This is a genomic window from Bradyrhizobium sp. JHI2711, assembly GCF_056156565.1.
Genome location: NZ_JBPZPT010000001.1, coordinates 2,365,654 through 2,419,830, shown reverse-complemented (window position 1 = coordinate 2,419,830; position 54,177 = coordinate 2,365,654). Strand labels below are relative to the sequence as shown.

The following is a 54,177-nucleotide window of genomic DNA, read 5'->3' as shown; positions in this document are numbered from 1 at the left end:
CGCGCTGATGACCGTGCTCGCAGCCGTGCTCTGGATGACGCTGCCGAAGCGCAAGCCGGTCACGCGGATGCATTACGGCCAATTGCTGCTGTCGATGCCGGACCTGGTGCGGGCCACGCCGCTGCTGCGGCGCCGCGCGCTGTACCAGGCGAGCCTGTTCGGCGCCTTCACCCTGTTCTGGACGGTGGCGCCACTCCAGCTCGCCGGCGAGTTCGGCTTCTCCCAGCGCGGCATCGCGCTGTTCGCGCTGGCCGGCGTCGCCGGCGTGTTCGCAGCACCGATCGCCGGGCGCCTCGCGGACCGCGGCCATAGCAGCATCGCGACGCTGGTCGCGATGCTGCTCACGGCCGCCGGCTTCCTGGTGACCTCCATCGGCGCGTCCGGCTCGATGCTGAACCTCGCCTGTCTGGTGGTGGCCGCGATTGCGATCGATATCGGCGTCCAGGGCAATGTGGTGCTGGGCTTCCGCGCCATCTTCGCGCTCGGGCACGAGCACCGCAGTCGCCTCAATGGTCTCTACATGGCGACGTTCTTCGCCGCCGGCGCGGTCGGCTCGGCGGTCGGAGCCTGGGCGTTCGCACAGGGCGGCTGGACGCTCGCATCGGCCATTGGCCTTGCTTTGCCCGTCGCGGGGTTGCTCTACGCGCTGACCGAGTAGCGGCCGTCGCCGGAACGGTGCGACCGACCTCGCGATGACGCAATTTCCATCTCGCGGATTGGTTGCGGTTGTAGTACTTTCGTCGCAACGCACCTGGTTAACGGGCGGCAGGGGGATGCTGATGAAACGTGCGGGGCTGTTTGGCGCACGGCGGGTACGGCCATGGTCGTGGGGGGCGTTTCTGCTCGGGCTCGCCGTCGTCGCGGTTTCGGCCGTGGTTCAGGGCATCTGCGTCCTGCTCGGCGCAAAGTTCTATTTCGCAGCGTTCCTGCCCGGCCTGTTCGTGCTTGCGCTGATGGCGGGTGCACCGGCGGCGGCATTCGCCGCGCTGCTCACCGTGCCGCTGGTGTGGTGGGCGTTCATCCCGCCGTTCTTCGAGCTCAATGCGCTGACCAGCGCGCATGCCGATTCCATCAACCTGTTCTGTCTTCTTGCCGTCCTCCTGATCGGCCTTGCCGATCTCTGCCGCGCGACGATGACAATCGTCAGAAGCGGCGGGCTGAAGCCTTCGGGCGAGAGCGCGGCAACGAATCCGCAATAGATCGCGCCGCGCGCGTTGCGCCCGAGCAACAGTCCGGCAACCATCCGCAAACTTGCCGCGCGCCGCTAACTTTTCGAAAAAGATTTGGCCGCAGTTTCTCCCGCGGGAATGACGAGGGAGTTTTCGGACATGAACGGTCACGCCATCCTGGAGAACGTGCGCCGCTACCGCGGCATCGCATCGCTCTATCGCCAGACCGCAGCGTTCCGCCCGGGCCAGAGCTGGTCGCTGCTGGAGCAGGCGAGCGAGTGGGAGGCGCGGGCGCTGTCGGAGCTGGAAGCCTATTTCGCCTCGCGCACGGACCACACCGCCCCGCTCGCGGCCTGATCGCCGGCCATCGGCGCGCCCTGAACCGGCTCGCCGAAGGCGCGACCGCCACGGGCAACTACGGAGTTGTCTCCGCATCCTTCTATGCTAGCAACGGCCGAGAGATTCTTCTTCACGTCGGCCGGGGCACGCGATGACCACCTTCAACCGCATCTTCACGACGGAGCGCCTGCTCCAGATCATCGTGGTGCTGGCGGCGACGCTCGCCATGAAGCTGATGAGCTGAGCGAAGGCAGCTATCGTCCGCCTAGCTCGGGCAAATCAGGCAGATAATTCGAGCCTTCCGAGCCGAGAAAATCGAACATCGCCTGCGCGGGCGGCAGCAGCACCTTGTCGCTGCGGCGGATCACGTACCATTGCCGCACGATCGGCAGGCCCGCGACGTCGAGCACGACGAGCCGGCCCTCGGCGAGCTCATGCGCCACGGTGTGAGCCGAGATGAAGGCGATGCCGAGCCCGGCGATGACCGCCTGCTTGATGGTCTCGTTGCTGCTCATCTCCATGCCGATGATCGGCTCGAGATCCGATTTCTGGAACATGCCCTCCATCAGCGTCCGCGTGCCCGAGCCGGGCTCGCGGGTGAGGAAGGTCTCGTGCACGAGATCGGTCAGGCTGAGGCCGGAATCCTTCTCCAGCCAATGGCCCTTGCGCGCGACGATGATGTGCGGGTTGCGCCCGAGCTGGCGGACGTCGACGGTGACGTCGGCCGGTGGCCGACCCATTACCGCGAAGTCGAGGTCGTAGCCGTGCATCGCCTCGCGGATTTCCTCGCGATTGCCGATGGTCAGCTTGATCTCGATCTTGGGGTAGCGCTTGGAGAACGCCGCGATCGCGTGCGGCACGAAATATTTCGCGGTCGAGACCGCGCCGAGATGCACGGTGCCGCCGGTCCGCCCCGCGAGCAGGTCGAGCGCGCCCTGGCAATCGGTGATCGCGGCTTCGACCCGTTCGGCCAGCGCCAGCACCTCCCTGCCGGCTTCCGTCAGCAGCATGCCGTCGCCGGTTCGCTGCACCAGGGGCAGGCCGGCCAGGTCCTGCAGCTGCCGCAGCTGCTGGGTCACGGCCGGCTGGGTCAGCCCGAGATGGCTCGACGCCGCCGTCACGCTGCCTTTGGCCGAGAGCGCCGCAAGCGAGCGCAGCTGCCGGATCGTCAGATGCCGGAGCTGGGCCGCTGCATGGCCGGCGCCATTATAAGAAAATTCTTTGAGGCTCATTATGATTAGAAATTTTCCTTATTAAGCCGCTCCTGTCAATCTCCTGAATGCCGGCACTGACCGTGACCTGCCTCCACCAGGAGGGAATGGTTGCGGCACCGGCAAGGGGATGGACGCAGATGACCGGGCAACTCAGGCTGGACGACCACCTTCAACGGTATTCTGAGACCGCGCCGCATGCGTTGGCCGTGGCAGCCGCGGTCGATGCCATCGCGGCCGCGGCGATCGAGATTGCCGATCTCATCGCCAGCGGCGATCTCGCCGACGCCTCGGGCCTGACCACCGGGCGCAACAGCGACGGCGATCTCCAACGCGACCTCGACGTCCAGGCGGACGCGATCCTGCGCCGCTGCCTCGGCCGGCTGCCGATCGCGGCGCTGGCGTCGGAGGAGATGCGTGAGGCCCAGATCGTCGATCGTCAGGGGCGAATCTGCATCGCGATCGATCCGCTCGACGGCTCCTCCAACATCGACATCAACATGACCGTCGGCACGATCTTCTCGATCCTGCCGGCCCCCGATGATCTCTCACTCGCCTTTCAGCAGCGCGGCTCGGCGCAGCTCGCGTCGGGCTTCGTCACCTACGGCCCGCAGACCTCGCTGGTGCTGACGCTCGGCGACGGCGTCGACATCTTCACGCTCGACCGCAACGCGGGCTGCTTCCGCTTCGCGCGCAGCGGCGTGCAGATCGCCGAAGCCTGCGAGGAGTTCGCGATCAACGCCTCGAACCGTCGGCATTGGGATCCGCCGGTGCGCGCCTTCATCGACGAATGCCTCGCCGGCGTCGACGGGCCCGCCAACCATGATTTCAACATGCGCTGGATCGGCTCGCTGGTCGCGGAGGCCTATCGCATTCTCACCCGCGGCGGCGTGTTTCTCTACCCTTCCGATGCGCGGCCCGGCTACGGCGACGGCCGTCTGCGCCTGACCTACGAGGCGCACCCGATGGCGATGATCATCGAGCAGGCCGGCGGCTCGGCCTCGACCGGGCGCGAACGCATCCTCGATCTCTCGGCGCAAAACCTGCACCAGCGCGTGCCGCTGATCATGGGCTCGAGCAACGAGGTGCGGCGCGCCGAGGAGCTGCACTGCGACCCGCTACTGGTCGCCAGCGTCTCGGCGCCGCTGTTCGCGCGGCGCGGATTCTTCCGGCTCTGAGCGAGGCGTCCGATGTCCAGGAAGCATCCGATCATCTCCATCACCGGCTCCTCCGGCGCCGGCACCACCTCCGTCAAGAAGACCTTCGAGCAGATCTTTTTCCGCGAGAAGGTCAACGCCGTCTACATCGAGGGCGACGCCTTCCACCGCTACGACCGTGCCGAGATGCGTGCGCAGATGGCGAAGGAGGCCGAGCGCGGCAACAAGCACTTCAGCCATTTCAGCCCCGAGACCAATTTGTTCGAGGAGCTGGAACGCGCCTTCCGCGACTACGGCGAGACCGGCACCGCGGTGACGCGGCACTACGTCCACGACGCCGAGGAATCGGCGCTGCATGGCGCGGCACCAGGCACCTTCACCGACTGGAAGCAGCTGCCGGAGGATTCGGACCTGCTGTTCTACGAGGGCCTGCACGGCGCGGTAGTCACTGATAAGGTGAACGTCGCGCGCTATGCCGACCTCAAGATCGGCGTCGTGCCCGTCATCAACCTCGAATGGATCCAGAAGCTGCACCGCGACCGCAGCGCACGCGGCTATTCGACCGAGGCGGTCACCGACACCATCCTGCGGCGGATGCCCGACTACATCCACTACATCTGCCCGCAATTCACCGAGACCGACATCAACTTCCAGCGCGTCCCGACCGTGGACACCTCCAATCCATTCATCGCGCGCTGGATCCCGACGCCGGACGAATCGATGGTGGTGATCCGCTTCAAGAATCCGCGCGGTATCGACTTCCCCTATCTGCTCTCGATGCTGCCGCAGAGCTGGATGTCGCGCGCCAACTCGATCGTCTGCCCCGGCGCGAAGCTGGACCTGGCCATGCAGCTGATCCTGACGCCGCTGATCATGCAGCTGATCGAGCGCAAGCGCAGCCTGAAGTGAACAGGGAGAGACTCCGATGAACATCTCCGTCCATGCCGAAGCCGACCTCAATGCGGTCACGCACAACGATCTCGCCAATGCCGTCCGCTTCCTCGCGGTCGACGCCATCGAGGCAGCGCAGTCAGGCCATCCCGGGCTGCCCATGGGCATGGCCGACGTCGCGACTGTGCTGTTCTCGCGCTTCCTGAAGTTCGACTCGGCGCATCCGAACTGGCCGGACCGCGACCGCTTCGTGCTGTCGGCGGGGCACGGCTCGATGCTGCTCTATGCGCTGCTGCATCTCACCGGCGGCGATATCAGCCTCGACGACATCAAGGCCTTTCGCCAGTGGGGCTCGAAGACGCCGGGCCACCCCGAATATGGCCACACGGCTGGTGTCGAGACCACGACGGGACCGCTGGGCCAGGGCATTGCGACCGCGGTCGGCATGGCGCTCGCCGAGCGGATGGCGAATGCGCGGCATGGCGATGGGCTCGTCGATCACTTCACCTATGTTATCGCGGGCGATGGCTGCCTGATGGAAGGCCTCAGCCATGAGGCGATCTCGCTGGCCGGTCATCTCGGGCTCGGCCGGCTGATCGTGCTGTTCGACGACAACGGCATCTCCATCGACGGTCCGACCTCGTTGGCGACATCGGACGACCAGCTCGCGCGCTTCGCTGCCTCCGGCTGGTCGGTGCGCCGCGTCGACGGACATGATCCCGAAGCGGTGGCGCAGGCGATAGCGGAGGAGCGGGAGACCGCGAAGCCGTCGCTGATCGCCTGTCGCACAATCATCGGCTATGGCGCGCCTGATAGACAGGGCACCGAGAAAGTGCATGGCGCGCCGCTCGGCACCGAGCAGACGGCAGCGGCGCGGCGGACGCTGGGTTGGGACTATCAGCCTTTCGTGGTGCCGATCCCGGTGCTCAAGGCTTGGCGGATGATCGGGCAGCGCGGGCAGGTCGATCGCCTCGCTTGGCTCGATCGTTACGAAGGTGCGACGCCGGAGCAGCGCGACCTGTTCGTCGAGGGCAAAGCCGTGGCTCTGCCCGCCGCCCATGCGCTGGCCGCGGCGAAATTGCGTGAGCACTTTGCATCCGAGCGGCCGAGGCTGGCGACGCGGCAGGCCTCGCAACAGGTGCTCGAGGGAATCGCAGGAACAATTCCCGGCCTGGTCGGCGGCTCCGCGGACCTCACCCATTCGAACCTGACGCATGCCAAGGCGCAGGCGCCGGTCAAGAGCGGTGCGTTCGCCGGCGACTACATCCACTATGGCATCCGCGAGCACGGCATGGCCGCAGCGATGAACGGCCTGGCGCTGCATGGCGGCTTCATCCCCTATGGCGGCACGTTCCTGGCGTTCTCCGACTACAGCCGGCCGGCGATCCGACTTGCAGCCTTGATGCGGCTGCGCGTCATCCACGTGATGACGCACGATTCCATCGGCCTTGGTGAGGACGGACCGACGCACCAGCCGGTCGAGCATCTCGCGGCACTGCGCGTGATCCCCAATCTACTGGTGTTCCGCCCCGCCGATGCCGTGGAGACGCTGGAGGCCTGGGATTGCGCGCTCGCGGCGGAGCATCGCCCCTCAGTGCTATGCCTGTCGCGGCAGGCCTTGCCGACATTCCGCAGCGATAGGCGCGGCAGAAACCGCGTCGCGAACGGTGCCTATCTCGTCGTCTCGCCGGACGGCGGCCGTGACGTGACGCTCATCGCAACCGGCTCGGAAGTCTCGATCGCGCTGGAAGCCGCACGCCTGCTCGCGACCGAGCACGTTCGCGCCGCCGTGGTCTCGGCTCCGTGTTTCGCACTGTTCGAGGAGCAGCCGGAGGATTACCGCGCCTCGGTGCTCGGCACCGCGCCGCGCGTCGGCATCGAGGCAGCTGTCGCCGGCGACTGGCATCGCTGGATCGGCGCTGACGGCGAATTCGTCGGCATGCGCGGCTTCGGCGCCTCGGCCCCCGCCCCGGTGTTGTACCGCGAATTCGGCATCACACCGCAAAGCATTGCGGAAGCGGCTCGCCGGGCGATGGCCCGCAAGAGCCAATAAGGAGGACGAATCTTGGCCCGTATTACTCTCCGCCAATTGCTCGATCACGCTGCCAGCCACGGCTACGCCGTGCCGGCGTTCAACATCAACAACATGGAGCAGGGCATCGCGATCATGCAGGCGGCGGCCGCGGTCGATGCGCCGGTCATCATCCAGGCCTCGCGCGGCGCGCGCAGCTATGCCGGCGATCTCATGCTTTCGCACATGATCGACGCGCTGGAGCGGACCTATCCCGACATTCCGCTCTGCATGCACCAGGACCACGGCAATGACGAAGCGACCTGCGCCTCGGCCATCGCCCATGGCTTCACCTCCGTCATGATGGATGGCTCGCTCAAAGCCGACGCCAAGACGGCGGCCGACTATGACTATAACGTCGCGATCACGCGCCGCGTCGTCGATCTCGCTCATTGGGTCGGCGCGTCCGTCGAAGGCGAGCTCGGCGTGCTCGGTTCGCTCGAGCACGGCGGCGGCGAGCAGGAGGATGGTCACGGCGTCGAGGGCAAGGTCGGCCACGATCAGCTCTTGACCGATCCGGACCAGGCCGTCGACTTCGTCCGTGCAACCAAGGTCGATGCGCTCGCGATCGCGATGGGCACCTCGCACGGCGCCTACAAGTTCAGCCGCAAGCCCGACGGCGATATCCTGGCGATGCGGGTGGTCGAGGAGATCCACCGCCGGCTGCCGAACACGCATCTGGTCATGCACGGCTCGTCCTCGGTGCCGCAGCCGCTCCAGGACATGTTCAACCAGTTCGGCGGCGAGATGCCGCAGACCTGGGGCGTGCCGGTCGAGGAGATCGTTCGCGGCATCCGAAGCGGCGTGCGCAAGGTCAATATCGACACCGATTGCCGGCTGGCGATGACCGCGGTGTTCCGGAAGGTGGCGGCGGAAGCGCGCTCCGAATTCGATCCGCGCAAGTTCCTGAAGCCGGCGATGGACGCAATGCGCGAATTGTGCCGCGAGCGGTTCGAGCAGTTCGGTACCGCAGGCCACGCCAGCAAGATCAAGGTCATTCCAATGAGCGAGATGGCGCGGCGCTATCGCGCCGGCGAGCTCGATCCGCGCATCGACGCCCGCGAGCAGGTTGCCGCTTAGCCAATCAGAAAGAGCAGAGAAAAGAGCAGGAGAGAGACATGAACGCACATGCAGGCACGGTCCGCGGCAAAGAGCGCTATCGCTCCGGCGTGATGGAATACAAGCGCATGGGCTATTGGGAGCCCGATTACACGCCGAAGGACACCGACGTCATCGCGCTGTTCCGCGTGACGCCGCAGGAGGGCGTCGACCCGATCGAGGCCTCTGCCGCGGTTGCCGGCGAATCCTCGACCGCGACCTGGACGGTGGTGTGGACCGATCGCCTGACGGCGGCCGAGAAGTATCGCGCCAAGTGCTATCGCGTCGATCCCGTTCCGGGCTCACCCGGCTCGTATTTCGCCTACATCGCCTATGATCTCGACCTGTTCGAGCCGGGCTCGATCGCCAACCTCTCGGCCTCGATCATCGGCAACGTGTTCGGCTTCAAGCCGCTGAAGGCGCTGCGACTCGAGGACATGCGCTTTCCCGTCGCCTATGTGAAGACGTTCCAGGGACCGGCGACCGGCATCGTGGTGGAGCGCGAGCGGCTCGACAAGTTCGGCCGGCCGCTGCTCGGCGCGACGGTGAAGCCGAAGCTCGGTCTGTCCGGCCGCAATTACGGCCGTGTGGTCTATGAGGCGCTGAAGGGCGGGCTCGACTTCACCAAGGACGACGAGAACATCAACTCGCAGCCCTTCATGCATTGGCGCGATCGATTCCTCTATTGCATGGAGGCGGTGAACCGCGCGCAGGCCGCTTCCGGCGAGGTGAAGGGCACCTACCTGAACGTCACCGCGGCCACCATGGAGGACATGTACGAGCGCGCCGAGTTCGCAAAGGAGCTCGGCTCGGTGATCGTGATGATCGACCTCGTGATCGGTTACACTGCGATCCAGTCCATGGCCAAGTGGGCGCGGCGCAACGACATGATCCTGCATCTGCATCGCGCCGGCCACTCCACCTATACGCGGCAGAAGAGCCATGGCGTGTCGTTCCGCGTCATCGCCAAATGGATGCGGCTTGCCGGCGTCGACCACATCCACGCCGGCACGGTGGTCGGCAAGCTCGAAGGCGATCCCAACACCACACGCGGCTACTACGATGTCTGCCGCGAAGACTTCAACCCGACCAAGCTCGAGCATGGCCTGTTCTTCGACCAGTCCTGGGCGAGCCTCAACAAGATGATGCCGGTGGCCTCCGGCGGCATCCATGCCGGGCAGATGCACCAGCTGCTCGACCTGTTAGGCGAGGACGTCGTGCTGCAGTTCGGCGGCGGCACCATCGGCCATCCCATGGGCATTGCGGCCGGCGCGACCGCCAACCGCGTGGCGCTGGAAGCGATGATCCTCGCCCGCAACGAGGGCCGCGACTATGTCCACGAGGGCCCGGAAATCTTGGCCAAGGCGGCCCAGACCTGCACGCCGCTGAAGGCCGCGCTCGAGGTCTGGAAGGACGTCACTTTCAACTATCAATCCACCGACACGCCGGACTTCGTGCCGACCGCGCTGGAAACCGTCTGAGGAGATTTGAGATGAAGATCACCCAGGGCTGCTTCTCGTACCTGCCGGATCTGACCGACGAGCAGATCACCAGCCAGGTGCAGTATTGCCTCGCCAATGGCTGGGCGGTGAACATCGAGTTCACCGACGATCCGCATCCCCGAAACACCTATTGGGAGATGTGGGGCCTGCCGATGTTCGATCTCCAGGACGCTGCCGGCGTGATGATGGAGCTCGCCGAGTGCCGCAGGGTCTATGGTAACAGCTACATCCGCATCAGCGGCTTCGATGCCAGCCACGGCTGGGAGACGGTGCGGATCTCCTTCCTCGTCAACCGGCCGAAGCAAGAAACGGAGTTCGAGCTGGTGCGGCAGGAGGTCGGCGGCCGTGCGGTCCGCTACACCACGGTTCGAAAGCCGGCCGCGCACGCGCCAGCTTGAGTCATCCGCTTCCGCGCGGAGCTCTCCCTGCTTCGCATCCTTGGCGGACCACTGCTTCGCCGCCTTGCTCGCGGCGAAGCTCTTTTCTTCGAGGGTAGCCATGCTCGATGTCCCCCACGCAACCACGACCGAACACAGCGAGACCCATTTCGATCTCCGCAAGGAGGCTGAAGCCGCCGGAATCACCGAGACGCTGCTACAGCTCGATCAGGAGCTGATCGGGCTCAAGCCGGTCAAGAACCGCGTGCGCCAGATCGCCTCGCTGCTGCTGATCGAGCGCATCCGGCAGCGTGCCGGCCTCGCCTCCGCGCCGCCGACGCTGCACATGTCGTTCACCGGCAATCCTGGAACAGGCAAGACCACCGTCGCGCTGCGCATGGCCAGGATCCTGCACGGGCTCGGCTTCGTGCGGCGCGGGCAGGTGATCTCGGTGACGCGCGACGATCTCGTCGGCCAGTATATCGGCCACACCGCGCCGAAGACCAAGGAGATCCTGAAAAAAGCGATGGGCGGCGTGCTGTTCATCGACGAGGCGTATTACCTGCATCGTCCCGACAACGAGCGCGACTACGGCCAGGAATCGATCGAAATCCTGCTCCAGGTGATGGAGAACCAGCGCGAGGACCTCGTCGTGATCCTCGCCGGCTATGGCGAGCGGATGACGAAATTCTTCGCCTCCAATCCCGGCTTCCGCTCGCGCATCGCCCACCACATCGAATTCCCTGACTATGTAGAGGCCGAGCTGCTCGTCATCGCCGAGCTGATGCTGAAGGAGCGCGGCTATCGCTTGTCGGCCGCGGCGCGCGAGGCGTTCGAGAAATACATCGCGCTGCGTCGGACCCAGCCGTTCTTCTCCAACGCGCGCTCGATCCGCAACGCCGTCGACCGCATCCGCCTGCGGCAGGCCGATCGGCTGGTGTCCGATCTCAATCGCATGCTCGATGTCGCCGACCTCGAAACCATCGATGCCATGGACGTCTTGGCGAGCCGAGTCTTCAGCGGCGGTGCGGATGCGCGGAGTGCAGTGCCATGACGAAGGAGATCATGATCGCTCCATCGATCCTCGCCGCGGATTTCGCGCGTCTCGGCGAGGAGGTCGCCGCGATCGACGCCGCTGGGGCCGACTGGATCCATTGCGACGTCATGGACGGACACTTCGTGCCGAACATCAGTTTCGGTGCCGACGTCATCAAGGCGGTCCGTCCCTATTCGAAGAAGCCGTTCGACGTGCATTTGATGATCGCGCCGACAGATCCCTATCTCGAGGCGTTCGCAAAGGCCGGAGCGGACATCATCACGGTGCACGCCGAAGCGGGGGCGCATCTCGACCGCTCGCTCCAGGCGATCCGCTCGCTCGGCAGCAAGGCTGGCGTCAGCCTTTGTCCGTCGACCCCGGAAGCGGTGATCGAGTATGTGCTCGATCGTATCGATCTCGTGCTGGTGATGACGGTCAATCCGGGCTTTGGCGGCCAATCCTTCATCGCATCGCAGATCGACAAGATCAGGCGGATCAGGACCATGATCGGCGGGCGGCCGATCCGGCTCGAGGTCGACGGCGGTGTCACGTGCGACAATGCCGCGGCCGTGGCTGCAGCGGGTGCCGACACGCTGGTCGCGGGCTCCGCCGTGTTTCGCGGCAAGAGCGCTGGCGAATATGCCGCCAATATCGCGGCTATTCGCATCGCCGCGGAGACCGGCCGGGTTCCGAAGCTGCAAGATAGTTCCGCGCCCGCGAAGCGGGCCGAAGAAAGTGCGCTCATCCGGTAGATTACGGATCAGCCCACCGCCGTGGCTCCGGTGTGTCAAGGCGCGCCACTTTCTCCGGATCTCTACGGAGCATGCCTTCCAAATCGATCGGCTCATTCAGGCCGGGGTAACCAACGCACCGGAGAAGGACAATCGATTAACGACCGCGCAATGCCAAGCGTCTCAATCTGTGGTTTAGGGACGCTATGAGAGCGCGGATGCGTAACGACGGAAACTGCGGCATGAAGCCCGCACGCGGCGCAAAGTGATGGCATGAGCATGCATCGCCTGTTCGCCGAGCAGCTCCGCTGCGCCACCGATGCCACCGGACAGGTCGATCTCGTCAAGCTGGGCAAGTTCGTCAGCGCGGCTTACGAGGCCGGTGATCGCGAGCGTCAGCGGATGATCGAAGTACGCGCGCAAACGCGCGACGAGGTCGAGCAGGATCTGCTGAGGACTCGCGAGTTCCTCGACACAATCATCGAAAACATTCCGATCGCCGTCTTCGCGAAATGTGCGGAGAGTTCGCGCTACATCCTGCTCAACCGCGCCGGAGAAGACTATTACGGCATGCCGCGCGAACAGATGCTGGGCCGAACGCCCGAGCAGATCTTCCCGGCTGACGTGGCCCGCGTGGTCAACGAGCAGGATAGACGCGTCGCGGCCAGCGGCATGCCGATGGTTCTGGAGGAGCATCTGCTCGAAATCGGCGTCAAGGGCCGCGACCGGGTCGTCAATTCACGCAAGATGCTGATCACGGATGGCAACGGGGATCCGCAATATCTGGTCGGCGTGATCGAGGATGTCACGGAGCGTGTCACCACCCGACAGCGGATCAGCCACCTTGCGCATCATGATGCGCTCACGGACCTGCCGAACCGCAGCGCCTTCAACGCGGCGCTCGACGAACGGCTGGAGCGGGCGCAGGAGGCATCGACCAGTTTCGCTGTGCTGAGCCTCGATCTCGACCGCTTCAAGGAGGTCAACGACGTGTTCGGTCACCCCGTCGGCGACATGCTGATGCGGGCGGCCGCCGACCGGCTTGCCGCGGAAGCCGAAGGCGCCTTCGTCGCCCGCATCGGCGGCGACGAGTTCATGATCCTGATGCCCGACAACGCCAGCCGTGAGGACGTTCTGGCGCTGGCCGAACGCCTGGTCGAGACGATCGGCAAGGAGCTCGAGGTCGACGACTATCTCTCCCACGTGGGCCTCAGCGTCGGCATCGCGTTCTATCCCGACGATGGCGTGAACGCGGCGACGCTGCTCGCCAATGCCGACTCGGCTCTCTACCGCGCCAAGCGCGAGGGCAGGAGCCGGGTCCGCTGCTTCGAATCCGAGATGGACCAGGAGCTGCGCGATCGCAGGCTGTTGCAGCACGACCTGCGGCAGGCGCTGGAGCAGAACCAGCTCCTCGTCTATTTCCAGCCGCAGGCGCGGGTGGATGGCGAGGTCATCGGCTTCGAGGCGCTGCTGCGATGGAATCACCCGACGCGGGGCTTCGTGCCGCCGGACCAGTTCATTCCGCTCGCCGAGGAGAACGGGCTGATCGTCGAGATCGGTGAATGGGTGCTGCGCGAGGCGTGCCGCGAGGCGGCATCCTGGCCGCGGCCGTTGCAGGTCGCGGTCAATCTGTCGCCGGTCCGATTCCAGGCGGGCGATCTCGAGCGCTCGATCCACCAGATCCTGTTGGAGACGGGGCTGACGCCGACGCGGCTCGAGGTCGAGATCACCGAGGGCGTGCTGATCGGCGATTTCACCCGCGCGCTCAACCTGCTGCGGCGGCTGAAGGCGCTCGGCATCCGCATCGCCATGGATGATTTCGGCACCGGCTATTCCTCGCTGTCGTATCTGCAGTCGTTCCCGTTCGACAAGATCAAGATCGACCGCAGTTTCATCTCCAACCTGGAGGCGACGCCGCAATCGGCCGAGATTGTCCGCGCCGTCCTGAGCCTGGCGCACGCGCTGAAGATCCCGGTCATTGCCGAGGGGGTGGAGACGGAAGCCCAACGTGCCTTCTTGGCCCGCGAGGCCTGCGAGGAGATGCAAGGCTATCTCGTCGGCCGTCCCGACTTGATCGAGCGCTACCTCGACCTGGTGGGCCTCGCCGTGGAGCGCCGCCTCTACGCCTAGCATTGGGCACAGAGTTCCGAGCGGACGTTTGGAACTAAAATCCTTACCGGCACTTCTCGAAAATTAACTTGGTTCAGGCGCGTTGAGCGCGCAGCAAATGTTTTGCATAAACGCCATCGGCCTGACGCAAATCAGGGCAATAAGCCGGTGAACGCGAGGGAGGGTCTCATGGAGAACGTACGTCGCTACCGGGCGCTGGCGTCCCTCTGCCGTCAGCAGGCGGCCTACCGGCCGCTCCAGAACTGGGAACTCCTCGGCCAGGCCGAACATTTCGAACATCTTGCCGAAATCGAGCTCAAGGCGCATTTCGACGCGTGCAATGTACATCGCGACAAGGACGCCGCCGCGCCCACGACATGGGAAGCTCCCGTCGCGGCGTGACGGCGCCAGGCCGGCGCGTCAATGCGACATCAGCGTCGGGACCGTCATGGCTTCCAGCATGGCGCGGGTGACGCCCCCGAGAAAGCGTTCCTGCAACCGCGAATGGCCGTAGCCGCCCATCACCAGAAGATCGAGACTCTCGTCGGCCGCCAGCGACAGAATGATCGGCTGAATGTCGGCGCGCGTGGCGGTCAGGCTGACCGTGCGGGTGGACAATCCGCGCCGGCCGAGATGTCTGGCCAGACCGCTCGCTGAGGCTTCGCCGGAGACCGCCTCGGTCTCGTTCACCGTGATGATCACGATCTCGGCGGCGCGCGCCAGGAACGTCGTTGCGTCGCGCACGGCGCGGGCAGCGAGGCGGCTACCATCCCAGCAGATGCCGATCCGGTTCGCCTTGAAGGCTCCGCGGAAAGTGTAGGGCAGGAACAGCACCGGGCCGCCCGCGCGGAACAGGATCTCGCTCGGCATGTCGTTGTCGAACGAGCCTTGCGCCGGATCGGGCTGGAGCACGACGCTGAGGTCGTGCAGCCGTGCCATCTCGCCGAGCGAGCCGGCGGCATCTGCCGGGATCGCGCCGAGTGCGTGGCAGGTATAGGCGATGCCGGCGTTCGCCGCCTCGCTCTTGAATATCGCGAGCGCCGCCTCGGCCCGCTCCACGGCGCGCTCGCGCTCCAACTCGAACACGGCCGCCACCGCCGCGCCGCCTTCCATGACGTAAGCCGTACTGGTGGCGACATAGCCGACCGCGACCGCGTCGAGATGCGCGTTGAGCTTCGCCGCGAGCGAGACCGAGCCCTCGATCGCGGGACGCATGGGACGTTCGGTGGGAATGTGGACGAGAATGTCTTTGTACATGGCGCGCCTCCGCTGAGCATCATCCGATGGTCGCAGTTTTTCACTGCGCGAAGGCGGCGCGTTGAGCTGTATCAAACGTCCGGATTGCCTGCTGCGCCCGCTCATCCATTCTTTGCCGAGATTTAATCGGGCGGACGGGACGCCGTAAGGTGGCAGCGACCATGTTGCGGGCAAGGCGACACCTGCTCAACATGGACATTTCGACATGAACGATCGCGTCAATTCCGACATCACCACGTCTCGCAAGATCTTGCGGCCGCGGCGGCTCGCGCTGCTCGGCACCGTGGCCGCGCTGGGCGTGGCCGCCCTGGCAGTTGCGCCAGGCGCCTCGCCGTACGGCATCAACTCCTTGATTGCGCCGGCTCAGGCGGCCGAAGCCGCCGCGACGCCGCCCGGCTTCGGCGATCTCGTCAGCAGGGTCAAACCCGCTGTGATCTCGGTGCGGGTCAAAATCGATCAGGACAACGACAAGAGCGCGATGCTGCAGCAGAACCGGATGGATTCGGACGAGGACACGCCGTTCGACCAGTTCTCGCGACAGTTCGGTTTCCGCTTTCCGGGCGGCGCGAACGGCATGCCGCGCCAGCGCCACCAGATGATCACGGGCGAAGGCTCCGGCTTTTTCATCTCCGCCGACGGCTATGCCGTGACCAACAATCACGTCGTCGATCGCGCCGAGTCCGTGCAGGTGACGATGGACGATGGCACGACCTACACCGCGAAAGTGGTCGGCACCGATCCGAAGACCGATCTCGCGCTGATCAAGGTCGACGGCAAGAAGGACTTTCCGTTCGTCAAGTTCTCCGACCAGAAGCCGCGCATTGGCGACTGGGTGGTCGCGGTCGGCAATCCCTTCGGTCTTGGCGGCACCGTGACCGCCGGCATCGTCTCGGCCAGCGGCCGCGACATCGGCAACGGTCCCTATGACGACTTCATCCAGATCGACGCGCCGATCAACAAGGGTAATTCCGGCGGCCCGGCCTTCGACATGAACGGCAACGTGATCGGCGTGAACACTGCGATCTTCTCGCCCTCGGGCGGCTCGGTCGGCATCGGCTTCGATATCCCGGCTTCGACCGCCAAGCTCGTCGTCGCGCAATTGAAGGACAAGGGCGCGGTCACCCGGGGCTGGCTCGGCGTGCAGGTGCAGCCGGTGACGTCGGATATCGCCGACAGCCTCGGGCTCAAGGAGGCGCGCGGCGCGATCGTCGACAATCCGCAGGATGGCAGCCCGGCGGCGAAGGCCGGCATCCAGGCGGGCGATGTCATCACCGCCGTCAACGGCACCACGATCAAGGACTCCCGCGACCTCGCCCGCACCATCGCCGGCTTGACGCCGGGCACGTCCGTGAAGCTCGATGTCTTCCGCAAGGGCGACAGCAAGACGGTGACGCTGGCGCTCGGCGAGTTGCCGAACGAGCGGCAGGCCAAGGGCAATGGCAGTGGCAATGCCGACGAGGGCAGCGGACAGCCGGGTGCCGGCACGCCGCGCCTCGGCCTCAGCCTGGCGCCCGCCGGTGACGTCCAGGGCGCAGGCCAGAACGGCGTCGTCGTCACCGAGGTTGATCCGCAAGGCCCGGCCGCGCAACGCGGCATCCGGACCGGCGACGTCATCCTCAATGTCGGTGGAAAAGCGGTCAGCAATGTCGGCGAGGTGCGCTCCGAGCTGGCGCAGGCCAAATCGTCGGGCAAGCGCAGCGTGCTGCTTCAGGTCAGAAGCGCGGAGGCCACCCGCTTCGTTGCGGTGCCACTCGCATAGCGCCAACTCGACCCTTACCAATCCAGGAAGGCGGCCTTCGGGCCGCCTTTTGCACACACGTCACGTCCGCACCAGGCCGGTAACATTCTCGTTAACGGCAGGCATGATGACCTGGTGCGTCCGAAAAAGCCGTGTTCGCTGATCACACTTGCAAGACGCCTCAGTGCTCTGCGGCAACGCCGCCGCCGACCGGGGTTGCAAGCGTGGAACTTCGAGCCTCCCGGCGATTTGTGGAACTCGCCGGTGGTTCACAAGTGATCGGTGCCATCATGGATCGATTGAAGCTCTCGCTCAGGAGTGCGCTGCTCGTGGTGCCATTGGTGCTCTCGGGGGGAAACGCGCTCGGGCGCGACGACGGCCGCTACGCGAACTCTCCTCTGAAGCCATGGTTCGACAGTTTGCGCAGCCATCTCGGTCCGTGCTGCTCGGACGCGGACGGTTTTGCCCTCGCCGATCTCGACTGGGAGTCGCACAACGGGCGCTACCGTGTCCGCATCGACGGACAGTGGATCGATGTGCCGGATGAGGCCGTCATCACCGAGCCCAACCGGGCCGGCCGCACGATGGTGTGGCCGGTCAAGACTGCGTTCGGGATTTCGATCCGCTGCTTCATGCCGGGGAGCATGATCTGAGGCGGGTCAGCGCGACCGCTTGGATTTGCGCTTCGATGATTTCTTGTTCGACGATTTCTTGGACGACGTCCCGGACGTTTTCTTGGATGCTTTCTTGGACGTCTTCTTGGCGCTCTTGCGCTTCGAAGCCTTCTTCGGGACCTTCTTGCCCTTCTTGCGTGCCTTCGACAGTCCGATCGCGATGGCCTGCTTGCGGTTCTTGACGCGGCCGCCGCGCCCGCCACGGCCGCTCTTCGCGGTGCCCTTCTTGTAACGCCGCATCTCGGTGGCGACATCGCTTCCCGAGCTGCGTGAGTAGCGGCGCTTTTTTGCCTTGCGTACCATGCATATTCTCCCTCGGCGGGGAGAACCATTCTGCACAGCCATGGTTCCGGGAGCGTGGAACGGCGCAGGCCTAAAGCGCGATGCGATGCTCTAGAAGGAGTTTGCCAGCTCGATCTCCGTTTCCAGCACCTGGATGCGCCGGGCGGCCTCGGTGAAGGACAGATCCCGCGCATATTGGCCGGGCTGATAGGCCTCTTCGCTGAGCCGCTTCAGCTTGAGGCCCTGCGCCCGCGTCATCTGCTCGCCCAGGAAAAATCTGGCGTCGTATTTACCTTGAACCTGCATCTGGCGTCTCCGTCCTGAAATCGTGACTTGACTATATGTTCTTATTTTGTTCTAACAAGGCATGGACAACAGAATTAACGAAATTCGACGTAAAATCAGAGCCTTGAGGCTTGAGATGGCCGACGTCGAGGCGTCGGTGCGCGACCTCGTCGAGCGCGATCACGACTGCACGGAAAGGGCCCTGGCGCAGATGGACTTGCGCCGGAAGATCAATCTCTTGATCGCCGAATGGAAGGCTGCCGGCGGCAGCGACGTACTGCCGAACGTCCGCGACCGGGTGCGGCTTCGTGCCGTGAAGACAGGCGGCAACTCCGCGCGCGCAGCCGAGCGCCGCTGAGATCCTTGGCGTCGGATACTGAAGGCCGAGTGCCGAACCAAAGATAGAAGACAAAGGGCTCCGCAATGCGGAGCCCTTCATGATTCCAGGGAGCGCTATTTGGTGTCGGTCATGCCGCCCTTGTTGGTCATGGTGCCGCCCTGATCGGAGCCGGGACCGGCGCCGCCTTGGCCGGACGGATCAGCGCCCTTGGAGGACTTGGTGTTGGCGCCGGTGGTCTGTGCCGACGACATCGAGGATCCATGCTTAGTCTTGTGCGATTTGGCCTGGGCGGCAAACGGCGCGGCGGCAAGGCCGGTTGCCAATATTACGGCGAGAGCGAGCTTGGTCGTCTTCATGCGGGGAAACTCCCTGAGTTAAATTGACGCAGGCAGCAAACCTGGCGTCGCGGCAGGAGTTCCCGGCGAAGTATCTTCCGTGCGTCACGCACGCTTCAAGTTTGCTTGTCCTCGGCCAGGATGAACACGGCGCCGGTGAGCGTCGCGCCGATCGCAAAGGTCGTCACCAAGGTGAGGGCGAAGACCATCGCGGCCTGGCTTCCGCCATTGTTCAGCAGGTTGGCGACGGCTGGATTGGACAGGACGAGCGTGAGGCTGAAAATGAGGCCTAGCGCTGCGCCCATCATTGCATGCGTCATCAGCTTGATAAGGCCGCTGGCAGAGATCAGCTCAGACGACTTCTTGGTGCGCATGGGACGGCATCCCGAACTGCCACGCCAACGCGCATTTGATCGCCGGGTTCCGTTCCGCTGAAGGAATTGTTACCGCCCGTTTCATCCGGCGTTCATGCCGGGCTTGCCAAGATGGGCGCCAGCAAAACGGGAACATCGATATGGGTAAGGTCGTCTTTCTTTACCGCTCGCTGGCCTATCGCAACGCGGCCGCGGACATCCTGCGCAAGGCGCGCAAGCTTCCGCTTGGCGCGGAGCGGAGCGCGGCCCGCCGCTACGCGAGGGCGCTGCGCGATCTCGCCCGAACGGAAGCCTGGCTCGAAGGGCGCGTCGCGCGCGAACCACGCACGGCGCAGCGCATGAGCAGCGCAGCGTCAGGTTAACCGGATGCGCGTTGCAATTCGGCAGCGCCGGCGGTGTCGAACTTGCTTGGTGCAGCCGCCGCGGTCTTGCGTGTCAACGGCACCTCAAGACGGCACAGCAGGCCCTCGGCGCGCCAATCGAACTGCGCCTGTCCGCCAAGCTGGGACTCTATGCTCGCAAGCAGGCTTCGCGTGCCGAAGCCGCGCGATTTCGGGGTCTTGACCAGGGGACCGCCGGATTCCTCCCAGCTCAGCGTGAGCAGCTCCTCGTCGACCTGCCAATCGATCGCGAGCCGCCCCGCTCGCGTGGATAGCGCGCCGTACTTTGCCGAGTTGGTGAAGAGCTCGTGCAGTGCGAGCGCCAGCGTCTGGGCCATCGCCGGCAGCAACTGAACTTCGGGCCCTGCCAATTTGATCTGGTCACCCAGCGAATAGGGCGCAAGCTCCTCGTCGATCAGCCTGGAGAGCTCGGCGCCCTGCCAGCTCGACAGCGACAGGATGGTGTGCACGCGCGCCAGCGCATTGATGCGCCCCTCGACGGCGTTGACATAGGCCTTGACCTCGTCGGCCCGGGTGAGGCGCACGATCGACTGCGCCAGCGCCAGTGCGTTCTTCGCACGATGATCGACTTCCCGCGCGAGCAGGTTCTGCCGCTCCTCGGCGCGCTTGCGTTCGGTGATGTCGACGGTCACGCCGCTGACGCGCACCACGCGCCCGCTCTCGTCCGTGGTTGCGGCCGCCGTGCCGACGCACCAGCGCACCTCGCCGTCGGGCCGGATGATGCGGAACTCCGTCTCATAGGCGCGCGTGCCCTTGTTGAACTCGGCGATCGCCTTGCGCAACTGGTCGACGTCGTCGGGGTGCAGCAGGGCCTGAACGTTAGCCGGATTGATCTCGAAATTGTCGGGACTGACGCCGAAGATATTGTATTGCCCCTCGTCCCACATCCAATCGCCGCTGATCCAGTCCCAGTCCCAGGACCCCATCTTGCCTGCCGCGATCGCCATGCTGCGCCGCTGCTCGCTCTCGCGCAGCTTCGCGGTGGAAGCCTCCAGTTCCGCGGTGCGGGCGCGGACGCGATCCTCGAGCTCGTGGTTCAGCCGTTCGAGCTCGCGCGTCTTGCGGTAGAGCTCGGCAAAAACCTTGATCTTGGCGCGCAGTACCTCCGGCACGACCGGAACCGGCACGTAATCGACCGCGCCCATCTCGTAGCCGCGCAGCCGGTCGATGTCGCTGACCTGGATCGCCGAGATGAAGATCATGGCGGTCTTCTGGAAACGCGGATGCTCGCGGATCATCGCGGCGAGCTCGAAGCCGTCGAGCTCGGGCATGCAGACGTCGACCAGGATCACCGCGATCTCGGTCTTGAGCAGCACCTCCAACGCCTCGCGGCCCGAGGAGGCGATGACGAGGTTCTCGCCGAGATCCTTCAGGATCACCTCATAGGCGAGCAGCTTGGCCGGCTGGTCGTCGACGAGCAGGATGTTGACCTTTTCCTGGTCCATGCGCGTGTCCAACTCAGCGATGCAGCCACATGCGGATCGCAAGCAGCAATTGGTCGGTGTTGACCGGCTTGGCGAGGTAATCGGACGCGCCGGCTTCGAGGCACTTCTCGCGGTCGCCCTTCATCGCCTTGGCGGTCAACGCGATGATCGGCAGGCGGGAGAAGGCCGGGTTCTCGCGAATCACGCCGATGGTCTGATAGCCATCCATCTGCGGCATCATGATGTCCATCAGCACGATCGCGATCTCCGGATTGGATTCGACCAGTGTCACCGCCTCGCTGCCGGTCGTAGCCGTCAGCACCTTCATGCCGCGTCGTTCCAGCACGCTCGAGAGCGCGAAGATATTGCGGGCATCGTCGTCGACGAGCAGGGCGGTCTTGCCGATCAGGTCCTCGTCGGAACTGTTCAGCTTCTCCAGCATGCGCTGCTTCTCGAGCGGCAACTCCGTGATCACGCGGTGCAGGAACAACGCGGTCTCGTCGAGCAGGCGCTCGGGCGATTCCACGCCCTTGACCACGATGCTGCGTGCCATGGTGTGAAGCTCGGCATCCTCCTCGGCGGAAAGCTCGCGGCCGGTGAACACCACGACGGGGATGTTCGACAGCGCCTCGTCGTTGCGGATCTGATCGAGCACCTCGAAGCCGCTCATGTCGGGCAGCCTGAGGTCGAGCACCACGCAATCGCAGGGTTGCTCGCGCAACGTCGTGAGCGCGCCTGCCCCGGTATCCGTGGCCAGGATCTCGATGTCGTCGTGGTGCAGCAGCTCGCGGATCGAGAGCCGCTCGGCCTCGTTGTCCTCGACGATCAAGAGCCGCTTGCGCCGCGGCCGCGCATATTCCTTGATCTGCGTCAGCGCGGCCGAGACGCCCTCGGTCGTCGTCGGCTTGTTGACGAAGGAGAAGGCGCCGCGCGCCAGCGCATGCTGGCGGTCCTCGTCGAGCGTGATGATCTGGACCGGGATGTGGCGGGTGAGCGGATTGTGCTTGAGCTGGCTCAGCACGGTCCAGCCGAGCATGTCGGGCAGGAACACGTCGAGCGAGACGGCCGTCGGCTGGTATTGCTTGGCGAGCTCGAGGGCCTCGGCGCCGCGCGCGGCGACCAGGACCTTGAAGCCCTTGTCGCGGGCCAGATCGACCAGCACGCGGGCATAATGCGGGTCGTCCTCGACGATCAGGAGAATGGTGTCGCCGGGCTCGAGGTTGAGGCGGTCGTCGGGCAGCTGCTCGATAACGCGCTGCTGGTCAGGCGCGGCAGGCTGCAGCGCCGGCGGCTGGCCGTATTGCTGTGACGCCGGCGCCCGCGGCGCGAGGGTCGGGCCGGAATATTTCAAGGGCAGATAGAGCGTGAAGGTCGAGCCCTTGCCCGGCGCGCTGCGCAGGTGGATCTCGCCGCCGAGCAGGTTGGCAAGCTCGCGGCTGATCGCAAGGCCGAGGCCGGTGCCGCCATATTTGCGGCTGGTGCCGGCATCGGCCTGCTGGAACGCCTCGAAGATCAGCTTCTGCTTCTCCAGGGGAATGCCGATGCCGGTGTCGGACACTTCGAAGGCGATCACGGCCGGCGCCGAGTTCAGCACCGGATGATCCGACCCCCAGCCGCCGATTGCGCCGGCGACTTTCAGGCGCACTTCGCCGTCGGCGGTGAACTTGAAGGCGTTGGAGAGCAGATTCTTCAGAACCTGTTGCAGCCGCTTGGAGTCGGTCACGATGCTGCGCGGCAGGTTCGGATCGACGTCGATCTTGAACGACAGGTTGCGGTTGTCCGCCTCGTGCCGGAACGGCCGGCCGACTGTCTCGAGCAGGTTCGCGGTCAGGATTTCCTCGGCGTCGACCGTCACGGTGCCGGACTCGATCTTGGAGAGATCGAGAATGTCGCTGATGAGGTTGAGCAGGTCGGTGCCGGCACCATGGATCGTGCGGGCGAACTCGACCTGCTTGGCCGAGAGGTTGCCATCGGGATTGTCGCTGAGCTGCTGTCCGAGGATCAGGATCGAGTTCAGCGGCGTACGCAGCTCGTGGCTCATATTGGCGAGGAATTCGGACTTGTACTTCGACGTCAGCGCGAGCTCGGTCGCCTTCTCCTCGAGCGCGCGGCGGGCCTGCTCGATTTCCTGGTTCTTGCGTTCGACCTCGACGTTGCGCTCGGCGAGCTGCTGCGCCTTCTGCTCGAGCTGGTCGTTGGTCTGCTGCAATTCGCGCTGCTGGGTCTGCAGCTCGCCGGCGAGCTGCTGCGACTGCTTGAGCAGGCCTTCGGTCTGCATCGTGGCCTCGATCGAATTGAGCACGATGCCGATGGAGTCGGTGAGCTGCTCCAGGAACGTCATCTGCGAGGTCGTGAAGGAGACCAGCGAGGCGAGCTCGATCACGGCCTTGACCTGGCCCTCGAACAGCACCGGCAGCACGACGAGGTTCTTCGGGGCGACGCGGAACAGCGCCGAGTTGATCGGCACCACGTCCGAGGGAATGTCGGAGACGACGCGCGGCCGCTTGTCGAAGGCGCATTGGCCGATCAGGCCTTCGCCGAACTGCAGCACCGGCTGATAGGGGTAGACGCCGTCGCTGGCGTAGGAGGCGAGCAGCAGGAGCTGGGGATCGTTCTCGTTCTCGACCTGGTAGATCACGCCCGTATGGGCGTTCACCAGCGGCGACAATTCGGTGAGCAGCAATCGGCCGACCGTGGTGAGATCGCGCTGTCCCTGGAGCATGTTGGTGAACTTGGCGAGGTTGGTCTTGAGCCAGTCCTGCTCGGTATTCACGTCCGTCGTGAGACGGAGGTTGGTGATCATCGTGTTGATGTTGTCCTTCAGCTCCGCCACTTCGCCGCGGGCGTCGACCTGGATTGACCGCGTCAGGTCGCCCTTGGTCACCGCAGTTGCGACTTCCGCGATCGCGCGCACCTGCGAGGTCAGGTTGGCCGCGAGCAGGTTGACGTTGCCGGTGAGATCCTTCCAGGTGCCGGCAGCGCCGGGCACGTTGGCCTGGCCGCCGAGCCGGCCTTCGACGCCGACCTCGCGCGCCACCGACGTCACCTGATCGGCGAAGGTCGCGAGCGTCTCGGTCATGTTGTTGATGGTGTCGGCGAGCGCCGCGACCTCGCCCTTCGACTTCACCGTGAGGTTCTGCTTCAGATCGCCGTTGGCGACCGCGGTCACCACCTTGACGATGCCGCGCACCTGCTCGGTCAGGTTCGCCGCCATGAAGTTGACGGTGTCGGTGAGATCCTTCCAGGTGCCGGCGACGCCGGGCACTTGCGCCTGGCCGCCCAGCTTTCCTTCCGTGCCCACCTCGCGCGCGACGCGCGTCACTTCGCCGGCGAAGGCGTTGAGCTGGTCCACCATGGTGTTGATGGTGTTCTTCAGCTCCAGGATTTCGCCCTTCACGTCGACGGTGATCTTGCGCGAGAGGTCGCCGCGCGCGACCGCCGTGGTGACTTCGGCGATGTTGCGGACCTGGGTGGTGAGGTTCGCAGCCAAGAGGTTGACGTTGTCGGTGAGATCCTTCCAGGTGCCGCCGACGCCGGGCACGACGGCCTGACCGCCGAGCCGGCCCTCGGTGCCGACCTCGCGCGCCACGCGCGTGACTTCGGCTGCGAAGGAGCGGAGCTGCTCGACCATGGTGTTCAGCGTGTCCTTCAGGAGAAGGATCTCGCCGCGTACGTCCACCGTGATCTTCTTCGACAGGTCGCCGCCGGCGATGGCGGTTGCGACCTCGGCGATGTTGCGGACCTGCGCCGTCAGGTTGGAGGCCATGAAGTTGACGTTGTCGGTGAGGTCCTTCCAGGTGCCGGCGACGCCAGGCACCTCGGCCTGGCCGCCGAGCTTGCCTTCGGTGCCGACCTCGCGCGCCACGCGCGTGACTTCGCCGGCAAAGCCGTTGAGCTGGTCCACCATGGTGTTGATGGTGTTCTTCAGCTCGAGGATTTCGCCCTTCACGTCGACGGTGATCTTGCGCGAGAGGTCGCCGCGCGCCACCGCGGTCGTCACCTCGGCGATGTTGCGGACCTGGGCGGTGAGGTTACCCGCCATCGAGTTGACGCTGTCGGTAAGATCCTTCCAGGTGCCGGCGACGCCGGGCACGTTGGCCTGACCGCCGAGGCGGCCTTCGGTGCCGACCTCGCGCGCCACGCGCGTCACCTCGCCCGCGAAGCGGTTGAGCTGGTCGACCATGGTGTTCAGCGTGTCCTTGAGCTGAAGGATCTCGCCGCGCACGTCCACGGTGATCTTGCGCGACAGGTCGCCGCCGGCGATGGCGGTGGCAACTTCCGCGATGTTGCGGACCTGCGCGGTGAGGTTACCCGCCATCGAGTTCACGGAGTCGGTCAGGTCCTTCCAGGTGCCGGCGACTCCGGGCACGTCGGCCTGGCCGCCGAGCTTGCCGTCGGTGCCGACCTCGCGGGCGACGCGCGTGACTTCGCCGGCGAAGGCGTTGAGCTGGTCGACCATGGTGTTGAGCGTTTCCTTCAGCTGAAGGATTTCGCCCGAGACGTTCACCGTGATCTTCTTGGACAAGTCGCCCTTCGCCACCGCGGTTGCGACCTCGGCGATGTTGCGTACCTGGCCCGTGAGGTTCGAGGCCATCGAGTTGACGCTGTCGGTGAGGTCCTTCCACGTGCCGCCGACGCCGCGCACCACCGCCTGACCGCCGAGCTTGCCTTCGGTGCCGACCTCGCGCGCCACGCGCGTGACTTCGCCGGCGAAGGCGTTGAGCTGGTCCACCATCGTGTTGATGGTGTCCTTCAGCTCGAGGATCTCGCCGCGCACGTCGACGGTGATCTTCTTCGAGAGATCGCCGCCGGCGACCGCGGTGGTCACCTCGGCGATGTTGCGGACCTGCGCGGTCAGGTTCGAGGCCATCGAGTTGACGCTCTCGGTGAGGTCCTTCCAGGTGCCGGCGACGCCGAGCACGTTGGCCTGGCCGCCGAGCCGGCCCTCGGTGCCGACCTCGCGGGCGACGCGCGTGACTTCGCCGGCGAAGGCGTTGAGCTGGTCGACCATGGTGTTGAGCGTTTCCTTCAGCTGAAGGATCTCGCCCGAGACGTTCACCGTGATCTTCTTCGACAAGTCGCCGCTCGCGATGGCGGTCGCGACGTCGGCGATGTTGCGGACCTGCGCGGTCAGGTTGGAGGCCATGAAGTTGACGTTGTCGGTGAGGTCCTTCCAGGTGCCGGCCACGCCGGGCACCTGGGCCTGACCGCCGAGCTTGCCCTCGGTGCCCACCTCGCGCGCGACGCGCGTGACCTCCGAGGCGAACGAGTTGAGCTGGTCCACCATGGTGTTGATGGTGTCCTTCAGCTCCAGGATCTCGCCGCGCACGTCCACGGTGATCTTGCGCGAGAGGTCGCCGCGCGCCACGGCGGTGGTGACGTTGGCGATGTTGCGCACCTGTGCGGTCAGGTTGCCGCACATCGCGTTGACGGAGTCGGTCAGGTCCTTCCAGGTGCCGGCGACGCCGGGCACGATGGCCTGGCCGCCGAGCTTGCCGTCGGTGCCGACCTCGCGCGCCACGCGCGTCACTTCGGAGGCGAAGGAGCGCAGCTGGTCCACCATCGTATTGATGGCTTCCTTGAGCTGGAGGATCTCGCCGCGGACGTCGACCGTGATCTTCTTGGAGAGGTCGCCGTTGGCGACCGCGATCGTCACCTCGGCGATGTTGCGAACCTGGTTGGTCAGGTTGTTCGCCATCGAGTTGACGCTCTCGGTGAGGTCCTTCCAGACGCCGGTCACCTCCGGCACCTGGGCCTGGCCGCCGAGCTTGCCTTCGGTGCCGACCTCGCGCGCCACGCGCGTCACCTCCGAGGTGAACACGCCGAGCTGCTTGATCATGGTGTTGACGATCGTCGCCGACTGCAAGAACTCGCCGCGGAGCGGACGGCCATCGACGTCGAGCTTGACGGTCTGCAGCAGGTCGCCTTGGGCGACAGCGGCAACCGCGCGTGTCACCTCGCGCGTCGGCCACAACAAGTCGTCGATCAGCGTGTTGACCGAACCTTCCATGTCGGCCCAGGAGCCCGAGGCGAGGCCGAATTTCACGCGCTGGCGGGTCTTGCCTTCGCGTCCCACCACCTGGCCCACCAGCTCGAGCTGCTGTGCCATGCGCTGGTTGGCGGCGATAATTTCGTTAAAAGTGTCGGCGATCTTGCCGTCGATACCGAGATAGTCGCCGCTCATGCGCACCGAAAAGTCACCGCTGCGCATCGCCTGGAGGGCGAGCAGCAGCTCCGCTCGGGAATCCGGCTCGGACGTACCGTTGATTTTTGGCTTTGGGACGCGACGACCGGAGCGTGATGCAGTTCCGGAATCGAGGTCGCTCATACTGTTTCCCCCGCAGGCGTCAGCCGAATCTGAGGCAAGACGCGTTCGACGAAATAAGAGCGTCAGCCAAATTCGAAATCAAGCGCCAACGTATGACGCCAGGAAATGGAACCCGCCTTGCTCAGCCCAACCAAGCTAACGACGATCGGCCGGATTGGTTCCATAGCCCTCAGGGCAAAAGGCCGCGGGGGCGGGTCGTCCACGCGTCCGTCGTCCGCAGCCCTCCTTCGGAACGGAGCGCCGAGCCCGACGGTTAGCCAGCGCAGACAGGGAGAACGGACATGAAGGCAGCAACTGTCGCCATCGCCATCACGGCGCTTGCCGCGGGGTCGGCTCTGGCGCAGGGCGGTGCGCCAAGCGGGCGCGGCTCCGTGACGGGCGACCCCGCCGCAAGCTCCGCCAACCCGCAGGCGGACACGCCGACCACCGGAGCGGCCACCCGCTCGAATCCAAGCGGAAGCGGCACGTCCTCGTCCGGCGGCAAGGACGACAACGGCGATGCGGGTCGCGACAAGATGCCGGAGAGCGACCGCACCGTGCGGCCGCAGAGCCAGCAACGTCCGAGCGACAAGTAGAGGTTATTTGTCCGCCATGGTGCGCTCGGCGTCCCTGACCTGCGCGCGCAGCAGCGGCAGTTGTTCGCGCGCGAACGCTGCGAGCGCCGCATTGTCGGGTGCCGTCAGATAGCGTTCGAGCAGGCTGATGATCGACTCATACTCGGGAATCTGCGCGGCATAGAAGCTTCTGACATAGGCCGGACCATCCGACATTTCGGGCTCGACGAGGCTCGCGCTCGAGGATGTTGCCCTGCCGAGCTGCAGTTCGGCGCCGATCGCCTGCTGGACCTCTTTCAGCCTCTTGTCGCGCTTAGCCGCTTCCTCGGCGCGCAGGGCGGCGAGGTTCTTGACCTCGGCGTTGCCCTTGAGGTCGGTGTTCTCGAGCAGCCCCTGTTGAAACCGGCTGAAATTGTAGGCACCGCTGATCACCTCGATCGCGGAGGGCGCCCGTGCGCCGGGCTTTCGTTCGCCAAGGCTGTCGGCAAGCGCCGAGGTGCTGATCAATGCCAGAATGATTGCGGCGACAACTCGCATCGATCTTCAATGACGAACCGCGTGCGAAAGTTCCCCGACCATTACGATCCGGTAAGCGGGTTGCGGCGCAAGAGTTCCGTCCCCACGTGCTCTATATGAAACAGTCTGATGTCTTCAGAGACAACGCCGACAATTGTCTTCAGCTTGCCGAGCGCGCTGACGGACAGCCCGCCCATAAGCGCTATTCGCGCATGGCCGACGCCTGGACGGCACTCGCCAACGAGCAGGATTGGCTCGACGGCGAAATTTCGCCCGTTCCCGTCCATGCAGCTCCAAAGCGGAACGGGTGAGCTCGTCTTCAAAAATCTGCATGTGAGACCGCTCACGGAAGGCGCACAACTGATTGGGATCATCCGGGAACGTCGATCGCGAAGATTCCAATTGCAGAAGGAGGTTTGGCGATGGCTCCACGTCTGGCTCTTCTCTCCCTCATTCTCGCCTTTGGCGTCTCCGTCGCGTTCGCGACAGTGACGACGGTGCGACAGGTGCATCTCGAGAGCGCATCTGCCGTCCATGCCGTGCGCAGCTGATTGCGGCAGCGGAACATTCGACGCCGCAATGCGTAAGCGCTCCGACACATCAGCAGAAGCGAGAGCGCATCATGGCCCATTCCGACCAAGGCATCGTCAAGGACAAGCGTGGGGAGGAGCAGCCCCGCGACAAGGAACGTGCGCAATCCGTGCACAAGGCGGATTCGAAAGGCTCGCCCTCGCGTGAAGCGACGCGCGATCCCAAGCTGAACGACAACATCAAGACGCCGGGTTCCGGCGCCATGCCGGACGGCTCGAGCGACGCCACGGGCTAGCTCTCACCAGGAACGAATTTCCGCGGGAAGAGTCGACGGATTGCTTCCGGCAGTCATGCCCCCGGTGCGCCGGAAGCAATCTCCAAGGACGGCCTTGGCACCCACCGTGCCGGGGTCGTTTGCTTTTGGAGGGGCTTTCCGTGCGTCATTCGGCGCCGCTCTCCGGATCCCCCTGAGTATGTCCTTCAGGCCCGCGGCCGAATACGCCGAAGCTGCTTGACTTCACGCCGGCAGCGGCATCGACGCCCACAGCGGCCAGTCCGAACTTCAGGAGTTCGCGGACTGCTGCCGCCCGCGTCGGCATGCGGTGCTTGAACCGGAAATCGTCAATGGCGGCCAACTCTTCCGGCGAGAGCATGACCTGAAGGCGCTCGGCGCGAAGGTCGTTCATGGCGATCACGCAAATTGAGTAGGTTGAGTAGCTTACTCAACGAACCAACTTGATGAGAGTTCCGCGAAAGCCGACGAAGTCTGCAGGTGAGTAGGAAATCCAATAAAATCAATAATTTATTGAAACGCATGCCGCCGTAAGGCATTGTTCCCGGAAGGGAGAGAGACCATGACCGACGAAGTCAGGTTACCTCGCAAGCTTTCCGAAGAACCCGCAGCGCCCGAGCCGGTGCGGCCAAGCCAGCAGAAGATCATTGATGAGGTCGAGCGCTGGGCCAACAGCCCGGGCCTTCAGCCGCCGCAATCGCCTTCGACGGGAGCGAAAGCGAGCTAGGGCATGATCCGGAAAAGTGTGAAGCGGTTTTCCGCAAAGATCATGCGTAAACAACAATCTAAAGCGCGATGACGATTCATCCAAATCTCATCGCGCTTTAAGGCTTTGCGAAGCGAGAGCCCGTTGCCGGCGGCGAATGGCCTGATCGGCGCGATTTGTGGGAGACACTGCGAAGCTTGCGCCTGAGCCACCAGGCCGACACGGACACGATGGCCCAGACCATCAGCGCGGCGAAAAAAGCGAGCGCGACGCTTGCCCCGACGATCAAATGGAAGATAGCGGCGAACGCGGCGAGGCCGATGCTGCCGAGCGCGGCGCCGGCAGCATCGAGCGCCGCGGCCTTCTGTCCGCGACGCCGCCCGCTCAGGCCGGCCTTCTCCTTGGCGTGACGCTCGTGGCTTTCGATCAGCGTCGCGCTGGCGCAGAAGATGGCGGGAAGAGCAAGAAAGAGCCCGCCGACGGACAGGCCGAACTTCGAACCGATAACGCCCGCGAGCACCGTCGCACCGCCGCCGAGCACGAAGCGAATGGCGTACTCGTACCACCGCGTCTGTTTCAGCGCCGATGTCGATAGCTTCACCAGCATCAGGCGGCACCTCCCAGGCCGGCGAGCAGGCCGAAGGCGACAACGAGCCATGCGGCAAAGGCGAGGATCGTGGCTGGAAGCGCGCCGAAACGGAACCTCATCAGGAGGTGGCAGACGACGACGCTGTAGCAGGCGAGTGCGACGGCGCCATAGATCATCGTCCAGCTCTGGGCCGCAGCATATTGCGGGCCGTGCTGGACCACTGCGATGGAGAGGGTGGCAAGCGCCACCGACGGTGCGGCGCCGAGCAGCCCGGCAAAGCTCTTCGGCCGCAGCATGTCACCGAGGATCGCGAAGACGGATACGATCAGGCCGCCGGCGACGAAGCGCACGAGATATTCAGTCATGGCTGTCCCCCCGAGCCCTTGCGCTGCCGCTGCCGTGACTTCGCCATCGTGAACGGCCGGAACAGGCGCTCGACAACGAGGCCCAGCATGAAACCTGCCACGACATCGCTGGCCCAGTGCGCGAGCAGCGCGACGCGCGTCAGGGACAGCGCTACCGCAAAGGAGCGCGCCAGGTTGCGCGGGGCCGGCGGCAACAGGCCTGCGGCCGAGGCAAGGGCGCCCATATGCACGGCGTGACCTGAGGGAAATGCATCGTGCGCGCGTCCCGAAAAGGGAACACCGCGCCCATGGCCGCTCACCGTCAGCCGGTCGGGCCTCGTCTGATCGAACACGGATTTCAAGACATGCGGTAACACGGCCGTCGCCAGCGCCACGATCAGGACATGATCAGCAACGGGGCGCTGCTGCGGGTGCCGGAAGCGGGTGTAGAGCCATCCTGCTGCCGCGAGCGCAACCAGGACATGCTCGTCGGCGCCCCAGGTCATGGCCTGGGCGGCATGCTCGAGCCCCGAGTTGGTATTGTGCGCGATCTCGTTGGCGACCGCCGTGTCGATCCGGGTGGGTTTGACTGTTACAAGGGCCATCGGTCCGTCGGCGACTGTTCCTCCATGACAGTTTTGTAAAGCCTGGAAACAAAGAAGGTTCCTGGCTCAACCGGCAGGCACCGCCCAGCGGCAGCGCGATGACGTTCTCATCGCGCGTCAGGAAGGACGCCGGAGGGCCGGCGTCCTTTCAGCAATGCGTTACTTGCTGGATTGGCCGACGCTCGGCGCCCGGCCGAGGTTCTTGGCCATCTCGAGGTGGTGCTTCAACGCCGGGAGCGTCTTGCCGGCCCAATCCTTGAGCTCGGCATTGTCGCCGCCCTTGGCGTAGCGCTCGAACAGCGACACGGCATCTTCATGCGCGCTGACCTGATAGGAATTGTAGTCCGAGCTGAAATCCTTGCCGCTCGCATTCTTGAGCTTGTCGATCTTGCTCTGATGCGAGCTGTCGAGCGCCGTCGGCAGCTTGGCCTGCACCTTGCCATTGCCGACCATTCCCTTGAGCTCGTTGCTCGTCTTGGTGTGATCGGTGATCATCTGCTGTGCGAAGGCTTTCTCTTCCGCGTTGCCCTTCTGCTGGGCGAGCTTGCTCGATTCGATCTCGAACATGTCGCTGATCGCGACCTGCGTCACGAAGTCCGCGGTCGCAGGTGCAACGCCGAGCGCCGAATTCACGCCGGTCTTTTCGCCCAGCGACTGGGCGAGGGCAGGGCCTGCGAGAATCATGCAGGCAAGAGCGATGATTGTGCGTTTCATGGTCAAATCCTTCCGAAAAGGTCGCGTGGCCGCTTGCCGGCACGCGCGGCGACCAACACGCCGCCGGGGCCGAGGTTCCTAACGGCTAATCCGCGCGATTCCGCCCGGTGCGCGGATTGATGGGATCTGTCGGCTTGCGTCGAAGCCGTTCGGGCAGGAACGGTTCGGCCGCCGTGGCGGTCGCGTCGGCCCGTACGTCCGCGTGGTGCTGCGCCTGCTCGTGGGAGGTGGGGTTGTCACTGATCCGGCGCTTGACGTCGAGACCGTCGACCGGATCGTTGACGCCGTGCCGGATGTCGCGGAAATCACTCATGGCTCGCCTCATTGCTTTCCTGGCAGGATCGATTCCAGCACCTGCCGCGCTGCTCCCTTGATCATCCCGCTCTCGTTCGGGTCGCCCTTCATCAGGGCGAGCGAGAAGTTCTTCGCCTGCTGCAAGGTGATGTGCGGCGGCAGCGGCGGCACCTCGGGATCGGTTTTCACTTCCAGCACGACGGGCATCTCGCTTGTTAGCGCCTGTTCCCAGGCCGAGCCGAGCAGCTGTGGGCTGTCGACGAAGATGCCGCGCAGGCCGACGAGCTCGGCGAAGCGCGAATAGGAGACGTCGGGAATGCGCTGTGACGCCTCGAACTTGGGATCACCGTTGATGATGCGTTGCTCCCAGGTGACCTGGTTGAGGTCCTCGTTGTTGAAGACGCAGACGATGAAACGCGGGTCCTTCCAGTCGCGCCAATACTTCGCCGCGGTGATCAGCTCGGCCATGTTGTTCATCTGCATGGCACCATCGCCGACGAGTGCAATCACGGGGCGGCCGGGCTGGGCGTATTTGGCCGCGAGCGCGTAAGGCACCGCAGCGCCCATCGAGGCGAGCCCGCCGGAGAGCGAGGCTGTCATGCCGCGCCGCATCTTCAGGTCGCGGGCGAACCAGTTGGCGCATGAGCCGGAATCGCTGGTGATGATGGCGCGGTCGGGCAGGCGCGGCGACAATTCCCAGGCGACGAGCTGCGGATTGACTGGCGCGGCGGGCTGATGCGCGCGGCCATCCAAAGTCTTCCACCAGGTCGCAACGTCGTCCTGAATGCTCTGGCGCCAGGCGCCGTCGCTCTTGGGCTTCAGCCGCGGCAGCAATGCGCGCAGCGTCTCGGCGGCATCTCCGATGAGGCCGACCTCCATGGGAAAGCGGATCGACATCATGCCGGCGTCGATGTCGATCTGGACGCCGCGCGCGCTGCCTTCCTTCGGCAGGAATTCGGCGTAAGGAAAGGCCGAGCCCACCATCAGCAGCGTGTCGCATTCCATCATCATGTTGTAGCTGGGCTCGGTGCCGAGCAGGCCGATCGAGCCGGTGACCCATGGCAGGTCGTCGGGCAGCGCGGCCTTGCCGAGCAGCGCCTTGGCGCAGCCGGCCGACAGCCGGTCGGCGACCGCGATGACGTCGTCGGTGGCGCCGAGCGCTCCGGCGCCGACGAGCATTGCGACCTTTTTGCCGGCATTGAGGATCTCCGCGGCGCGGTCGAGATCGGCATCACGAGGGATGACTTTAGGCGCGCTGTATCCAACGCCCGAGTGCAGCGTGCCGTGGGCGCGGGGCGGGTCCTCGTAAGCCTCCTCCTGCAAGTCGTTGGGCAAGATGATGACGGTGGGAGTCCGCCGCGCCAGCGCGATCCGCACCGACCGATCAATCAGGTGCCGCACCTGCGCGGGCGAGGAAGCCTGCATGACGTAGGCGCCCGCGACGTCCTTGAACATCGAGAGGAGGTCGAGTTCCTGCTGATATTGACCGCCGAGGGCGTTGCGCGACTGCTGGCCGACGATCGCCAGCACCGGCTGGTGATCGAGCAGCGCATCGTACAGCCCGGTGAGGAGATGCGAGGCGCCGGGACCGGAGGTCGCAATGCAGACGCCGAGCTGACCTGAGAATTTTGCGTAAGCGGTGGCCATGAATGCCGCCATCTCCTCGTGCCGCGCCTGCACGAAGCCGATCTTGCCGTCGGCCCGGTTCATCGCACCGAACACGCCGTTGATGCCGTCGCCCGGATAGCCAAAGATGTGGCGCACGCCCCATTGGTGCAGGCGCTGAATGATGAAGTCGGAGACGGTCTGGGACATTGCGGGCGGCTTTCTCTGTTGCGGCCTCGATAGCCTCAGAGAACCGGTTCTTTGTGGCGATGTTCCCAAGCATTTCCGGAACACGCGCCGGAACGATCACGCACCCCTTTCGGTTGATTCACAAATAGCCGAGTGGAGAATAACGATGCTCAATCAGAGCGAACTGGACCGTAACGAGATGGGCCGGCTGATCGGAAGCGACAAGGTCGAGGGAACCGCGGTCTACGGTGCCGATCGCAACAAGATCGGTTCAATCGAACGGGTCATGATCGACAAGATCAGCGGCAAGGTCTCATATGCGGTGCTTGGTTTCGGCGGCTTTCTCGGCCTCGGCAATGATCACTATCCGTTGCCCTGGCAATCTCTGAAGTACGACACCGAGCTCGGCGGTTACGTGACTGCGATCACCGCCCAGGATCTCGAAGGCGCGCCGAAATACGGTGAGAAGACCGACTGGAACTGGAGCGACGACGCCGCCGTGCGCGGCATCAACTCCTATTACGGTGTTCCCTTCGCTTGAGCTTTGAGAGGCGCGGCGCCTCACTCACTCCGCCGCTTCTCTCCGCCCCGGGCCCGCATGCACATGCACCTGCTTGGCATGCAGCACCTCGCCGCATTCCGAGCACACCATTACGGGATCGAACAGCTTGCCGCAGCTCTTGTGCTCGTGCAGCAGCGGGCGGCCGCGCTCGTCGCCCATATGGGCGTCGCCCCAATGCACCATCGCCATGATGATCGGGTAGAGGTCGAGCCCCTTCTGGGTGAGGATGTATTCGTAGCGCTTCGGTGCCTCGGAATAGGGGACGCGGCGCAGGATGCCGAAGCGGACCAGCTTCTTCAGCCGCTCCGAGAGCAGATGGCGTGTGATCTGCAGCGAGGACTGAAACGCTTCGAACCGCCGTACCCGCAGGAAGCACTCGCGCAGGATCAGCAGCGTCCAGCGGTCGCCAATCGCGGCGACGGTGCGCGCGAGCGAGCAGGGCTCTTCCTCCAGCGTGTCCCATTTCATGATGCGGTTCCTGCAAGTCGTCAGTCTGAAAAAGGAACTAAGTTGATCGATCAGAGAGATTTTCACTAGAAGCTAACATTCAGCCGCTCAGTTTGACAGTTCTATTTTTGAACTATAGCCTCCGGCACATAAATGCCGCGCGCTCGCAGCGCGGCCCATGGGAGGAGGCGGTCTTGTCCAAGCGAAACGCCACTGCGGCCGTCATCGGAGCCGGCGATTTCATCGGCGCCGAGATCGCCAAGAAGTTTGCCGCCGAAGGGTTCTCGATTTTCGCCGGCCGCCGCAATGGCGATAAGCTGGCGCCGCTGGTGCAAGAGATCGAAGCCGCCGGCGGCGAGATCCACGCCCGCTCACTCGACGCGCGGAAGGAAGATGAGGTCATCGCCTTCCTCAACGACGCCGACAAGTACGCACCGCTGGACATCTGCATCTTCAACGTCGGCGCCAACGTCAATTTCCCGATCCTCGACACCACCGAGCGCGTGTTTCGGAAGGTGTGGGAGATGGCCTGCTATTCCGGCTTCCTCGCGGGCCGTGAGGCGGCGCGGCTGATGCTGCCGCGGGGCGGCGGCAACATCTTCTTCACGGGTGCGACTGCAAGCCTGCGCGGCGGCAGCGGGTATGCCGCCTTCGCCAGCGCCAAGTTCGGCCTGCGCGCGGTCGCGCAGGCGATGGCACGCGAGCTCGGGCCGAAGAACATCCACGTCGCCCATCTCATCATCGATTCCGGCGTCGACACCGAATGGGTGCGCCAGCGCCGGCTCGAGGCGCTCGGGCCGAATGCGCTCGATAATCCCGATCTCCTGATGCCGCCGTCATCGGTCGCGAGCGCCTATTGGCAGCTCTACCAGCAGCCGAAGAGCGCCTGGACCTTCGAGATGGAGATCCGCCCCTTCGGAGAGAAATGGTGACCGCCGCGAGAAAGTCCGGCTAGACTGAGCTCAACATCAAGCAAAACCGGGAGGATTTTCAGTGAGGACCGCGATCACCGAACTGTTCGGCATCGAGCACCCGATCATCCAGGGCGGCATGCATTTCGTCGGCTTCGCCGAGCTGGCCGCTGCCGTCTCCAATGCCGGCGGGCTCGGCATCATCACCGGTCTCACGCAGAAGACACCCGAGCTGCTCGCCAAGGAGATCGCGCGCTGCCGCGACATGACGGACAAGCCGTTCGGCGTCAACCTCACCTTCCTGCCGGCCTTCTCGGCGCCGCCTTATCCGGAATATATCGCGGCCATCGTCGAGGGCGGCATCAAGGCGGTGGAGACCGCGGGCCGCAGCCCGGAAGCCTACATGCCGGCGCTGAAGGCCGCCGGCATCAAGGTCATCCACAAATGCACATCGGTGCGTCACTCGCTGAAGGCCGAGCGCATCGGCTGCGACGCCGTCAGCGTCGACGGCTTTGAGTGCGGCGGCCATCCCGGCGAGGACGACATTCCCAACATGATCCTGCTGCCGCGTGCGGCGGAAGAGCTGAAGATCCCGTTCGTCGCCTCCGGCGGCATGGCCGATGGTCGCAGCCTGGTCGCGGCGCTCTCGCTGGGCGCGGCGGGCATGAACATGGGCACGCGCTTCATCGCCACCAAGGAAGCGCCGGTGCACCAGAACGTCAAGAATGCTCTCGTCGCAGCCACCGAGCTCGATACCCGCCTGATCATGCGGGCGCTGCGCAATACCGAGCGCGTCCTGAAGAACGCTAATGTCGACCGCCTGCTCGAGATCGAGCGCGAGAAGGGCGCCAAGCTCACGATCGACGACATCCACGACCAGGTCGCGGGCGTCTATCCCAGGATCATGCTGGACGGCCAGATGGATGCCGGTGCCTGGAGCTGCGGCATGGTCGCGGGCCTGATCCACGACATCCCGTCCTGCAAGGAGCTGATCGATCGCATCATGGACGAGGCGGAAACCATCATCCGCAGCCGCCTGCTGGGGTTCCTGGACGGGACGGACGCTGCGCGAAAGGTCGCCTGACACCGTCAAACTTCTTAACCACGGCGGCATCTGACCGCTGGAATTACGCGCGGCGCCTCCTAGATAGGGTAAATTGCCCCTTTCATAAATCGATTTCAGGAGGCGTCCGTGGTCCTGAAAAGCGTTCCCTTCGCAACTGCCTTCGCCCTCGTGGTCGCAGGGGCCGGTGTTGCGCGCGCCGACGACTACAAACCCGGCGAATATCTTGGTCTCGATCTCTCCAAGGCGGTGCTGTCGCCGAAACGTCTCGGGCCGGAGACGCACTTCGCGCCGGTCGCGCTCGAAGCGCGTGGCGCGAACGAAGCGCAGGCGCGTGCTGAGCCGGTCGATGTGCCGAAGAAGGTTGCCGCCGAACGTGTTCGTGTGGCCGAGCCAAAGAGCGCGCATGCCAGAAGCGCACCGTCGCGCGGGGCGGCCCGCGCCAAGCTAGCACGCCGCGGCAACCCGCTCGATGCGCAGGCGATGGACACCCGCATCCAGACCTGGCCATGCCGCTCTGGCGGCATCTGCAACTGGAAGCGGTGATCACAGGCGTCGTCCCAGCGTCGCAAAACCGTAGGCGCGGAGTCAAGAAACTGTAAGCCGGGAGTCAAGGAGCGCAGGCACCTTCCGTCGCGATTCGACGAAGGTCTCCTGAATGGCAACGCTCCGCGCCTCGCGCGCATGGACCCGGCGGCAGTTTCTGGTCCGCTCCGCTTCCAGTCTCGCCATCGCCGCGCTCGCGAAGCCTCATTTGAGCCGCGCCGCCGATCGGCCGCAGATCGCAGGCGGCATCCAGTCCGGCGACGTCTCCGGCGGCTCCGCGGTGATCTGGGCGCGCGCCGACCGTCCCGCGCGGATGCAGGTGGAATGCTCCACGGTCGAGAGCTTCAAGACCATCATCGCCTCGGCCTCGGGCGATGCGCTGCCCGCTGCCGATCTCACTGCAAAACTCCTGCTGGCGGATCTGCCGCCCGGGCAGGACATCTTCTACCGCGTCCGCTTCGACGACATCGCCACCGGACTCGTCGGCGAAAGCCGCGTCGGCCATTTCCGCACCGCGCCGGCAGCGCGCCAGTCGATCTCGTTTCTGTGGTCCGGTGACACCGCGGGCCAGGGCTGGGGCATCGACGTCTCCCGCGGCGGCTATCGCAGCTATCGCACCATGCTCGATAACAATCCGGATTTCTTCATCCACTGTGGCGATCACATCTACGCGGACTGCACGATCCCTTCCGAACAGAAGCTGCCGAACGGCGAGACCTGGCGCAACCTCGTCACCGAAGAGAAGTCGGAGGTGGCGCACACCCTGGCGCAGTTCCGCGGCAACTACAAATACAACCATCTCGACGAACACTTTCGCGCCTTCCATGCGCAGGTGCCGATGTTCGCGCAATGGGACGATCACGAGGTGACCAACGACTGGTCGCCGATCGGGACCTATGACGAGTCCGGACACGAGGACGACGGCACCCCGCGCCTGGTCGCGCGAGCCCGCCGGGCCTTCTTCGACTTCATGCCAATCCGCGACATCGGCGCGCGGCACGGCCGCGTCTATCGCAAGATCGCCTATGGCCCGCTGCTCGACGTCTTCATGATCGACATGCGCAGCTACCGCGACGAGAGCTGGAACAAGGGCGATGATCACCGCGGCTGGATCCTGGGCGCCGAGCAGCTCGCCTGGCTCAAGCGCGAGCTCGCCGCTTCGCGCGCGACCTGGAAGGTGATCGCGGCCGACTTGCCGATTGGCCTGATCAGCCTGGATGCCGTTGCGCTTGGCCATGGGCCGCCCGACCGGCGTGAGCACGAGATCGCCGATCTGCTCGCATTCATCACGCGCGCCGGTATCCGCAACATCGTCTGGCTCACCGCCGACATGCATTACACCGCCGCGCACTACTACGATCCGAAGAAGGCGCAATTTAAGGATTTCGAGCCGTTCTGGGAGTTCGTCTCCGGCCCGCTGCATGCCGGCAGCTGGGGACCGGGCGAGCTCGACAACACCTTCGGCCCGGTCGCGATGTACCAGCATGGCTGCAGCGCTGCGCAAGGCGAGAATCTCGCGCCCTGCTTCGGCTTGCAGTTCTTCGGGCGGGTCGACATCGATGGCCACAGCGGCGTGATGACGGTGACCCTGAAGGACGTCGACAATCGCGACCTCTGGTCGGTCGACATCGTGCCGCAGCCGCAGGTGCATCCGTCGCTGGTGGCGCAGCATTGGTGAGGTTGCTAACCCGATCTTGATTGGCCGCTTTGCTCCTCCCGCGCTAGGGTGAGGGGTCCCGCCACTTCTTTTCCATCACCGAAAAGTCTGCTCACGCGGCATCGCCGCGCGATCCGGTGGGCTGAATTGCTCAGGAGCCTGTTGCATGGATCATCTGAAAACCCAGGGCATCAGCATGCCCAAGCTCGGCCTCGGCACCTTCCGCATGCAGGGCGATGCCTGCCGTGCCGCGGTCGAGAGCGCGCTTTCGATCGGCTATCGCCACATCGATACCGCCGAGATGTACGCCAACGAGGAGGCGATCGGCGCGGCCATCGCCGCGTCCGGCGTGTCGCGTGGCGAGTTGCACGTCACCACGAAAGTCTGGCACGAGAACCTCAGCTCCGATGCGATCCGCCGCGCTTTCGACGCCAGCCTTAGGAAGCTCCGGCTCGACCATGTCGACCTCTATCTCGTGCATTGGCCGTCGAAGGCCGCGAACTGGGGGGCGGTGTTCGAAACGCTGATGACGCTGAAGGAGGAGGGGCGCACGCGCGCCATCGGCGTTGCCAATTTCACCACCGCGCTGCTCGAGGTCGCGGTCGAGGAGATCAAGGCGCCAATCGCCTGCAACCAGGTCGAATATCACGCCATGCTCGATCAATCGAAGGTGCTTGCCTATCTCCAGCCGAGGTCGATCCCGCTGGTTGCCTATTGTCCGCTGGCGCAAGGGCGTTTCGCGAGCGATCCGGTGCTGGCCGACATCGGCGCCCGGCACGATGCCACCGCCGCGCAGGTCGCGTTGAAATGGCTGCTCGACCAGGACGGCGTCGCCGCGATCCCCAAGGCCTCGCGGCGCGAGAGCCAGCAGGCCAATCTCGACGCGCTGAAGATCACGCTCGACGATGCCGATCGCGAGAAGATCGCCGCGCTGGCGAAGGACAGACGCTGCGTCAATCCAGGTTTCGCGCCGGCGTGGGATTAGGCGCTCTTTACCCTCTCCCCCTGTGGGAGAGGGTGGCTCGCCGCAAAGCGGCGAGACGGGTGAGGGGGCTCTCTCCGCGCATGAGTCTTTCACTTTCGGACTTGCTGACGCAACCCCTCATCCGGCGCCATAGCCGGTGCGCAGCATCGGCGTTCTCAAGAACGGCGGCCGAAGGCCGCCTATGCCACCTTCTCCCACAAGGGGAGAAGGAAAAGAACACAACAGAAATGGCCCCGTGAGGGGCCATTTCCTTGTCGCGTTGCGCATTAGTCCCAGTGGTGATGGCGATGGCTGCGCTTGATCACGACGACCTTGTCGCCGCGATGGTGGCGATGCCAGCCATGATGACGATGTCCGCGGAATTCGGCGCGGGCGCCGTACGGGCCGTGGTGATGATGATGATAGCCGCCGCTGCGCTTGATCACCACCGTCTCCGCACTTGCGAGCGTCGGCGCCGCGATCACGAGCGCACCGAGAGCCGCAACCACATAACCAAGCTTCGTCATGATGTCCTCCTCCAAACGAATGCACATCTAAACCGCAGATTTGCGCGAACGTTCCGGAGGAGCGGGGAGAGAATTCTGAACGGATGTTCAGACGAAGGCGTGCTAATCGCAGCGCTGCTGCGCGGGCGTCGGCGCACCGCTGGCGACGTATTTGCCGTTGCTGATCGTGTACTCGCCGCGCTCGCTGCGATTGTAGATCGCGCGCAGGCTGCCGTCCTTCTGCAACAGCAACCCGAACTCGCGGGCCTGATGCAGCGAGGGGAAGTACACCATGACATTGAGCAGGCCCTCGGCATTGACCGTGGCGGACACCACCTCGTTCTCGTCCCTGGCCTCGCCGAAATCGCGCCGGTACATCACACGGCCGTCTTTCCGGATTTCGTAAGTCAAGCGCGCGCCCTGGTCGCGGTCGGGCCTACCCGAGCAATCGACCGCCCAGGAGCCGAGCAGGCCCCATTGCTCCACGGTCACGGCCAGCGTCTCGGCACCAGCCGTGGGGGTGAACGCGACCCACAGCACCGCAGCCGCGATCCAGCGGCCCGAACAACGCATCATGTCCTGAAAAACCCCGCCTCGAACAATTCCAAAGTTTAGCATCCCGCGCGCGGCCCTGCCACGGCGGCTGCCGATCGCCCGCGAATTTGATCCGCGTCAATGAGGCGGGGCGGTTCGAAGATAAGATGGCGTTTCCCGAAGGCGAACGTGGATAGAGCAATGCTGAATCAAGTCATGGATTTTGCGGGCGAAGTACTGCCGGGGAGCTGTGCCGTACCGCCTTATTCCGAGGCCGCGTTTCTGAGCGAGCTGGGCGATCGGTTGCGGTCCTCACGCATGCGCTGCGATCTGTCGCGCCGGGAGCTCGCCCGGCGCTCGGGGATTTCCGAGCGCTACATCGCCCAGATCGAGGCCGGCAAAGGCAACGTCTCCATCGTCCTGTTGCTGCGGCTGGCTTCCGCGATTCACGGCAGTCAGCCACAGGCGGCGTGAGGAGACGTCCGGACTGGGCCTCAGGCTCGCTTCTCCACATTGGCGCTGCGGGCGGGCACGCCAAACTCCTTGCGGCAGACTTCGGCTAGCACGGCGACGCCATCGCGGATCTGCTGGTGCGTGGGGCTGGCAAAGCACAGCCGCAGCCGCGAAGCGGAATGGCCCTTGCTGGTCGACCATTCCGGCCCCGGATTGATCGAGACGCCGGCGGCGAGCGCGGCCTGATACAGCTTCAGCGTATCGACCTGGTCGGGCAGCTTCACCCAAAGGAAGATGCCGCCCTTGGGCTCCTCGAACTCAGCGGCGGTCCCGAACTGCTCGTTGAGCGCTTCCATGAGCGTGTCGAGCTTGGTGCGCAGCGCCTTGGTCAGGGCCGGCACGTGAGTTGAAAAATGCGGCTTGCAATAGGTGGCGAGCACCATCTGCTCCAGCGCACCGGAGCCAGCATCCGTCTTCAGCGCCAGCATCCGCGACATCACCTCCCAGGGCGCCACGACGAAGCCGACGCGCAGCGCCGGCGCGATCGACTTGGAGAACGAGCCGATATGAATCACGCCGCCGCTCTCGCTCATCGCGTAGATCGCGGGCGGCCGCTGCCCCGACCAGATGAGGTCGGCATAGCAATCGTCCTCGAAGATGGGCACGCCATATTCGGTCGCGAGCCGCACCAGCTCGGTGCGGCGGCTCTCGGGCATGATGCTGCCGGTCGGGTTCTGCACCGTCGGAATGGTGTAGATGTATTTCGGCCGGATGCCGCGGCGCTTCAGGTCGGCCAGCGCGGAGGCCAGCAGATCCATGCGCATGCCGTCCTGGTCGAGGGGAATGCCGACGACGTTGACGCCGAGCCGCGCCAGCCGTGTCAGGGAGCCCTGATAGCTCTCCTGCTCGAAAATCACGGTGTCGCCGCGCGTCAATAGGGTGGCGTTGACGAGGTCGAGCGCCTGCAGCGAGCCGGAGACGATCAGGAGGTCGTCGACCGTGCAGCTGATGCCGGCGTCGCGCTTGAGTTTCGTCACCAGGAATTCGCGCAACGGCAGGTAGCCCTGCGGACCATGCGCCAGACCATAGGTGGCGAGCGAGCGGCCCTCGCGCCGCAGCACCGTGTCGGCCGCTTCGATCAGCTCGTCGAGCGGCACCTGTTCGGAATCGTTGTTGCCGCCGACGAAGCTGTATTTGGCAAGGCCCGTCCAGCGCGCAGACGGGGCCGGCAGCCCTGCTGGAAACAGGGGCGCGAAATCGAAGCTGGACGTCATGGGAGCGTTCCTCGTTTTGTTCTTGTTGAGCTCGGCTTTGCACCGGCCGCCTTACTTCTTGCCGGCCGTCCTGGTCGGACGGCCCTGACTGATGAAAGCGTAATGCGTGTTGGCGATGCCGCCAACCATTAAGGCTTCGACCACGGGTTCTGCGATCTCGCCCGTGGCGGCCCAGTCGACCAGAAAATTGGCGCCGGTCCCGCCGCGCACGTCGTCGGTCGGAATGAAGATCGAGACGGTGGCGAGCGGCCTCAACGCCACCGGCGTCTTCAGATAGCTCTCGACCTGCTTGCCTGCGGTGTCGAAATAGGCGATGCGTTTGATGACCAGCGGCTGGGTCTCGGAGGCGTTGTGTACGCTCAGCGTCACCGAGAAGTCGACACGCAGCTTGCCCTGGCTCATCGCGACGCTGGAATAGGCGGGCACGTAGAAACCGCCGGATACGGCGAGGTCCTCCTTCAGCGGCGTGGTGAGCGAATCGGCAAAGTTTTGTTCGATACTGACCTTGGATTGCGCGGCGGCGGGCACGGCAAAGGCGAGGGGAGCGAGCAGCATGGCTGCGAAGAGCCCATTCCGCATGTGACGAATTGCTCGCTTGCCGCACCGCAACCCACCTCTAGGGTGCGGCAAAACGGACCAATTTGGCATGCATGAGCTCATTCGCGATATCACACTCTCTATTCTGTTCGCCTGGATGCTGGGGCTTCTCGCCCATTTCTCCCGGCAACCGCTGATCCTGGCCTACCTTATCGCCGGCTTCTGCATAGGTCCATTCGGCGCCGGCTGGGTCCATTCGCAGGAATCGATCAGCGTCATCTCCGAGCTTGGCCTGATCTTCATGCTGTTCATGATCGGGCTCGAGATCGACCTGAAGAAGATCGTTCGGGCCGGGCGGGTGATCCTGTTCGCGGCGGGCAGCCAGCTGCTGGGCGGCTGTCTGCTCGGGCTTCTGTTCTTCGTCGGCATCGGCCTGTCGCTCGGCGGTGGGCATTTCGATGCGGTCTATCTCTGCGTCGCCTGCGCGCTGTCGAGCACGGTCATCATCGTCAAGGTGCTCTACGAGAAGCGCGAGCTCGATACGCTGCCGGGCCGCATCACGCTCGGCGTGCTGGTGCTCCAGGACATCTTTGCCATCCTGTTCCTGGCGGTGCAGCCGAGTCTCGCCAATCTGCAGGTCAGCGTCATCCTGCTCTCGATCGGCCGCGTCGCGGTGCTGGTCACGGCCGCGCTTCTGGTCAGCCGCTACGTGCTGCCGCGCGTGTTCCACCAGATCGCCCGGCGGCCCGAGCTGATCCTGCTCGGTGCGCTCGCCTGGTGCTTTCTCGTCGCCGAGACCGCCTATCAACTGTCGCTGTCGCGCGAGATGGGTGCGCTGATCGCCGGCGTCTCGCTCTCGACCTTCCCCTATGCGCTCGATGTCACCGCCAAGGTCACCACGCTGCGCGACTTCTTCATCACGCTGTTCTTCGTCGCGCTCGGCATGACCATTCCCGTGCCCGGCCTCTCGGTGATCAGCCTCGCCTTGATGATCGCGGCGTTCACGGTGGTGAGCCGCCTCGTCACCACCTTCACCCCGCTCTATCTGATGAAGCAGGGCCTGCGCGCCAGCCTGTTGCCGGCGCTCAACCTCGCGCAAATCTCCGAGTTCTCGCTGGTCGTGATCCAGACCGGCGTCGCCGACCGCCACATCGCAGCCGAGACGGCGAATGCGGCTTCGTTCGCCTTCGTGGTGCTGGCGGTGCTCTCGACCTTCGTGATGACCCGCAGCGACGAGATCACCCGCTGGGCGATCGGCCCCTTGAAGCGGATCGGCCTGCGCGATCTCGACCATGGCAACGGCCATGCCGAGGAGGGCCACGGGGGCGGCCATGGCGAGGCCCGCCGCATCGTCATCCTCGGCTTTTTCCGTGCGGCGAGTGCGCTGCTGGCCGAGATCGAACGGCAGGCACCGGTGCTGCTGGAGCAGATCACCGTGGTCGATTTCAACCCCAATGTGTACCAGACCCTGCTTTCACGTGGTCTGCACGTGATCTATGGCGACATCAGCAGCGCCGACACGCTGCTCCATGCCGGCGTCGGCAAGTCCGAGATGATCATCCTCAGCGTGCCGGATTCGCTGCTGAAGGGCGCCACCAACGAGAAGCTGGTCCGTCACGTCCGCGCGCTCAATCCGACCGCCCTGATCGTCGCCACGGCCGACCTGTTGGCCGACGTCGGCGCGCTCTACGAGGCCGGCGCCAGCTATGTCACCGTGACCCGGCTCAGCGATGCACATGAGCTGTTTACCGTGATCGAAGCCGCCCAGGCCGGCCTGCTCGCGGACAAGCGCGCCGAGCTCGATCAGCGCCTCGGCGAGCGCCGCGAGGTGCTGCCCTGATGGCGTCGGGCCGCCTTCCTTGCCCGCCTTCCTTGCGGGCAATCTGCGCCTATATCGCTGGTATGCCCGGTGCAAGCCTGAAACCCATCGGCAGGCCCGCCCTCGGACATATGTGGTTGCGCTGGGGAGACTAGCGCCCCGACCCAAGTCCGGCTAAGCCTCCCGGCCATAACCGATAGAGATTGGGAAATGCCCGATAGCGTTCAGGAAGTCTTGCAGGCCTTTGCTCGGGGTGAGCTCGTGGTCGTCACCGACGACGAGGACCGCGAGGGCGAGGGCGATCTGATCGTCGCCGCCTCGCTGTGCACCGCCGAGAAGATGGCCTTCATCATCCGCCATACCTCCGGCATCGTCTGTGCGCCCGTGACGACCGAGGACGCGCGCCGGCTGCGGCTCGATCCGATGGTCGCCCACAACGATTCCGCGCACACCACCGCGTTCACGGTCTCGATCGACTACAAGCCCGACGGCGGCACCGGCATCTCCGCCGAGGAGCGCGCCTCGTGCTGCCGCGCGCTCGCCAATCCCAATGTCGGCGCCAACGACTTCGCCCGGCCCGGCCACATCTTCCCGCTGATCGCCAAGGACGGCGGCGTGCTGCTTCGCTCCGGCCACACCGAGGCCGCGGTCGACCTCTGCAAGCTTTCCGGCCTGCCGCCGGTCGGCGTCATCAGCGAGCTCATGAACGACGACGGCAGCGTGATGAAGGGCGAGCAGGTCGCGCAATTCGCGGTCAGGCACAAGCTCAAGCACGTCACCATCGCGGACATGATCGCCTACCGCCAGGCGCGCGAGAAGCTGATCGAGCGGGTCTCGACCTTCGTCACCGACAGCCCGATCGGTCCCTTGCAGGGCTATGCCTACCGCTCGCCGTTCGATTCCATCGCCCACGTCGCCTTCGTCTATAACGGGGTCGGCGACGGCAAGAACGTGCTGACGCGCTTTCACAAGCCGAACATCGTCAAGGACACCTTCACCGGCCACAAGCGCATGGCCGCCGTGCTCGAGCATTTCAAGAAGACCGGCCGCGGCGTGCTGGTCTACCTGCGCGACGGCGCGGCCGGCGTGCCCGTTTCGCCGCTGCCGGACGAGACGTCGACGGAGGCCGACCGCAACCGCCAGTGGCGCGAGGTCGGCGTCGGCGCGCAGATCCTGCGCGACCTCGGCGTGACTTCGATCCGGCATCTCACCTCGTCGGTGCACGACTACAAGGGCCTATCGGGCTTCGGCATCGAGATCGTCGCCAACGAGCAGCTCGAAAGCTGACACGCATTGTCTTTCTCCCGGTCGCGCTGAAAGCGCCACCCCGGAACGACCAAGCCAGGATGCAATTGAACTTGTTGCCGCGGCGCTTTACTTTGTCGGGCAATTATCGACGGAACCAGACGCGAAAGGACGTTTCATGAGCGTGCGCCCTCAGGCCAAGGACAAGCCGGCTGCGGCTTCTTTCCAGTGGGACGATCCGTTCCTGCTCGACGAGCAGCTCACCGAAGACGAGCGCATGGTTCGCGACACCGCCCGCGCCTATGCGCAGGACAAGCTGCTGCCGCGCGTCTCCAAGGCCTATCTCGAGGAGAAGACCGACCGCGAGATCTTCAACGAGATGGGCGAGCTCGGCCTGATCGGCATCACGCTGCCGGAAGAATATGGCTGCGCCAATGCGAGCTACGTCGCCTATGGCCTCGTCGCGCGCGAGATCGAGCGGGTCGATTCCGGCTATCGCTCGATGAACTCGGTGCAGTCCTCGCTGGTGATGTACCCGATCTACGCCTATGGCGACGAGAACCAGCGCAAGAAGTACCTGCCCAAGCTCGCCAGCGGCGAGTGGGTCGGCTGCTTCGGCCTGACCGAGCCCGATGCCGGCTCCGATCCGGCCGGCATGAAGACCCGCGCCGAGAAGGTGTCGGACGGCTATCGCCTCACCGGCAGCAAGATGTGGATCTCGAACGCGCCGATCGCCGACGTCTTCGTGGTCTGGGCCAAGTCGGCCGCGCACGACAACCAGATCCGCGGCTTCGTGCTGGAGAAGGGCATGAAGGGCCTGTCCGCGCCGAAGATCGGCGGCAAGCTCTCGCTGCGCGCCTCCATCACCGGCGAGGTCGTGATGGACGGCGTCGTGGTCCCGGAGGACGCCCTGCTGCCCAACGTGTCCGGCCTCAAGGGCCCGTTCGGCTGCCTCAACCGCGCCCGCTACGGCATCTCCTGGGGTGCGCTTGGCGCCGCCGAGGACTGCATGCACCGCGCCCGTCAATACACGCTCGACCGCAAGCAGTTCGGCAAGCCGCTCGCCGCGACCCAGCTGGTGCAGAAGAAGCTCGCCGACATGGAGACCGAGATCGCGCTTGGCCTGCAGGGCTCGCTTCGCGTCGGCCGCCTGATGGACGAGGGCAAGTTCGCGCCCGAGATGATCTCGATCATGAAGCGCAACAATTGCGGCAAGGCCCTCGACATCGCCCGCACCGCCCGCGACATGCACGGCGGCAACGGCATCTCGATCGAGTATCACGTGATGCGCCACGTCCATAACCTCGAGACGGTCAACACCTACGAGGGCACCCACGACGTCCACGCCCTGATCCTGGGCCGCGCGATCACGGGCATTCAGGCGTTTTTCTAGTCACTGTGTTTTTCCGCCGCGGCTAGCTTGCTCAACTGTCATCGCCCGCGCAGGCGGGCGATCCAGTATCCCAGAGACTTCGCTTTTGTCACTGGCGCTGCGGCGTACTGGATACCCCGCCTTCGCGGGGTATGACGGCAGAGAGTGTGGCACAGGAAGTCCCATGTCCGACAACGACGACGTCCCGTTCAACCGCAACTTTCCGCTGAAGCCCGGCATCGTCGAGGAGGTCCGCCCCGGCGTGCGGCGCGTGCTCTGCAACAATCCGAGCCCGTTCACCTTCACGGGCACGGTCAGCTACATCGTCGGCAAGGGCAATGTCGCGATCATCGATCCCGGTCCAGACGATGCGGCGCATGCGGCGGCGCTGCTCGATGCCGTGCGCGGCGAGACCGTGACGCACATCTTCGTCACCCACACCCATCGCGACCATTCGCCGAACACCGCGCGGATCAAGCAGGCGACGGCTGCGCCGGTCTATGCCGAAGGCCCGCATCGCGCCTCGCGGCCGCGATTCGAGAGCGAGAAGCACAATCCGGAATCCGGCGCCGACCGCGATTTTGCCCCGGACGTCAATCTCGCGCACGGCGACGTCGTGGAAGGTGACGGCTGGCGGCTCGAAGCCGTCGCGACGCCCGGCCACACGGCCAACCATCTGGCATTCGCCTGGCCGGAGCGGAAGTTCAACTTCGTCGGCGATCACGTGATGGGCTGGTCGACCTCGATCGTGGCGCCGCCGGACGGCTCGATGATCGACTACATGGATTCGCTCGACCGGCTCGCCACCCGCGAGGAGGATCTCTATTTCTCGGGCCATGGCCCCGAGATTCCCGAGGGCCAGCGCTTCGTGCGCTTCCTGATCCGCCACCGCAAGGCACGCGAGGCCTCGATCCTGCACCGCCTCGCCAAGGGCGAGACCGACATCCCGACCATGGTCCGCGCGATCTATATCGGTATCGATCCGCGCCTGACGACAGCTGCCGGCTATTCCGTGCTGGCGCATTTGGAAGATCTGGTCGCCCGCGGCGTGGTGGCGACGGATGGCGATCCCGTGATCGGCGGGACCTATCGGATGGCCTAGGGGGCGAATAGCGAATGGGGAATAGCGAATGGGCGGCTCCATTCGCTATTCGCTACTCCCCATTCGGCAAGTCACTTCTTCACCGTCTTCGCCGGCGCCTTGGGCGGCGTCACCGGCGTCTTCTTCACCGGCTTGAGTGCATCGGCATCGGCGGCGGTGTTGAGGTCGTCGATGAACGTCTTGACGCGTGCGGCATTGCTGCCGAGATCGCTGTCGAAATTGCGCGACGCAGAGCGGATATCGACGCGGGAATCATCGCCATCCGGCACGACCCTGATCGAAACGTCCTCGCGGAAACCCATGATCGGCGTGCGCGCCACCGCCTCGATGCGGCCGATGCGGCGCGGCGGCTGCGGTGCGCGCTCGTCGATCACGATCCATTTGCGCTTGTGGACGAGCTGAAGCGCGATCGCATAGGCGCGGTCGGCCGAGATCTCGAGCTCGACGGGCTCGATCTCGGGATAGAAATGGCGCTGCTGCTCCGCCGAATAGAGGCCGGCATAGACCGCGGTGTTGGTGCCCTCGCCGGTGCGCAGGCGCGCCAGCGCATCGAAGCGCGGCGGATCAATCGGATTGGTGGTGATGTCGTAGATCGACGGCAGCTTGCGATATTGAAAGGCCAGATAGGCGGGATAGGCGAGGATCGCCCCGTCGATCAGGAAGGCGAGCAGGATGCGCGCCATGCCGCGCGAGCCGTTCTGCCAGATTGCGGCAAAGCCGGCGAGCCCGAATAGGATCGAGAGGCCGGCGATCGCGAGCCCGCCGATGAACGTCGCCAGCGCCGGCTTGGGCTCCAGGAAATCGAAACGGACGACGATGATCGACACCACCACCGCCAGAACCGCGAACACGGCCAGATTGCGCGCCCAGCTCGCGAGGCTGGACACGGGCTCCGACTGGTATGGAGCGGAAAACCTGCGGGCCATCGGGTGAGCTCTGCCGGGGTTGGCGATGCCGGCCGATTTGGCGCGACGATGCGCAGTTGAGACCACGGCGCGGGAGCAAATTCAAGGGTTCCGGCTACGCCCAAGCCGTCATGCCCAGGCTTGTCCCGGCCATCCACGTTCACTGCACCGTGGGGCAAGGCGTGGATGGCCGGGACAAGCCCGGCCATGACGTCGTGGAGGCTTCAACAAGTCGGACGCTGACGCCCCTCCAAGGAGGGGCGCACCCAGCCCGTCACGCCGCCGCGTTCGGGAACCGGTAATCCTTAAACTGGTCGCGCAGCGCCGTCTTCAGGATCTTGCCGGTGGCGGTGTGCGGAATGCCGTCGACGAAAGCGACGTCGTCGGGCATCCACCATTTGGCGATCTTGCCCTCCATGAACTTCAGGATGTCCTCGCGCGTGGCCTGCTGGCCCTGCTTGAGCTGCACGATCAGCAGCGGCCGCTCGTCCCATTTCGGGTGGAACACGCCGATCACGGCGGCTTCCGCCACGGCGGGGTGGCCCACCGCGAGGTTTTCGAGGTCGATCGAGGAGATCCACTCGCCGCCGGACTTGATCACATCCTTGGAGCGGTCGGTGATCCGCATATAGCCGTCCTCGTCGATGGTCGAGACGTCGCCGGTGTCGAAGAAGCCGTCCTCGTCGAGGATGTTGCTATCGACGCGGTAATAGGCCTTGGCGACGGCGGGCCCGGAGACCTTGAGGCGGCCAAAGGTCTTGCCGTCCCAGGGCAGCTCCTTGCCGGCATCGTCGGTGATCTTCATCTGCACGGCGAACGGCGCATAACCCTGCATCTGCAGCACGTCGAGCCTGGCATCGCCGGTCGCATTCTGGAACGGCGGCTTCAGCGCCGCGACGGTGCCGATCGGGCTCATCTCGGTCATGCCCCAGGCGTGGCGGACGTTCGAGCCCATGTCGAGGAAGGCCTTGATCATCGAGCGCGGCATTGCCGAGCCGCCGCAGATCACCATCTTCAGATCCGGCAGCTTGAGATTGTTGGCGGTCATGTGCTGGAGCAGCATCAGCCACACCGTCGGCACGCCGGCGGTGTGCGTCACCTTCTCGGTCGAGAGCAGTTCGTAGACCGAGGCGCCGTCGAGCTTGGCGCCCGGCATCACCAGCTTGGTGCCCTGCGAGGGCGCGGAGAAGGCGATGCCCCAGCTGTTGGCATGGAACAGCGGAACGACCGGCAGCATTGTCTCGGACGCACTGGTGCCGAGCGCGTCGACGTTATTGGCCATCAGCGCGTGCAGCACGTTGGAGCGATGCGAATACAGCACACCCTTGGGATCGCCGGTCGTGCCGGAGGTGTAGCACATCGCCGCCGCCGTGTTCTCGTCAAAGTCCTTCCATTTGAATTTGCCGTCGGCCTGCGCAATCCAGTCCTCGTAGGCGACCGCGTTCTTCAGCGTGGTCTCCGGCATGTGAGCCTTGTCGGTGAGCACGATGTAGCGCTCCACGCTGGGCAACTTGTCCGCGATCTTCTCCAGGATCGGAATGAAGGTGAGATCGGTCATCACGACGCGATCCTGCGCATGATTGATGATCCAGGCGATCTGTTCGGGGAAAAGGCGGGGATTGACGGTATGGCAGATGGCGCCGATCCCCATGATGCCGTACCAGACCTCCAGATGGCGCCAGGTGTTCCAGGCGATCGTTGCGACGCGATCGCCGAGCTTGATGCCGTCGCGCTCCAGCATCTGCGAGACCTTGAGCGCGCGCTTGTGGATCTCGGCGTAGTTGGTGCGATGGATCGGTCCCTCGACCGAGCGTGTGACCACCTCCTGCTTGCCATGAATCCTGGCGGCGTGTTCGATGATCCGGTGGCAGAGCAGGGGCCAATCTTGCATCAAACCAAGCATTCCGACGTTCCTCCGAGAAGTCGCTGGGCGCGTTATCGCTCTCAGCGTTGGGCCAAAGAATTGCCATGAGTTTTAGCCTGCCGGACTTTCGTCGCAAATGGTCTTGTCGCGGCTATATGTCCGCCGGGGCGGCAATGGTTACCGCTGCGGCGGGGCTGTTGCTGATCGCCGAAAGGGCAGAGGCGCGGAAATATCATGCGCCGCTCGATATCTTCAACCTTGGAGCACCGAAGCCCCGCGCAACCGTTCGCGCCGCCAGGATTCCGCTGCCGAAGCCGCGTCCCGAGGAGGCCCCCAAAGCGTCGGGTGAGGGGGCGGCGCAGGCAGACGGCAAGCCGTCCCCCGACAAGCCAGATGCGGACAAGCCCGCCGAGGCCGCGCCGCCGCCCGAGAAGCAGGCCTCGGCCTGCCGGCTGGCGCTGAACGAGGAGATCGCGATCGCGCCGTCCATTCCGGATATCCGCGGTCCCGGTGCCTGCGGCGGCGAGGATCTGGTGCGACTGGAGGCCATCGTGCTGCCGGACAAGCGCAAGGTGACGGTCAAGCCGGCGGCCATCCTCCGCTGCACCATGGCGTCCGCGCTCGCCGATTGGGTGCGCAAGGACATGGCGCCGCTGGCGACCAGCCTCGGCTCCGCCGTCAGCGAGCTCGACAATTTCGACAGCTTCGAGTGCCGCGGCCGCAACCGCGTGGCCGGCGCGATGCTGTCCGAGCACGGCAAGGCCAATGCCATCGACATCCGCGGCATCAAGCTCGCCAATGGGCAGTCGATCGGCCTGACCGACCGCACCACCTCGCGCGAGGTGCGCGAGCGCGTGCTGCACTCGGTCTGCACTCGCTTTTCCACCGTGCTCGGCCCGGGTTCGGACTGGTACCACGAGGACCACATCCATCTCGATCTCGCGCAGCGACGCAACGACTACCGGATTTGCCAATGGAACGTGTGGGATCCGCTGCCTCAGGTCGCACCGCTGCTGCCGGCGGAGCGTCCCGAGGAGGCACCGCCGCGCGAGGTCGCGGCCAAGCCCGAGGCAAAGGAGGGCGCCGACGGCGGTGAGGCGGAAAAGCCTGCTGCACCTGCGGACAAGCCGGCGGCGGATGGCAACAAAGCCCGATCGCACCAGCCGGCAACAAAAAAGCGCCGGTGAAACCGGCGCCTTTGAAAGGCCTCGGGCAAGGCCTGCTTAGTAGGGTGAACTGGAACCACCCTGGAGCGCGAGGCGCGGCTTGTAGGGCGAATCGCCGTGCTTGGGCTCGAGCACCACGACGAGGGTGCCGAGCTTGACGCGATCATAGAGATCGATCGCGTCCTCGTTGGTCAGGCGGATGCAGCCTGACGAGATCGAGGCGCCGATATATTCCGGCTGGTTGGTGCCGTGGATGCGGAACAGCGTGTCCTTGCCCCCAGAATGGAGGTACAGCGCGCGGGAGCCCATCGGATTGTCCGGTCCGGGTGCGACATAGGTCGGCACGCCCAAGCGCGAGATTTCGCCGGGGGTGGGGTGCCAGGCCGGCCATTCGGTCTTGCTGGCCACCTTGGCGATGCCCGACCAGGCCATGGCCTCTTCGCCGACAGTGATGCCGTAGCGGATCGCTTTGCCGCCCTCCAGCACGTAATAGAGGTAATGGTTGTCGGAATCGACCACGATCGAGCCCGGCGCTTCCTTGCGGTGGAATTCGACAATGGCGCGGCGGAACGGTTCTGCGACCGCGGTATTCTCGTATTTCACCTTGGCAAGGAGTTCTTTGTCCTTGGGCTTGAACGCCTTGGTGTCCGTCGCCTCGTAACGCGTCGTGGCCTGCATGCAGCCCGACAGCATCAGGCCAGCGGCCAAAATCCCAAACATAATTTTCAGCGACGACATGGTTTGGTTCCAATCAAAGCAATCGTGCGGAAGGGACCTGAGCGTAGCGCCCAAGTTCCTCGACTCCGTTAAGCCCATTATGGTTGAAATCTGCCACAATTCCAGCGCTGAAGCCGTTTTCCAGGGCTGTAAGACCCCAGCTGTGGCTTTTCTGCCGCAAATTTGGGGGTGTCGTGCGGGTTTTTTTGGTGAGACGCGCCAGACTGTTCCTCCGGCGCCACAGTTGAGCCCTAGGGCCGCCGCAGATGCAAACGCTCCGTTAATGTTGTTGTCATCGTGAACCTGTCAGAATCGCGCTAAGGGCTGTCGTTCTGTCGTAGGATCTCTGGAGCTTTTGATGTTTTCGGTGTTCGTTCTCTCCGAGACCTCCCTCAAGAAGGCGGTTGTCGAGGATCTCACAGCGCTGCCGGAGAACGCAGTCTGGATCGACCTCGTCAACCCCTC

59 protein-coding genes (2 of these 59 cut by a window edge) are annotated in these 54,177 nt (G+C 64.9%); 35 read left to right on the top strand and 24 right to left on the bottom strand.

Features of this window, described 5'->3' with window-relative positions; genetic code table 11:
• The 3 genes from ACTEK7_RS11365 to ACTEK7_RS11355 form a co-directional block, all read left to right on the top strand.
• A protein-coding gene (locus tag ACTEK7_RS11365; protein ID WP_225146220.1) for an MFS transporter crosses the window boundary here: on the top strand, positions 1–658 show its 3' portion. Its footprint begins 536 nt before the window's first position; only the last 658 of its 1,194 coding nucleotides appear in the window; its start codon lies beyond the left edge, outside the window; it ends in the stop codon at positions 656–658.
• 121 nt (positions 659–779) lie between these two features.
• Positions 780–1,199 carry a hypothetical protein gene (locus ACTEK7_RS11360; RefSeq protein ID WP_036003874.1) on the top strand — a complete coding sequence of 140 codons (420 nt, stop codon included), beginning with the start codon at positions 780–782 and terminating at the stop codon, positions 1,197–1,199.
• A gap of 129 nt (positions 1,200–1,328) precedes the next feature.
• Positions 1,329–1,526, top strand: a complete 198-nt coding sequence (locus tag ACTEK7_RS11355) for a hypothetical protein (protein WP_036003876.1) — start codon at positions 1,329–1,331, stop codon at positions 1,524–1,526.
• A 236-nt stretch (positions 1,527–1,762) separates the two neighbouring features.
• On the opposite strand, the gene ACTEK7_RS11350 is transcribed toward ACTEK7_RS11355, so the two are convergent.
• The gene (locus ACTEK7_RS11350; protein ID WP_036038207.1) at positions 1,763–2,740 is read right to left on the bottom strand and encodes a LysR family transcriptional regulator; all 978 of its coding nucleotides are present in this window, start codon (positions 2,738–2,740) and stop codon (positions 1,763–1,765) included.
• Between the two features lie 119 nt (positions 2,741–2,859).
• Between ACTEK7_RS11350 and ACTEK7_RS11345 the strand changes: the two genes are divergently transcribed.
• From ACTEK7_RS11345 to ACTEK7_RS11300, 10 genes are all read left to right on the top strand, one after another.
• Complete coding sequence (locus tag ACTEK7_RS11345; RefSeq protein WP_225146219.1) at positions 2,860–3,897, top strand: class 1 fructose-bisphosphatase; 1,038 nt, start codon at positions 2,860–2,862, stop codon at positions 3,895–3,897.
• Positions 3,898–3,909: 12 nt separating this feature from the next.
• A complete protein-coding gene (locus tag ACTEK7_RS11340) occupies positions 3,910–4,785 on the top strand; it encodes a phosphoribulokinase (RefSeq protein ID WP_036003856.1) in 876 nt (291 codons plus the stop codon).
• Between the two features lie 16 nt (positions 4,786–4,801).
• Positions 4,802–6,820: a transketolase gene (tkt, locus tag ACTEK7_RS11335; protein WP_225146218.1), complete on the top strand. Its 2,019-nt coding sequence runs from the start codon at positions 4,802–4,804 to the stop codon at positions 6,818–6,820.
• A 12-nt stretch (positions 6,821–6,832) separates the two neighbouring features.
• Positions 6,833–7,918, top strand: coding sequence for a class II fructose-bisphosphate aldolase (gene fba / locus ACTEK7_RS11330; RefSeq protein ID WP_225146217.1), 1,086 nt, complete (start codon positions 6,833–6,835; stop codon positions 7,916–7,918).
• A 38-nt stretch (positions 7,919–7,956) separates the two neighbouring features.
• Positions 7,957–9,417, top strand: a complete 1,461-nt coding sequence (locus ACTEK7_RS11325; protein ID WP_036003865.1) for a form I ribulose bisphosphate carboxylase large subunit — start codon at positions 7,957–7,959, stop codon at positions 9,415–9,417.
• An 11-nt stretch (positions 9,418–9,428) separates the two neighbouring features.
• Positions 9,429–9,836, top strand: coding sequence for a ribulose bisphosphate carboxylase small subunit (locus ACTEK7_RS11320; protein WP_225146216.1), 408 nt, complete (start codon positions 9,429–9,431; stop codon positions 9,834–9,836).
• 100 nt (positions 9,837–9,936) lie between these two features.
• Positions 9,937–10,869: a CbbX protein gene (gene cbbX, locus ACTEK7_RS11315; protein WP_225146215.1), complete on the top strand. Its 933-nt coding sequence runs from the start codon at positions 9,937–9,939 to the stop codon at positions 10,867–10,869.
• Entirely contained in the window at positions 10,866–11,603 is a 738-nt protein-coding gene (rpe, locus tag ACTEK7_RS11310) for a ribulose-phosphate 3-epimerase (protein WP_109144644.1), read from the top strand. The genes cbbX and rpe overlap by 4 nt, the downstream gene beginning before the upstream one ends.
• A 252-nt stretch (positions 11,604–11,855) precedes the next feature.
• Complete coding sequence (locus tag ACTEK7_RS11305) at positions 11,856–13,712, top strand: putative bifunctional diguanylate cyclase/phosphodiesterase (protein ID WP_225146214.1); 1,857 nt, start codon at positions 11,856–11,858, stop codon at positions 13,710–13,712.
• Positions 13,713–13,880: 168 nt separating this feature from the next.
• On the top strand, positions 13,881–14,093 hold the full coding sequence (locus ACTEK7_RS11300) for a hypothetical protein (RefSeq protein WP_036003891.1): 213 nt from the start codon (positions 13,881–13,883) through the stop codon (positions 14,091–14,093).
• An 18-nt stretch (positions 14,094–14,111) separates the two neighbouring features.
• Here the strand turns inward: ACTEK7_RS11300 and ACTEK7_RS11295 are convergent, their stop codons facing one another.
• The gene (locus tag ACTEK7_RS11295; RefSeq protein WP_225146213.1) at positions 14,112–14,948 is read right to left on the bottom strand and encodes a universal stress protein; all 837 of its coding nucleotides are present in this window, start codon (positions 14,946–14,948) and stop codon (positions 14,112–14,114) included.
• Positions 14,949–15,153: 205 nt separating this feature from the next.
• On the opposite strand from ACTEK7_RS11295, the gene ACTEK7_RS11290 reads away from it, so the two are divergent.
• Positions 15,154–16,707 (top strand): Do family serine endopeptidase, encoded by a 1,554-nt coding sequence (locus ACTEK7_RS11290; protein WP_225112616.1) that lies wholly within the window; start codon positions 15,154–15,156, stop codon positions 16,705–16,707.
• Positions 16,708–16,976: 269 nt separating this feature from the next.
• Positions 16,977–17,339: a hypothetical protein gene (locus ACTEK7_RS11285; protein ID WP_225146239.1), complete on the top strand. Its 363-nt coding sequence runs from the start codon at positions 16,977–16,979 to the stop codon at positions 17,337–17,339.
• A gap of 6 nt (positions 17,340–17,345) precedes the next feature.
• On the opposite strand, the gene ACTEK7_RS11280 is transcribed toward ACTEK7_RS11285, so the two are convergent.
• Positions 17,346–17,663, bottom strand: a complete 318-nt coding sequence (locus ACTEK7_RS11280) for a DUF6496 domain-containing protein (RefSeq protein WP_225146212.1) — start codon at positions 17,661–17,663, stop codon at positions 17,346–17,348.
• 90 nt (positions 17,664–17,753) lie between these two features.
• Positions 17,754–17,948, bottom strand: coding sequence for a DUF3072 domain-containing protein (locus ACTEK7_RS11275; protein WP_225146211.1), 195 nt, complete (start codon positions 17,946–17,948; stop codon positions 17,754–17,756).
• A gap of 115 nt (positions 17,949–18,063) precedes the next feature.
• Here ACTEK7_RS11275 and ACTEK7_RS11270 point away from each other — a divergent pair, with 115 nt between their 5' ends.
• Positions 18,064–18,285, top strand: a complete 222-nt coding sequence (locus ACTEK7_RS11270) for a hypothetical protein (RefSeq protein WP_036003912.1) — start codon at positions 18,064–18,066, stop codon at positions 18,283–18,285.
• Between the two features lie 95 nt (positions 18,286–18,380).
• On the opposite strand, the gene ACTEK7_RS11265 is transcribed toward ACTEK7_RS11270, so the two are convergent.
• The gene (locus ACTEK7_RS11265; protein WP_036003915.1) at positions 18,381–18,623 is read right to left on the bottom strand and encodes a hypothetical protein; all 243 of its coding nucleotides are present in this window, start codon (positions 18,621–18,623) and stop codon (positions 18,381–18,383) included.
• Between the two features lie 95 nt (positions 18,624–18,718).
• Positions 18,719–18,976 carry a hypothetical protein gene (locus ACTEK7_RS11260; protein WP_036029986.1) on the bottom strand — a complete coding sequence of 86 codons (258 nt, stop codon included), beginning with the start codon at positions 18,974–18,976 and terminating at the stop codon, positions 18,719–18,721.
• Between the two features lie 140 nt (positions 18,977–19,116).
• Between ACTEK7_RS11260 and ACTEK7_RS11255 the strand changes: the two genes are divergently transcribed.
• A complete protein-coding gene (locus ACTEK7_RS11255; protein WP_036029983.1) occupies positions 19,117–19,338 on the top strand; it encodes a hypothetical protein in 222 nt (73 codons plus the stop codon).
• On the opposite strand, the gene ACTEK7_RS11250 is transcribed toward ACTEK7_RS11255, so the two are convergent.
• Together ACTEK7_RS11250 and ACTEK7_RS11245 are read right to left on the bottom strand one after the other, a co-directional pair.
• Complete coding sequence (locus ACTEK7_RS11250; protein WP_225146210.1) at positions 19,335–20,822, bottom strand: HWE histidine kinase domain-containing protein; 1,488 nt, start codon at positions 20,820–20,822, stop codon at positions 19,335–19,337. The two genes, ACTEK7_RS11255 and ACTEK7_RS11250, sit on opposite strands and share 4 nt — an antisense overlap.
• Before the next feature lie 13 nt (positions 20,823–20,835).
• Positions 20,836–27,129 carry a HAMP domain-containing protein gene (locus ACTEK7_RS11245; RefSeq protein WP_225146209.1) on the bottom strand — a complete coding sequence of 2,098 codons (6,294 nt, stop codon included), beginning with the start codon at positions 27,127–27,129 and terminating at the stop codon, positions 20,836–20,838.
• 281 nt (positions 27,130–27,410) lie between these two features.
• Here ACTEK7_RS11245 and ACTEK7_RS11240 point away from each other — a divergent pair, with 281 nt between their 5' ends.
• On the top strand, positions 27,411–27,704 hold the full coding sequence (locus ACTEK7_RS11240) for a hypothetical protein (protein ID WP_057026877.1): 294 nt from the start codon (positions 27,411–27,413) through the stop codon (positions 27,702–27,704).
• A gap of 3 nt (positions 27,705–27,707) precedes the next feature.
• Here the strand turns inward: ACTEK7_RS11240 and ACTEK7_RS11235 are convergent, their stop codons facing one another.
• Entirely contained in the window at positions 27,708–28,220 is a 513-nt protein-coding gene (locus ACTEK7_RS11235) for a DUF4142 domain-containing protein (protein WP_225146208.1), read from the bottom strand.
• 95 nt (positions 28,221–28,315) lie between these two features.
• On the opposite strand from ACTEK7_RS11235, the gene ACTEK7_RS11230 reads away from it, so the two are divergent.
• The 3 genes from ACTEK7_RS11230 (at position 28,316) to ACTEK7_RS11220 (ending at position 29,025) form a co-directional block, all read left to right on the top strand.
• Positions 28,316–28,510 (top strand): hypothetical protein, encoded by a 195-nt coding sequence (locus ACTEK7_RS11230; RefSeq protein WP_074447527.1) that lies wholly within the window; start codon positions 28,316–28,318, stop codon positions 28,508–28,510.
• Between the two features lie 111 nt (positions 28,511–28,621).
• Positions 28,622–28,750, top strand: coding sequence for a hypothetical protein (locus ACTEK7_RS11225; RefSeq protein WP_271542554.1), 129 nt, complete (start codon positions 28,622–28,624; stop codon positions 28,748–28,750).
• Between the two features lie 71 nt (positions 28,751–28,821).
• Positions 28,822–29,025, top strand: coding sequence for a hypothetical protein (locus ACTEK7_RS11220; RefSeq protein WP_225146207.1), 204 nt, complete (start codon positions 28,822–28,824; stop codon positions 29,023–29,025).
• A 145-nt stretch (positions 29,026–29,170) separates the two neighbouring features.
• Here ACTEK7_RS11220 and ACTEK7_RS11215 read toward each other — a convergent pair whose 3' ends face one another.
• The gene (locus ACTEK7_RS11215; protein ID WP_036003940.1) at positions 29,171–29,416 is read right to left on the bottom strand and encodes a hypothetical protein; all 246 of its coding nucleotides are present in this window, start codon (positions 29,414–29,416) and stop codon (positions 29,171–29,173) included.
• A 168-nt stretch (positions 29,417–29,584) separates the two neighbouring features.
• Between ACTEK7_RS11215 and ACTEK7_RS11210 the strand changes: the two genes are divergently transcribed.
• Positions 29,585–29,749: a hypothetical protein gene (locus ACTEK7_RS11210; protein ID WP_225146206.1), complete on the top strand. Its 165-nt coding sequence runs from the start codon at positions 29,585–29,587 to the stop codon at positions 29,747–29,749.
• Between the two features lie 97 nt (positions 29,750–29,846).
• On the opposite strand, the gene ACTEK7_RS11205 is transcribed toward ACTEK7_RS11210, so the two are convergent.
• The 6 genes from ACTEK7_RS11205 to ACTEK7_RS11180 all read right to left on the bottom strand — a co-directional run bounded on the left by ACTEK7_RS11205 (position 29,847) and on the right by ACTEK7_RS11180 (position 34,089).
• Entirely contained in the window at positions 29,847–30,335 is a 489-nt protein-coding gene (locus ACTEK7_RS11205; RefSeq protein WP_225146205.1) for a DUF3147 family protein, read from the bottom strand.
• Positions 30,335–30,682: a DUF3147 family protein gene (locus ACTEK7_RS11200; protein ID WP_036003946.1), complete on the bottom strand. Its 348-nt coding sequence runs from the start codon at positions 30,680–30,682 to the stop codon at positions 30,335–30,337. Before ACTEK7_RS11200 ends, ACTEK7_RS11205 begins: the two co-directional genes overlap by 1 nt.
• A complete protein-coding gene (locus tag ACTEK7_RS11195; protein ID WP_225146204.1) occupies positions 30,679–31,266 on the bottom strand; it encodes a phosphatase PAP2 family protein in 588 nt (195 codons plus the stop codon). Before ACTEK7_RS11195 ends, ACTEK7_RS11200 begins: the two co-directional genes overlap by 4 nt.
• A 159-nt stretch (positions 31,267–31,425) precedes the next feature.
• The gene (locus ACTEK7_RS11190) at positions 31,426–31,980 is read right to left on the bottom strand and encodes a DUF4142 domain-containing protein (RefSeq protein ID WP_225146203.1); all 555 of its coding nucleotides are present in this window, start codon (positions 31,978–31,980) and stop codon (positions 31,426–31,428) included.
• 85 nt (positions 31,981–32,065) lie between these two features.
• Entirely contained in the window at positions 32,066–32,293 is a 228-nt protein-coding gene (locus tag ACTEK7_RS11185; protein ID WP_036003954.1) for a hypothetical protein, read from the bottom strand.
• A gap of 8 nt (positions 32,294–32,301) precedes the next feature.
• Complete coding sequence (locus tag ACTEK7_RS11180; RefSeq protein ID WP_225146202.1) at positions 32,302–34,089, bottom strand: thiamine pyrophosphate-requiring protein; 1,788 nt, start codon at positions 34,087–34,089, stop codon at positions 32,302–32,304.
• A gap of 145 nt (positions 34,090–34,234) precedes the next feature.
• Between ACTEK7_RS11180 and ACTEK7_RS11175 the strand changes: the two genes are divergently transcribed.
• Complete coding sequence (locus tag ACTEK7_RS11175) at positions 34,235–34,609, top strand: PRC-barrel domain-containing protein (protein ID WP_225146201.1); 375 nt, start codon at positions 34,235–34,237, stop codon at positions 34,607–34,609.
• A gap of 24 nt (positions 34,610–34,633) precedes the next feature.
• Here ACTEK7_RS11175 and ACTEK7_RS11170 read toward each other — a convergent pair whose 3' ends face one another.
• Positions 34,634–35,098: a winged helix-turn-helix transcriptional regulator gene (locus ACTEK7_RS11170; RefSeq protein WP_036031008.1), complete on the bottom strand. Its 465-nt coding sequence runs from the start codon at positions 35,096–35,098 to the stop codon at positions 34,634–34,636.
• A gap of 173 nt (positions 35,099–35,271) precedes the next feature.
• Between ACTEK7_RS11170 and ACTEK7_RS11165 the strand changes: the two genes are divergently transcribed.
• The 5 genes from ACTEK7_RS11165 (at position 35,272) to ACTEK7_RS11145 (ending at position 40,239) form a co-directional block, all read left to right on the top strand.
• Positions 35,272–36,009 (top strand): SDR family oxidoreductase, encoded by a 738-nt coding sequence (locus tag ACTEK7_RS11165; protein WP_225146200.1) that lies wholly within the window; start codon positions 35,272–35,274, stop codon positions 36,007–36,009.
• A 61-nt stretch (positions 36,010–36,070) separates the two neighbouring features.
• Entirely contained in the window at positions 36,071–37,072 is a 1,002-nt protein-coding gene (locus ACTEK7_RS11160; protein ID WP_225146199.1) for an NAD(P)H-dependent flavin oxidoreductase, read from the top strand.
• Between the two features lie 108 nt (positions 37,073–37,180).
• Positions 37,181–37,597, top strand: a complete 417-nt coding sequence (locus tag ACTEK7_RS11155) for a hypothetical protein (protein ID WP_225146198.1) — start codon at positions 37,181–37,183, stop codon at positions 37,595–37,597.
• A 112-nt stretch (positions 37,598–37,709) separates the two neighbouring features.
• On the top strand, positions 37,710–39,275 hold the full coding sequence (locus ACTEK7_RS11150) for an alkaline phosphatase D family protein (protein WP_225146197.1): 1,566 nt from the start codon (positions 37,710–37,712) through the stop codon (positions 39,273–39,275).
• Between the two features lie 145 nt (positions 39,276–39,420).
• On the top strand, positions 39,421–40,239 hold the full coding sequence (locus ACTEK7_RS11145; RefSeq protein WP_225146196.1) for an aldo/keto reductase: 819 nt from the start codon (positions 39,421–39,423) through the stop codon (positions 40,237–40,239).
• A 266-nt stretch (positions 40,240–40,505) separates the two neighbouring features.
• On the opposite strand, the gene ACTEK7_RS11140 is transcribed toward ACTEK7_RS11145, so the two are convergent.
• Complete coding sequence (locus tag ACTEK7_RS11140; RefSeq protein ID WP_225136478.1) at positions 40,506–40,745, bottom strand: hypothetical protein; 240 nt, start codon at positions 40,743–40,745, stop codon at positions 40,506–40,508.
• Positions 40,746–40,847: 102 nt separating this feature from the next.
• Positions 40,848–41,300: a hypothetical protein gene (locus tag ACTEK7_RS11135; protein WP_225112628.1), complete on the bottom strand. Its 453-nt coding sequence runs from the start codon at positions 41,298–41,300 to the stop codon at positions 40,848–40,850.
• Between the two features lie 159 nt (positions 41,301–41,459).
• Here ACTEK7_RS11135 and ACTEK7_RS11130 point away from each other — a divergent pair, with 159 nt between their 5' ends.
• On the top strand, positions 41,460–41,732 hold the full coding sequence (locus ACTEK7_RS11130) for a helix-turn-helix domain-containing protein (RefSeq protein ID WP_036031024.1): 273 nt from the start codon (positions 41,460–41,462) through the stop codon (positions 41,730–41,732).
• Positions 41,733–41,752: 20 nt separating this feature from the next.
• Here ACTEK7_RS11130 and ACTEK7_RS11125 read toward each other — a convergent pair whose 3' ends face one another.
• Together ACTEK7_RS11125 and ACTEK7_RS11120 are read right to left on the bottom strand one after the other, a co-directional pair.
• Positions 41,753–42,985 (bottom strand): aminotransferase-like domain-containing protein, encoded by a 1,233-nt coding sequence (locus ACTEK7_RS11125; protein WP_036031027.1) that lies wholly within the window; start codon positions 42,983–42,985, stop codon positions 41,753–41,755.
• A 51-nt stretch (positions 42,986–43,036) separates the two neighbouring features.
• On the bottom strand, positions 43,037–43,564 hold the full coding sequence (locus tag ACTEK7_RS11120) for a DUF3124 domain-containing protein (protein WP_036004005.1): 528 nt from the start codon (positions 43,562–43,564) through the stop codon (positions 43,037–43,039).
• Positions 43,565–43,631: 67 nt separating this feature from the next.
• On the opposite strand from ACTEK7_RS11120, the gene ACTEK7_RS11115 reads away from it, so the two are divergent.
• The 4 genes from ACTEK7_RS11115 to ACTEK7_RS11100 all read left to right on the top strand — a co-directional run bounded on the left by ACTEK7_RS11115 (position 43,632) and on the right by ACTEK7_RS11100 (position 49,060).
• Positions 43,632–45,362, top strand: a complete 1,731-nt coding sequence (locus ACTEK7_RS11115; RefSeq protein ID WP_036004008.1) for a cation:proton antiporter — start codon at positions 43,632–43,634, stop codon at positions 45,360–45,362.
• 189 nt (positions 45,363–45,551) lie between these two features.
• Entirely contained in the window at positions 45,552–46,628 is a 1,077-nt protein-coding gene (gene ribB / locus ACTEK7_RS11110; RefSeq protein ID WP_036004011.1) for a 3,4-dihydroxy-2-butanone-4-phosphate synthase, read from the top strand.
• Positions 46,629–46,764: 136 nt separating this feature from the next.
• A complete protein-coding gene (locus ACTEK7_RS11105) occupies positions 46,765–47,979 on the top strand; it encodes an acyl-CoA dehydrogenase (RefSeq protein ID WP_036004014.1) in 1,215 nt (404 codons plus the stop codon).
• Positions 47,980–48,142: 163 nt separating this feature from the next.
• Positions 48,143–49,060 (top strand): MBL fold metallo-hydrolase, encoded by a 918-nt coding sequence (locus ACTEK7_RS11100; protein ID WP_036004017.1) that lies wholly within the window; start codon positions 48,143–48,145, stop codon positions 49,058–49,060.
• Positions 49,061–49,131: 71 nt separating this feature from the next.
• On the opposite strand, the gene ACTEK7_RS11095 is transcribed toward ACTEK7_RS11100, so the two are convergent.
• Complete coding sequence (locus tag ACTEK7_RS11095; RefSeq protein WP_036004020.1) at positions 49,132–49,986, bottom strand: DUF1499 domain-containing protein; 855 nt, start codon at positions 49,984–49,986, stop codon at positions 49,132–49,134.
• A 253-nt stretch (positions 49,987–50,239) separates the two neighbouring features.
• Entirely contained in the window at positions 50,240–51,868 is a 1,629-nt protein-coding gene (locus ACTEK7_RS11090; RefSeq protein ID WP_036004029.1) for a fatty-acid--CoA ligase, read from the bottom strand.
• Positions 51,869–51,933: 65 nt separating this feature from the next.
• Here ACTEK7_RS11090 and ACTEK7_RS11085 point away from each other — a divergent pair, with 65 nt between their 5' ends.
• Positions 51,934–53,016: an extensin family protein gene (locus ACTEK7_RS11085; RefSeq protein WP_225146195.1), complete on the top strand. Its 1,083-nt coding sequence runs from the start codon at positions 51,934–51,936 to the stop codon at positions 53,014–53,016.
• A gap of 36 nt (positions 53,017–53,052) precedes the next feature.
• On the opposite strand, the gene ACTEK7_RS11080 is transcribed toward ACTEK7_RS11085, so the two are convergent.
• Complete coding sequence (locus ACTEK7_RS11080; protein WP_036031037.1) at positions 53,053–53,733, bottom strand: L,D-transpeptidase; 681 nt, start codon at positions 53,731–53,733, stop codon at positions 53,053–53,055.
• Between the two features lie 337 nt (positions 53,734–54,070).
• Between ACTEK7_RS11080 and ACTEK7_RS11075 the strand changes: the two genes are divergently transcribed.
• Positions 54,071–54,177 carry the beginning of a magnesium transporter CorA family protein gene (locus tag ACTEK7_RS11075; RefSeq protein WP_036004038.1) on the top strand. Its footprint extends 871 nt past the window's final position, so 107 of the gene's 978 nt are visible here — the first part of the coding sequence; its start codon is at positions 54,071–54,073; its stop codon lies off the right edge, out of view.

Bases quoted from the DNA above. Each gene is read 5' to 3' on its own strand.
- ACTEK7_RS11360 (WP_036003874.1), top strand. From the start codon at position 780: ATGAAACGTGCGGGGCTGTTTGGCGCACGGCGGGTACGGCCATGGTCG.
- ACTEK7_RS11355 (WP_036003876.1), top strand. From the start codon at position 1,329: ATGAACGGTCACGCCATCCTGGAGAACGTGCGCCGCTACCGCGGCATC.
- ACTEK7_RS11350 (WP_036038207.1), bottom strand. From the start codon at position 2,740: ATGAGCCTCAAAGAATTTTCTTATAATGGCGCCGGCCATGCAGCGGCC.
- ACTEK7_RS11345 (WP_225146219.1), top strand. From the start codon at position 2,860: ATGACCGGGCAACTCAGGCTGGACGACCACCTTCAACGGTATTCTGAG.
- ACTEK7_RS11340 (WP_036003856.1), top strand. From the start codon at position 3,910: ATGTCCAGGAAGCATCCGATCATCTCCATCACCGGCTCCTCCGGCGCC.
- tkt (WP_225146218.1), top strand. From the start codon at position 4,802: ATGAACATCTCCGTCCATGCCGAAGCCGACCTCAATGCGGTCACGCAC.
- ACTEK7_RS11325 (WP_036003865.1), top strand. From the start codon at position 7,957: ATGAACGCACATGCAGGCACGGTCCGCGGCAAAGAGCGCTATCGCTCC.
- ACTEK7_RS11320 (WP_225146216.1), top strand. From the start codon at position 9,429: ATGAAGATCACCCAGGGCTGCTTCTCGTACCTGCCGGATCTGACCGAC.
- cbbX (WP_225146215.1), top strand. From the start codon at position 9,937: ATGCTCGATGTCCCCCACGCAACCACGACCGAACACAGCGAGACCCAT.
- rpe (WP_109144644.1), top strand. From the start codon at position 10,866: ATGACGAAGGAGATCATGATCGCTCCATCGATCCTCGCCGCGGATTTC.
- ACTEK7_RS11305 (WP_225146214.1), top strand. From the start codon at position 11,856: ATGAGCATGCATCGCCTGTTCGCCGAGCAGCTCCGCTGCGCCACCGAT.
- ACTEK7_RS11300 (WP_036003891.1), top strand. From the start codon at position 13,881: ATGGAGAACGTACGTCGCTACCGGGCGCTGGCGTCCCTCTGCCGTCAG.
- ACTEK7_RS11295 (WP_225146213.1), bottom strand. From the start codon at position 14,948: ATGTACAAAGACATTCTCGTCCACATTCCCACCGAACGTCCCATGCGT.
- ACTEK7_RS11290 (WP_225112616.1), top strand. From the start codon at position 15,154: ATGAACGATCGCGTCAATTCCGACATCACCACGTCTCGCAAGATCTTG.
- ACTEK7_RS11285 (WP_225146239.1), top strand. From the start codon at position 16,977: ATGGATCGATTGAAGCTCTCGCTCAGGAGTGCGCTGCTCGTGGTGCCA.
- ACTEK7_RS11280 (WP_225146212.1), bottom strand. From the start codon at position 17,663: ATGGTACGCAAGGCAAAAAAGCGCCGCTACTCACGCAGCTCGGGAAGC.
- ACTEK7_RS11275 (WP_225146211.1), bottom strand. From the start codon at position 17,948: ATGCAGGTTCAAGGTAAATACGACGCCAGATTTTTCCTGGGCGAGCAG.
- ACTEK7_RS11270 (WP_036003912.1), top strand. From the start codon at position 18,064: ATGGCCGACGTCGAGGCGTCGGTGCGCGACCTCGTCGAGCGCGATCAC.
- ACTEK7_RS11265 (WP_036003915.1), bottom strand. From the start codon at position 18,623: ATGAAGACGACCAAGCTCGCTCTCGCCGTAATATTGGCAACCGGCCTT.
- ACTEK7_RS11260 (WP_036029986.1), bottom strand. From the start codon at position 18,976: ATGCGCACCAAGAAGTCGTCTGAGCTGATCTCTGCCAGCGGCCTTATC.
- ACTEK7_RS11255 (WP_036029983.1), top strand. From the start codon at position 19,117: ATGGGTAAGGTCGTCTTTCTTTACCGCTCGCTGGCCTATCGCAACGCG.
- ACTEK7_RS11250 (WP_225146210.1), bottom strand. From the start codon at position 20,822: ATGGACCAGGAAAAGGTCAACATCCTGCTCGTCGACGACCAGCCGGCC.
- ACTEK7_RS11245 (WP_225146209.1), bottom strand. From the start codon at position 27,129: ATGAGCGACCTCGATTCCGGAACTGCATCACGCTCCGGTCGTCGCGTC.
- ACTEK7_RS11240 (WP_057026877.1), top strand. From the start codon at position 27,411: ATGAAGGCAGCAACTGTCGCCATCGCCATCACGGCGCTTGCCGCGGGG.
- ACTEK7_RS11235 (WP_225146208.1), bottom strand. From the start codon at position 28,220: ATGCGAGTTGTCGCCGCAATCATTCTGGCATTGATCAGCACCTCGGCG.
- ACTEK7_RS11230 (WP_074447527.1), top strand. From the start codon at position 28,316: ATGAAACAGTCTGATGTCTTCAGAGACAACGCCGACAATTGTCTTCAG.
- ACTEK7_RS11225 (WP_271542554.1), top strand. From the start codon at position 28,622: ATGGCTCCACGTCTGGCTCTTCTCTCCCTCATTCTCGCCTTTGGCGTC.
- ACTEK7_RS11220 (WP_225146207.1), top strand. From the start codon at position 28,822: ATGGCCCATTCCGACCAAGGCATCGTCAAGGACAAGCGTGGGGAGGAG.
- ACTEK7_RS11215 (WP_036003940.1), bottom strand. From the start codon at position 29,416: ATGAACGACCTTCGCGCCGAGCGCCTTCAGGTCATGCTCTCGCCGGAA.
- ACTEK7_RS11210 (WP_225146206.1), top strand. From the start codon at position 29,585: ATGACCGACGAAGTCAGGTTACCTCGCAAGCTTTCCGAAGAACCCGCA.
- ACTEK7_RS11205 (WP_225146205.1), bottom strand. From the start codon at position 30,335: ATGCTGGTGAAGCTATCGACATCGGCGCTGAAACAGACGCGGTGGTAC.
- ACTEK7_RS11200 (WP_036003946.1), bottom strand. From the start codon at position 30,682: ATGACTGAATATCTCGTGCGCTTCGTCGCCGGCGGCCTGATCGTATCC.
- ACTEK7_RS11195 (WP_225146204.1), bottom strand. From the start codon at position 31,266: ATGGCCCTTGTAACAGTCAAACCCACCCGGATCGACACGGCGGTCGCC.
- ACTEK7_RS11190 (WP_225146203.1), bottom strand. From the start codon at position 31,980: ATGAAACGCACAATCATCGCTCTTGCCTGCATGATTCTCGCAGGCCCT.
- ACTEK7_RS11185 (WP_036003954.1), bottom strand. From the start codon at position 32,293: ATGAGTGATTTCCGCGACATCCGGCACGGCGTCAACGATCCGGTCGAC.
- ACTEK7_RS11180 (WP_225146202.1), bottom strand. From the start codon at position 34,089: ATGTCCCAGACCGTCTCCGACTTCATCATTCAGCGCCTGCACCAATGG.
- ACTEK7_RS11175 (WP_225146201.1), top strand. From the start codon at position 34,235: ATGCTCAATCAGAGCGAACTGGACCGTAACGAGATGGGCCGGCTGATC.
- ACTEK7_RS11170 (WP_036031008.1), bottom strand. From the start codon at position 35,098: ATGAAATGGGACACGCTGGAGGAAGAGCCCTGCTCGCTCGCGCGCACC.
- ACTEK7_RS11150 (WP_225146197.1), top strand. From the start codon at position 37,710: ATGGCAACGCTCCGCGCCTCGCGCGCATGGACCCGGCGGCAGTTTCTG.
- ACTEK7_RS11145 (WP_225146196.1), top strand. From the start codon at position 39,421: ATGGATCATCTGAAAACCCAGGGCATCAGCATGCCCAAGCTCGGCCTC.
- ACTEK7_RS11140 (WP_225136478.1), bottom strand. From the start codon at position 40,745: ATGACGAAGCTTGGTTATGTGGTTGCGGCTCTCGGTGCGCTCGTGATC.
- ACTEK7_RS11135 (WP_225112628.1), bottom strand. From the start codon at position 41,300: ATGATGCGTTGTTCGGGCCGCTGGATCGCGGCTGCGGTGCTGTGGGTC.
- ACTEK7_RS11130 (WP_036031024.1), top strand. From the start codon at position 41,460: ATGCTGAATCAAGTCATGGATTTTGCGGGCGAAGTACTGCCGGGGAGC.
- ACTEK7_RS11125 (WP_036031027.1), bottom strand. From the start codon at position 42,985: ATGACGTCCAGCTTCGATTTCGCGCCCCTGTTTCCAGCAGGGCTGCCG.
- ACTEK7_RS11120 (WP_036004005.1), bottom strand. From the start codon at position 43,564: ATGCGGAATGGGCTCTTCGCAGCCATGCTGCTCGCTCCCCTCGCCTTT.
- ACTEK7_RS11115 (WP_036004008.1), top strand. From the start codon at position 43,632: ATGCATGAGCTCATTCGCGATATCACACTCTCTATTCTGTTCGCCTGG.
- ribB (WP_036004011.1), top strand. From the start codon at position 45,552: ATGCCCGATAGCGTTCAGGAAGTCTTGCAGGCCTTTGCTCGGGGTGAG.
- ACTEK7_RS11105 (WP_036004014.1), top strand. From the start codon at position 46,765: ATGAGCGTGCGCCCTCAGGCCAAGGACAAGCCGGCTGCGGCTTCTTTC.
- ACTEK7_RS11100 (WP_036004017.1), top strand. From the start codon at position 48,143: ATGTCCGACAACGACGACGTCCCGTTCAACCGCAACTTTCCGCTGAAG.
- ACTEK7_RS11095 (WP_036004020.1), bottom strand. From the start codon at position 49,986: ATGGCCCGCAGGTTTTCCGCTCCATACCAGTCGGAGCCCGTGTCCAGC.
- ACTEK7_RS11090 (WP_036004029.1), bottom strand. From the start codon at position 51,868: ATGCTTGGTTTGATGCAAGATTGGCCCCTGCTCTGCCACCGGATCATC.
- ACTEK7_RS11085 (WP_225146195.1), top strand. From the start codon at position 51,934: ATGAGTTTTAGCCTGCCGGACTTTCGTCGCAAATGGTCTTGTCGCGGC.
- ACTEK7_RS11080 (WP_036031037.1), bottom strand. From the start codon at position 53,733: ATGTCGTCGCTGAAAATTATGTTTGGGATTTTGGCCGCTGGCCTGATG.